This window comes from Bradyrhizobium sp. AUGA SZCCT0158 (assembly GCF_018130065.1).
In the GTDB taxonomy this organism is placed as follows: domain Bacteria; phylum Pseudomonadota; class Alphaproteobacteria; order Rhizobiales; family Xanthobacteraceae; genus Bradyrhizobium.
The window spans coordinates 1-56,327 of the sequence record NZ_JAFCME010000006.1; the positions used below are offsets into that span (position 1 = coordinate 1).

At 62.9% G+C, this 56,327-nt stretch carries 56 protein-coding genes (1 of these 56 running past the window's edge); 34 read left to right on the forward strand and 22 right to left on the reverse strand.

Translation table 11 applies throughout. The annotated features are described in order from the left end of the window. Window positions 1-126 precede the first annotated feature (126 nt). Window positions 127-1,386, forward strand: coding sequence for an FAD-dependent oxidoreductase (locus JQ574_RS10260; RefSeq protein ID WP_212208781.1), 1,260 nt, complete (start codon window positions 127-129; stop codon window positions 1,384-1,386). A gap of 193 nt (window positions 1,387-1,579) precedes the next feature. After that, the gene (locus tag JQ574_RS10265) at window positions 1,580-2,365 is read left to right on the forward strand and encodes an outer membrane protein (protein ID WP_212383476.1); all 786 of its coding nucleotides are present in this window, start codon (window positions 1,580-1,582) and stop codon (window positions 2,363-2,365) included. Between the two features lie 92 nt (window positions 2,366-2,457). Here the strand turns inward: JQ574_RS10265 and JQ574_RS10270 are convergent, their stop codons facing one another. From JQ574_RS10270 to parE, 4 genes are all read right to left on the reverse strand, one after another. Next, on the reverse strand, window positions 2,458-3,228 hold the full coding sequence (locus tag JQ574_RS10270) for an SDR family NAD(P)-dependent oxidoreductase (protein ID WP_211994988.1): 771 nt from the start codon (window positions 3,226-3,228) through the stop codon (window positions 2,458-2,460). A 37-nt stretch (window positions 3,229-3,265) separates the two neighbouring features. Further along, window positions 3,266-3,451 (reverse strand): hypothetical protein, encoded by a 186-nt coding sequence (locus JQ574_RS10275; protein WP_211994991.1) that lies wholly within the window; start codon window positions 3,449-3,451, stop codon window positions 3,266-3,268. 283 nt (window positions 3,452-3,734) lie between these two features. After that, entirely contained in the window at window positions 3,735-4,586 is an 852-nt protein-coding gene (locus JQ574_RS10280) for an outer membrane protein (RefSeq protein ID WP_212208778.1), read from the reverse strand. 254 nt (window positions 4,587-4,840) lie between these two features. Next, window positions 4,841-6,898, reverse strand: coding sequence for a DNA topoisomerase IV subunit B (gene parE, locus JQ574_RS10285; RefSeq protein WP_212208776.1), 2,058 nt, complete (start codon window positions 6,896-6,898; stop codon window positions 4,841-4,843). 225 nt (window positions 6,899-7,123) lie between these two features. On the opposite strand from parE, the gene JQ574_RS10290 reads away from it, so the two are divergent. From JQ574_RS10290 to JQ574_RS10320, 7 genes are all read left to right on the forward strand, one after another. After that, on the forward strand, window positions 7,124-7,573 hold the full coding sequence (locus JQ574_RS10290; RefSeq protein WP_212208774.1) for a PEGA domain-containing protein: 450 nt from the start codon (window positions 7,124-7,126) through the stop codon (window positions 7,571-7,573). Window positions 7,574-7,824: 251 nt separating this feature from the next. Beyond that, a complete protein-coding gene (locus tag JQ574_RS10295) occupies window positions 7,825-8,355 on the forward strand; it encodes a DedA family protein (protein WP_192740860.1) in 531 nt (176 codons plus the stop codon). Between the two features lie 215 nt (window positions 8,356-8,570). Further along, window positions 8,571-9,560, forward strand: coding sequence for an MBL fold metallo-hydrolase (locus JQ574_RS10300; RefSeq protein WP_212208773.1), 990 nt, complete (start codon window positions 8,571-8,573; stop codon window positions 9,558-9,560). A gap of 260 nt (window positions 9,561-9,820) precedes the next feature. Beyond that, complete coding sequence (locus JQ574_RS10305) at window positions 9,821-10,516, forward strand: FMN-binding negative transcriptional regulator (protein WP_212208771.1); 696 nt, start codon at window positions 9,821-9,823, stop codon at window positions 10,514-10,516. Next, on the forward strand, window positions 10,513-11,490 hold the full coding sequence (gene argC / locus JQ574_RS10310) for an N-acetyl-gamma-glutamyl-phosphate reductase (protein WP_212208770.1): 978 nt from the start codon (window positions 10,513-10,515) through the stop codon (window positions 11,488-11,490). The genes JQ574_RS10305 and argC overlap by 4 nt, the downstream gene beginning before the upstream one ends. A gap of 194 nt (window positions 11,491-11,684) precedes the next feature. Then, entirely contained in the window at window positions 11,685-12,278 is a 594-nt protein-coding gene (locus tag JQ574_RS10315) for a class I SAM-dependent methyltransferase (RefSeq protein WP_312014776.1), read from the forward strand. A gap of 4 nt (window positions 12,279-12,282) precedes the next feature. Further along, entirely contained in the window at window positions 12,283-13,488 is a 1,206-nt protein-coding gene (locus JQ574_RS10320) for an MFS transporter (RefSeq protein ID WP_212208767.1), read from the forward strand. Between the two features lie 23 nt (window positions 13,489-13,511). Here the strand turns inward: JQ574_RS10320 and JQ574_RS10325 are convergent, their stop codons facing one another. Together JQ574_RS10325 and JQ574_RS10330 are read right to left on the reverse strand one after the other, a co-directional pair. Further along, window positions 13,512-13,910: an MAPEG family protein gene (locus tag JQ574_RS10325; protein WP_212208766.1), complete on the reverse strand. Its 399-nt coding sequence runs from the start codon at window positions 13,908-13,910 to the stop codon at window positions 13,512-13,514. A 71-nt stretch (window positions 13,911-13,981) separates the two neighbouring features. Then, window positions 13,982-15,787 carry an alpha/beta hydrolase gene (locus JQ574_RS10330; protein WP_212208764.1) on the reverse strand — a complete coding sequence of 602 codons (1,806 nt, stop codon included), beginning with the start codon at window positions 15,785-15,787 and terminating at the stop codon, window positions 13,982-13,984. 332 nt (window positions 15,788-16,119) lie between these two features. On the opposite strand from JQ574_RS10330, the gene JQ574_RS10335 reads away from it, so the two are divergent. The 6 genes from JQ574_RS10335 (at window position 16,120) to JQ574_RS10360 (ending at window position 21,670) form a co-directional block, all read left to right on the forward strand. Next, complete coding sequence (locus JQ574_RS10335; RefSeq protein WP_249119242.1) at window positions 16,120-16,377, forward strand: hypothetical protein; 258 nt, start codon at window positions 16,120-16,122, stop codon at window positions 16,375-16,377. Between the two features lie 279 nt (window positions 16,378-16,656). Next, window positions 16,657-17,877: an LL-diaminopimelate aminotransferase gene (locus tag JQ574_RS10340; protein WP_212208762.1), complete on the forward strand. Its 1,221-nt coding sequence runs from the start codon at window positions 16,657-16,659 to the stop codon at window positions 17,875-17,877. Between the two features lie 79 nt (window positions 17,878-17,956). Then, on the forward strand, window positions 17,957-19,276 hold the full coding sequence (locus JQ574_RS10345) for a homoserine dehydrogenase (RefSeq protein ID WP_212208761.1): 1,320 nt from the start codon (window positions 17,957-17,959) through the stop codon (window positions 19,274-19,276). Window positions 19,277-19,384: 108 nt separating this feature from the next. Beyond that, window positions 19,385-20,383: a class II fructose-bisphosphatase gene (glpX, locus tag JQ574_RS10350; protein WP_192740849.1), complete on the forward strand. Its 999-nt coding sequence runs from the start codon at window positions 19,385-19,387 to the stop codon at window positions 20,381-20,383. Window positions 20,384-20,394: 11 nt separating this feature from the next. Next, window positions 20,395-20,844 (forward strand): GNAT family N-acetyltransferase, encoded by a 450-nt coding sequence (locus JQ574_RS10355; RefSeq protein WP_212208760.1) that lies wholly within the window; start codon window positions 20,395-20,397, stop codon window positions 20,842-20,844. A gap of 106 nt (window positions 20,845-20,950) precedes the next feature. Next, window positions 20,951-21,670, forward strand: a complete 720-nt coding sequence (locus tag JQ574_RS10360) for a haloacid dehalogenase type II (protein WP_212208757.1) — start codon at window positions 20,951-20,953, stop codon at window positions 21,668-21,670. 61 nt (window positions 21,671-21,731) lie between these two features. Here JQ574_RS10360 and JQ574_RS10365 read toward each other — a convergent pair whose 3' ends face one another. The 4 genes from JQ574_RS10365 to JQ574_RS35480 form a co-directional block, all read right to left on the reverse strand. Further along, a complete protein-coding gene (locus tag JQ574_RS10365) occupies window positions 21,732-22,025 on the reverse strand; it encodes a type II toxin-antitoxin system RelE/ParE family toxin (protein WP_212208756.1) in 294 nt (97 codons plus the stop codon). Further along, complete coding sequence (locus JQ574_RS10370; protein ID WP_212208754.1) at window positions 22,022-22,249, reverse strand: hypothetical protein; 228 nt, start codon at window positions 22,247-22,249, stop codon at window positions 22,022-22,024. Before JQ574_RS10370 ends, JQ574_RS10365 begins: the two co-directional genes overlap by 4 nt. Window positions 22,250-22,325: 76 nt before the next feature. Next, window positions 22,326-23,411 carry a methyl-accepting chemotaxis protein gene (locus tag JQ574_RS10375; RefSeq protein ID WP_212208753.1) on the reverse strand — a complete coding sequence of 362 codons (1,086 nt, stop codon included), beginning with the start codon at window positions 23,409-23,411 and terminating at the stop codon, window positions 22,326-22,328. Between the two features lie 243 nt (window positions 23,412-23,654). After that, window positions 23,655-23,789, reverse strand: coding sequence for a hypothetical protein (locus tag JQ574_RS35480; protein WP_283813709.1), 135 nt, complete (start codon window positions 23,787-23,789; stop codon window positions 23,655-23,657). Window positions 23,790-24,070: 281 nt separating this feature from the next. Here JQ574_RS35480 and JQ574_RS10380 point away from each other — a divergent pair, with 281 nt between their 5' ends. The 3 genes from JQ574_RS10380 (at window position 24,071) to JQ574_RS10390 (ending at window position 26,927) form a co-directional block, all read left to right on the forward strand. Further along, window positions 24,071-24,496, forward strand: coding sequence for a hypothetical protein (locus JQ574_RS10380; protein WP_212208751.1), 426 nt, complete (start codon window positions 24,071-24,073; stop codon window positions 24,494-24,496). 202 nt (window positions 24,497-24,698) lie between these two features. Further along, entirely contained in the window at window positions 24,699-25,739 is a 1,041-nt protein-coding gene (locus JQ574_RS10385; protein WP_212208749.1) for an HD-GYP domain-containing protein, read from the forward strand. 81 nt (window positions 25,740-25,820) lie between these two features. Next, window positions 25,821-26,927, forward strand: coding sequence for a DUF2336 domain-containing protein (locus tag JQ574_RS10390; protein ID WP_212383478.1), 1,107 nt, complete (start codon window positions 25,821-25,823; stop codon window positions 26,925-26,927). A 129-nt stretch (window positions 26,928-27,056) separates the two neighbouring features. On the opposite strand, the gene JQ574_RS10395 is transcribed toward JQ574_RS10390, so the two are convergent. Both JQ574_RS10395 and JQ574_RS10400 read right to left on the reverse strand, forming a co-directional pair. Next, on the reverse strand, window positions 27,057-27,269 hold the full coding sequence (locus JQ574_RS10395; protein ID WP_212208747.1) for a dodecin: 213 nt from the start codon (window positions 27,267-27,269) through the stop codon (window positions 27,057-27,059). 891 nt (window positions 27,270-28,160) lie between these two features. After that, on the reverse strand, window positions 28,161-28,766 hold the full coding sequence (locus tag JQ574_RS10400; protein WP_212383480.1) for a DNA-3-methyladenine glycosylase: 606 nt from the start codon (window positions 28,764-28,766) through the stop codon (window positions 28,161-28,163). A gap of 166 nt (window positions 28,767-28,932) precedes the next feature. On the opposite strand from JQ574_RS10400, the gene lipA reads away from it, so the two are divergent. Genes lipA through JQ574_RS10420 form a run of 4 tightly spaced genes read left to right on the forward strand, consistent with a single transcriptional unit; the run spans window position 28,933 to window position 32,996 of the window. After that, window positions 28,933-29,892 (forward strand): lipoyl synthase, encoded by a 960-nt coding sequence (gene lipA / locus JQ574_RS10405; protein ID WP_212208743.1) that lies wholly within the window; start codon window positions 28,933-28,935, stop codon window positions 29,890-29,892. Window positions 29,893-29,900: 8 nt separating this feature from the next. After that, window positions 29,901-30,359 (forward strand): type II toxin-antitoxin system RatA family toxin, encoded by a 459-nt coding sequence (locus JQ574_RS10410; RefSeq protein WP_212208742.1) that lies wholly within the window; start codon window positions 29,901-29,903, stop codon window positions 30,357-30,359. Window position 30,360: 1 nt separating this feature from the next. Continuing rightward, window positions 30,361-31,281 carry an NAD(P)-dependent oxidoreductase gene (locus JQ574_RS10415; RefSeq protein ID WP_212208740.1) on the forward strand — a complete coding sequence of 307 codons (921 nt, stop codon included), beginning with the start codon at window positions 30,361-30,363 and terminating at the stop codon, window positions 31,279-31,281. Window positions 31,282-31,316: 35 nt separating this feature from the next. Then, window positions 31,317-32,996, forward strand: a complete 1,680-nt coding sequence (locus tag JQ574_RS10420) for a thiamine pyrophosphate-binding protein (protein WP_212208739.1) — start codon at window positions 31,317-31,319, stop codon at window positions 32,994-32,996. Window positions 32,997-33,008: 12 nt separating this feature from the next. On the opposite strand, the gene JQ574_RS10425 is transcribed toward JQ574_RS10420, so the two are convergent. After that, a complete protein-coding gene (locus tag JQ574_RS10425) occupies window positions 33,009-33,611 on the reverse strand; it encodes a CinA family protein (protein WP_212031415.1) in 603 nt (200 codons plus the stop codon). 1 nt (window position 33,612) lies between these two features. Beyond that, window positions 33,613-34,809 (reverse strand): bifunctional 2-C-methyl-D-erythritol 4-phosphate cytidylyltransferase/2-C-methyl-D-erythritol 2,4-cyclodiphosphate synthase, encoded by a 1,197-nt coding sequence (locus JQ574_RS10430; protein ID WP_212208737.1) that lies wholly within the window; start codon window positions 34,807-34,809, stop codon window positions 33,613-33,615. A gap of 287 nt (window positions 34,810-35,096) precedes the next feature. Between JQ574_RS10430 and dusB the strand changes: the two genes are divergently transcribed. The 7 genes from dusB to hflX all read left to right on the forward strand — a co-directional run bounded on the left by dusB (window position 35,097) and on the right by hflX (window position 44,557). Further along, entirely contained in the window at window positions 35,097-36,098 is a 1,002-nt protein-coding gene (gene dusB / locus JQ574_RS10435; RefSeq protein WP_212208801.1) for a tRNA dihydrouridine synthase DusB, read from the forward strand. Next, the gene (locus JQ574_RS10440; RefSeq protein WP_192735942.1) at window positions 36,095-37,270 is read left to right on the forward strand and encodes a nitrogen regulation protein NR(II); all 1,176 of its coding nucleotides are present in this window, start codon (window positions 36,095-36,097) and stop codon (window positions 37,268-37,270) included. The genes dusB and JQ574_RS10440 overlap by 4 nt, the downstream gene beginning before the upstream one ends. Window positions 37,271-37,279: 9 nt before the next feature. Continuing rightward, window positions 37,280-38,722 (forward strand): nitrogen regulation protein NR(I), encoded by a 1,443-nt coding sequence (gene ntrC / locus JQ574_RS10445; RefSeq protein WP_212275242.1) that lies wholly within the window; start codon window positions 37,280-37,282, stop codon window positions 38,720-38,722. Between the two features lie 146 nt (window positions 38,723-38,868). Continuing rightward, window positions 38,869-41,217: a PAS domain-containing sensor histidine kinase gene (locus JQ574_RS10450; RefSeq protein ID WP_212208735.1), complete on the forward strand. Its 2,349-nt coding sequence runs from the start codon at window positions 38,869-38,871 to the stop codon at window positions 41,215-41,217. Between the two features lie 17 nt (window positions 41,218-41,234). Next, entirely contained in the window at window positions 41,235-42,605 is a 1,371-nt protein-coding gene (locus JQ574_RS10455; RefSeq protein ID WP_212031419.1) for a sigma-54 dependent transcriptional regulator, read from the forward strand. A gap of 315 nt (window positions 42,606-42,920) precedes the next feature. Beyond that, entirely contained in the window at window positions 42,921-43,169 is a 249-nt protein-coding gene (gene hfq, locus JQ574_RS10460) for an RNA chaperone Hfq (protein ID WP_006020546.1), read from the forward strand. A gap of 11 nt (window positions 43,170-43,180) precedes the next feature. Next, complete coding sequence (gene hflX, locus JQ574_RS10465; RefSeq protein ID WP_212383482.1) at window positions 43,181-44,557, forward strand: GTPase HflX; 1,377 nt, start codon at window positions 43,181-43,183, stop codon at window positions 44,555-44,557. Between the two features lie 22 nt (window positions 44,558-44,579). On the opposite strand, the gene JQ574_RS10470 is transcribed toward hflX, so the two are convergent. Beyond that, entirely contained in the window at window positions 44,580-44,987 is a 408-nt protein-coding gene (locus JQ574_RS10470) for a nuclear transport factor 2 family protein (RefSeq protein ID WP_212208732.1), read from the reverse strand. A 115-nt stretch (window positions 44,988-45,102) separates the two neighbouring features. After that, the gene (mazG, locus tag JQ574_RS10475; RefSeq protein ID WP_212208730.1) at window positions 45,103-45,933 is read right to left on the reverse strand and encodes a nucleoside triphosphate pyrophosphohydrolase; all 831 of its coding nucleotides are present in this window, start codon (window positions 45,931-45,933) and stop codon (window positions 45,103-45,105) included. Between the two features lie 133 nt (window positions 45,934-46,066). Between mazG and queC the strand changes: the two genes are divergently transcribed. Then, a complete protein-coding gene (queC, locus tag JQ574_RS10480; protein WP_212208729.1) occupies window positions 46,067-46,777 on the forward strand; it encodes a 7-cyano-7-deazaguanine synthase QueC in 711 nt (236 codons plus the stop codon). Window positions 46,778-46,780: 3 nt separating this feature from the next. Here queC and JQ574_RS10485 read toward each other — a convergent pair whose 3' ends face one another. The 6 genes from JQ574_RS10485 to nthA form a co-directional block, all read right to left on the reverse strand. Next, window positions 46,781-48,073 carry a TRAP transporter large permease gene (locus JQ574_RS10485; RefSeq protein ID WP_212208728.1) on the reverse strand — a complete coding sequence of 431 codons (1,293 nt, stop codon included), beginning with the start codon at window positions 48,071-48,073 and terminating at the stop codon, window positions 46,781-46,783. A gap of 26 nt (window positions 48,074-48,099) precedes the next feature. Beyond that, window positions 48,100-48,642 carry a TRAP transporter small permease gene (locus JQ574_RS10490; RefSeq protein WP_212208726.1) on the reverse strand — a complete coding sequence of 181 codons (543 nt, stop codon included), beginning with the start codon at window positions 48,640-48,642 and terminating at the stop codon, window positions 48,100-48,102. 10 nt (window positions 48,643-48,652) lie between these two features. Further along, window positions 48,653-49,660, reverse strand: a complete 1,008-nt coding sequence (locus JQ574_RS10495; protein ID WP_212208724.1) for a TRAP transporter substrate-binding protein — start codon at window positions 49,658-49,660, stop codon at window positions 48,653-48,655. 231 nt (window positions 49,661-49,891) lie between these two features. Further along, window positions 49,892-50,275 (reverse strand): nitrile hydratase accessory protein, encoded by a 384-nt coding sequence (locus JQ574_RS10500; RefSeq protein WP_212208723.1) that lies wholly within the window; start codon window positions 50,273-50,275, stop codon window positions 49,892-49,894. Beyond that, window positions 50,275-50,934 carry a nitrile hydratase subunit beta gene (gene nthB, locus JQ574_RS10505; RefSeq protein WP_212208721.1) on the reverse strand — a complete coding sequence of 220 codons (660 nt, stop codon included), beginning with the start codon at window positions 50,932-50,934 and terminating at the stop codon, window positions 50,275-50,277. Before nthB ends, JQ574_RS10500 begins: the two co-directional genes overlap by 1 nt. Further along, on the reverse strand, window positions 50,934-51,581 hold the full coding sequence (gene nthA / locus JQ574_RS10510; RefSeq protein ID WP_212208719.1) for a nitrile hydratase subunit alpha: 648 nt from the start codon (window positions 51,579-51,581) through the stop codon (window positions 50,934-50,936). Before nthA ends, nthB begins: the two co-directional genes overlap by 1 nt. 62 nt (window positions 51,582-51,643) lie before the next feature. On the opposite strand from nthA, the gene JQ574_RS10515 reads away from it, so the two are divergent. The 4 genes from JQ574_RS10515 to JQ574_RS10530 all read left to right on the forward strand — a co-directional run. Beyond that, the gene (locus tag JQ574_RS10515; RefSeq protein WP_212208717.1) at window positions 51,644-52,411 is read left to right on the forward strand and encodes a hypothetical protein; all 768 of its coding nucleotides are present in this window, start codon (window positions 51,644-51,646) and stop codon (window positions 52,409-52,411) included. A gap of 116 nt (window positions 52,412-52,527) precedes the next feature. Beyond that, complete coding sequence (locus tag JQ574_RS10520; RefSeq protein WP_212208716.1) at window positions 52,528-53,334, forward strand: enoyl-CoA hydratase/isomerase family protein; 807 nt, start codon at window positions 52,528-52,530, stop codon at window positions 53,332-53,334. Window positions 53,335-53,674: 340 nt separating this feature from the next. After that, window positions 53,675-54,694, forward strand: a complete 1,020-nt coding sequence (locus JQ574_RS10525) for a TRAP transporter substrate-binding protein (RefSeq protein WP_212208715.1) — start codon at window positions 53,675-53,677, stop codon at window positions 54,692-54,694. Between the two features lie 58 nt (window positions 54,695-54,752). Then, window positions 54,753-56,327, forward strand: partial view of a TRAP transporter large permease subunit gene (locus JQ574_RS10530; protein ID WP_212383484.1) — the 5' portion only. 324 nt of this gene lie beyond the right edge of the window; 1,575 of the gene's 1,899 nt are visible here — the first part of the coding sequence; it begins with the start codon at window positions 54,753-54,755; its stop codon lies off the right edge, out of view.

Consider the following 56,327-nt stretch of genomic DNA (forward strand, 5'->3'; position numbering starts at 1 on the left):
CGATTTCGAGTCCGCTGAACTTCAGATTCGGGACACTAGAGCCCCGTTCCGATTCCATCGGAACGGAAAAGGCTCTAATCCAGCCGGCGTCGTCCGATTGAGCTACATTCCGCTCGGAGGTCGATCATGGACGCAAGCAGTTTTTCGCGGCAGCCCGCGGGGCGCACGATGAAGGTCCGCTGCTGCATCGTTGGCGGCGGGCCCGCCGGCATGATGCTCGGATATCTGCTTGGCCGCGCCGGGATCGATGTCGTGGTGCTGGAAAAGCACGCCGACTTCTTTCGCGATTTTCGCGGCGACACCGTGCATCCCTCGACCCTGCAGGTGATGGACGAACTTGGATTGATCGACGGATTTCTCAAGCTGCCGCATCAGCGGCTGCAGAAGATGGAGGGGTTGTTCGGCGGCGCAACGGTCCGGCTCGCCGACCTCAGCCGGCTCAAGGTGAAGTACCCCTTCATCGCCTTCATGCCGCAATGGGATTTTCTGAATTTCCTGCGCGAGAGCGGCAAGCGGTTTGCCTCGCTCAAAGTGATGATGAGCACCGAAGCAACCGATCTCATTGAGGACGGCGGCCGCGTCGCGGGCGTGCGCGCGGAGACGCCGGAGGGCATGCTCGATATCGAGGCCGATCTCACCATCGCCTGCGACGGCCGCCATTCACTGGTGCGCGAGCGCGCGGGCCTTGCGACCGAGGAAATCGGCGCGCCGATGGACGTGCTGTGGTTCCGCGCGGGAAAAACGGCAAATGAAACCGAAAGCGTGTTTGCGCGTGTCGAGCCCGGCAGGATGATGGTGACGTTCGATCGCGGCGACTACTGGCAATGCGCCTATATCATCGCCAAGGGTCAGTACGACGCCGTCAAGGCGAGGGGCCTGCCGGCACTTCTGGACGACGTCGCGCGGGTCGCGCCGATCCTCAAATCCGGTCTTGCTGACGTCAAAAGCTGGAATGACGTCAAGCTGCTCACGGTTGCGATCAACCGTCTGACGCGCTGGACGCGGCCCGGCTTGCTTTGCATCGGCGATGCCGCGCATGCGATGTCGCCGATGGGTGGTGTCGGCGTCAACCTCGCGGTTCAGGACGCGGTCGCGACCGCCAATCTTCTCGCGGCCAAGCTCGTGAACGGCTGCCCGCCGGAGGACGAGCTGGATGCGGTGCGCCGGCGCCGCGAATTCCCGGTGCGGATGACGCAGCGGATGCAGGTCGTGGCGCAAGACAACATCGTCAGCGCCGCGCTGAAGGGCGGCAATCAGCCGCTGAAAGCGCCACTTGTGATGCGGCTGATCACGGCGGTGCCGTGGCTGCAGGGCATCACGGCGCGCTTCATCGGGCTCGGCGTCCGGCCCGAGCATGTGCAGTCGCCGGCATCTGCGGAATACTGAACAAGCTGGCTGCGGCCACTACATCACGCGGTGAGTCTGTAGCGGCCCCGCCACAGTAAGTGACAATCCGTCTGGTTCGCGACGTTGTAGCCCTCGCAGTGCCCACGGCGACAAGCCTGGTGCCAGCAGGGACACGTCAGGATTTCGGTTGTCGATGTACGCTCCCCAATTCTGATAGAGGGGATTATTCAACGTGAAGAAACTGGTACTCGCAGCTTCGATCCTTGCCGCCAGCGTGGCGAGCGCGTTCGCCGCCGACATCGCGGCTCGCCCGTACACCAAGGCACCCGTTGCACCCCCGGTTATCACCTATGACTGGTCCGGTATCTATATCGGCGGCGCGGTCGGCGGCGGATGGGCCACCACCGATGGCGTTCTCTACAATGCTTTTCCCGGCGCTCTCTGGAGGACGGATAGCCAGAGTCGGTTGATCTACGGCGGCTTTGCCGGAATCCAGAAGCAGTGGGGCAGCCTTGTTGTCGGTATCGAAGGCGGCTGGAATGGCTTGGACAATGGCTTCAACAACACCGCTGGCACTGGCGTTTTCGGCCAAGGCTGCATTTACGGCGGTGGGGCGTCGTGCCAAAGCCGCATCGATGATATCGGCTACCTCGGCGGCCGGCTCGGCTATGCCTGGAATCGCTTTATGGTGTACGGCCAGGGCGGCTACGCTCGCGCTGACATCGATACCCGGGTCTACCTCCCCGCGGCCAACCTTGCGATCGCGGCGGCCAGCGCCGCTCATGACGGCTGGTATGCCGGCGTCGGCGGCGAATACGCGGTTCTGGACAACCTCGTTCTCGGCATCGACTACAAGCACTACGAGTTCGACAGCGAGCGGCACAATTGTAACCGGGCTGTGGTCGGCTGCACCGTGGTGGACCTCCGCAATGTCTCGGCGAAGGTCGATGCGGTGATGGGGCGGGTGAGCTTCAAGTTCAATCCGTGGTCGACCGGACCGGTCGTCGCCAAGCACTGAGAAGCCAAGTACTGAGGATCACGACCTGCTTTAAAAAGCCCCGGCATGCCCGGGGCTTTTCGTTGCGGAAGTGTTTCAGTGTGACGTCGGTGCTATCCCATGACCGAGAAACCACCGTCGATCGGGATCGCGGTGCCGGTGGTGAAGTCGGACGCGGGCGAAGACAGAAACACCGCAATGCCGGCGAAATCGTCGATCACGCCCCAGCGTGCCGCCGGCGTGCGCGCCAGCACCTTGTCGTGCAGCCCGTCGATCTGCGCGCGGGCGCCCCTGGTGAGATCGGTATCGATCCAGCCCGGCAGCACCGCGTTGACCTGGATGTTGTCCGGGGCCCAGGCCACGGCGCAGGCGCGGGTGAACTGCACGATGCCACCCTTGCTCGCCGCGTAAGCCGACGCAAAGCTGGCGCCGAAGATCGACATCATCGAACCGATATTGATGACCTTGCCGCCGCCGGCTTGCTTCATCGCAGGGTAGACCGCCTGCGAGACCAGGAAGGCGCTGGTGAGGTTGGTCTGGATCACGCTGTTCCATTCGGCGAGATCGAGCACGTGCGGCGGTTTGCGGATGCTGATGCCGGCATTGTTGACGAGGATGTCGATCCGGCCGAGTTCGCCGGCGACGCGCGCGGCCATCGCATCGACCGCCGCCTTGTCGGTGACATCTGCGACCACCGAAATGGCCTTGGCGCCGCTGCGCGCGAGCTCGGCGGCTGCGGCAACCGATTTGGCTTCATTGCGCCCGACGACCGCAATCGCTGCACCGGCGTCCGCCAGACCGCGGGCCATGCCGAGCCCGATGCCGCCATTGCCGCCGGTGACGATGGCGACCTTGCCGCTGAGATCGAAAAGTTTTGTTTTCATTGTTGTTGTCCCATTGTTGTTGTCGACAGAGCCGCGATCAGCTCTTGCCTTGCCAGATCAGGATCAGGCCGACGGCGCCGAGCACGGCACCATAGCCCGCCCATTGCAGCTGGTTGATCATGAAGCTCGATTGCGGCCAGGTGATCGCGCCGGTGCCCTGGCCGATCCAGAGCAGGCCGACGGCGAGCGCCAGAAAGCCAACGATCAAGAGCAATCTGGCCATGAATACTCCCGCTGCCGCTTTCGAACGGCGTGACCGGCGCCCCGGGAAACCATTGCCGGACCGACCGAAGCTTTCGATCGAATACAATGCAGACGGCTTCGGCAAGGGCGGAGATGATCAGGGGATTGGTGATCGGGGGGGCAAGTGCGCCGCGCCTACCTGCGACTAGAGACGGCCACTGCAGGGGGCAGCAGTAGCATCGGTGCAGCAACGGATTGACGCTACCAGGCACAAAAAAGCCCCGGACGATGCCGGGGCTTTTGAGTTGATCAATCGGGAGAGATCAGTACCGCGTAGCTGGGGCACCCCAGTTGAAGCGGTAGACCAGCGAAGTGCTGATGGTCTGCACCCACGGCTCGTGGGTCACTGCCCCGCCGGTGAGCGCTGCTGATCCAGGAACGAACACGTTAGTGGGTGCGAACCGCGTGGGGATCGTGGCCCGGTCATAGTACGCGCTACGATATTCGGTTTTCATGAACCAGCCGGGGGCAGAGATACCGAAAATGTCGAGGTTGTTTTCGACACCGCCGCCAATAAACCAGCCATGTCGATCAAAAGAACCTGTGGTCGTTTGGGCGGCGAAAGACCCTGCGATGCCGCCAGCAGCCACAGGAAATTGCGTAGTGCCCGACCATTCAGAACCCGAGTAACCAGCATTGACGTAGGATAGCACGTTCGGTGCAACCAAGTAACCCAACCGCGCGCCAGCTGCGTAGCTGGTCCGGAGCTTCAGGGTGCCTTCGGTGCCGAAAAGAGGATCGCTCAAGGAACCTTCCAGTTCGCCAAACTGAGCGTCGCCGAAAATACCGGCCACCCACTTGCCTGCGAACTGCACGTCATAACCGCCGCCGACAGTTCCGAACCATCCGGAACCGCCATGGCGCACATCACGGGTGAGCGCGGTACCGGCTGGTCCGAAAGCTCCCAGAGGTCCGACCACGCCGGTGCTCACTGCATTGCTGTCAGCAGACCACAGGCCGCCGCCGCCACCGCCGAAGATGTAGAAACCGGTCCAGTTGTAGATCGGAGCCAGGGGGGGCGGAGCCTTGGTGTACGGACGAGCCCCGAGGTCAGCGGCCGAGGCCGATCCGGTCATCGCCGCTACCGCAGCCAGAGCGATCGCTAATTTCTTCATTGTCCAAACCCTCAATCTTAAGCGTCGTAACCGACCGCCCAAATGGTGCGCTTGCACCGATTCCCGAAACCCAGTGTCAGGACTATACGCAGTTCCACCCAAAATGCTGTTGCGGGGACAACACACCCGCCCGAAAACGATTTGAGGGAAAGCGCCTGAAAAATAGGCAAGATCAGGCGCGCACGGGGTGAAATAGGCCGAAAACGGCCCGCAATCGGACAAACGACGTGCCGTCGCCGAGGTCGCCCCGGAGGTCAGACGTCCAGCAGATCCTCGCTGGCAAACTCCGCCTTGTCGGTGATGAAGGCGAATCGGGCCTCGGCTTTGGTGCCCATCAGCCGCTCGACCGAATCGGCGGTGCCTTCGCGGTCGTCGGCCAGCAGGACCACGCGCAGCAGGGTGCGCTTGGCCGGGTCCATCGTGGTTTCCTTGAGCTGCGCCGGCATCATCTCGCCAAGCCCTTTGAAGCGGCCGACATCGACCTTGGCATTGGCGTTGAATTCGCTTTTGAGCAGCGCGTCCTTGTGGGCGTCGTCGCGGGCGTAGACCGTCTTGGCGCCGTGGGTGAGCCGATAGAGCGGCGGCACCGCGAGATAGAGGTGGCCCTCGTCGATCAGCCGCGGCGTCTGCCGGTAGAAGAAGGTGATCAGCAGCGAGGCGATATGGGCGCCGTCGACGTCGGCGTCGGTCATGATGATGATGCGGGAATACCGCAGGTCTTCCTCGCGGTAATGCGCGAGCGTGCCGCAGCCGATCGCTTGCATCAGGTCGGAGAGCTGGGCGTTGGCGGTGAGCTTGTCCTTGCCGGCGGAGGCGACGTTGAGGATTTTTCCGCGCAAGGGCAGCACGGCCTGGGTCTTGCGGTCGCGCGCCTGCTTGGCGCTGCCGCCGGCCGAGTCGCCCTCGACGATAAACAGCTCGGAGCCTTCGGTCGCGGTGTTGGTGCAGTCGGAAAGCTTGCCGGGCAGGCGCAGCTTCTTCACCGCGGTCTTGCGCGACGTCTCCTTCTCGGCGCGGCGGCGCAGCCGCTCGTCGGCACGCTCGACGACGAAATCCAGCAGCTTGTTGGCCTGCAGCGGATTGCCCGACAGCCAATGGTCGAACGGGTCCTTGATCGCCTGCTCGACGATCTTCTGGGCCTCGGCGGTGGCGAGGCGGTCCTTGGTCTGGCCCTGGAATTCCGGTTCGCGCACGAACACCGAGAGCATCACGGCCGCGCCCACCATGACGTCTTCCGAGGTGATCGGTGCGGCGCGCTTGCCCTGGCCGATGCGCTCGGCGTGATCCTTCAGGCCGCGCAGCATCGCGCTTCGCATGCCGGATTCGTGGGTGCCGCCGTCGGGCGTCGGCACGGTGTTGCAATAGGAGGAGAGGAAGCCGTCGGCGTCCGCCGTCCAGGCCACCGCCCATTCGCAGGCGCCGTGGGCGCCGTTGCGCCCCGATTTGCCGGAGAAGATATCCGGGTGCACCAGCGTGTCGGCATGGATCGCGGCGCCGAGATAATCCTTCAATCCTCCGGGGAAATGGAATTCGTCCTCGGCCGGCACCTCTTCGATGCCGCGCAGCAGTTCCGGATCGCAGCGCCAGCGGATCTTCACGCCGCCGAACAGGTAGGCCTTCGAGCGCGCCATCTTGAACAAGCGTTGCGGCCTGAAGGCGGCCTTGGCGCCGAAAATCTCGGTGTCGGGCTTGAAGCGGATGGTGGTGCCTCGGCGGTTGTTGATCTTGCCGAGTTCCTGCAGCTTGCCCTTGGGATGACCACGCTCGAAGGTCATCTTGTAGAGCTTTTGTTCGCGCGCGACCTCGACCTCGAGGAGCGAGGAGAGGGCGTTGACGACGGAGACGCCGACGCCGTGCAGGCCGCCCGAGGTCTCGTAGACCTTGGAGTCGAACTTGCCGCCGGAATGCAGCGTACACATGATGACTTCGAGCGCGGACTTCTTCGGAAACTTCGGATGCGGATCGACCGGAATGCCGCGGCCATTGTCGGTCACAGTCAGGAATCCGTCCGCGCTCAGCGTAACCTCGATAAACGAGGCATGCCCGGCGAGCGCCTCGTCCATGGAGTTGTCGATGACTTCGGCGAACAGGTGGTGCAGCGCCTTTTCATCGGTACCGCCGATATACATGCCGGGCCGGCGGCGGACCGGCTCAAGCCCCTCCAGCACCTCGATATCCGCTGCGGTATAGCCGGCTTCGGCGCTGCCGGATTTGGCGGCGACCTTCAGCGAGGCGCGGCCCTTCGGTTCATCGGCTCCGAACAAGTCGTTGGCGGTTTTGCTTTTAGCAGATGTTTTCAATGGTTTGGGCATGGTTCTTCATGTGATGCGCGCAACTTGGCGCCGCGAATCGGTCTGTCTGACTATGCCACGGATGGGCTTAAAAAGTGACGGCCGGGGCCAAGGCAGAGCGCTTCTGTCGGGCGCAGCAATGACTGGAACTTCCACGGTTAACAATGTCTAAACGTAGGTGAGGCGCCGGCTTGCTTTCAGCCCAAGGTTGCGTGATGGTCGCGGCGGGCCTGGGGAAAATAATCAATGATTAGGCTGGTTTTGGCGGCGGCAATCGCGCTGCCCTGTGTTGGCTGCGCGTCGGTAACGCGTGGAACGACAGAGAATATTTCCATCTCGAGCACGCCGGCAGGCGCGACCGCCGAGATATCGGGACTGGATGTTCCCACCGCCTGCGTGACGCCGTGCGTGGTTCAGGCCAAACGCAGCGCCGACATCATCGTGACAGTGAACAAAGAGGGGTATGAACCGCAAATCATTCCTCTCACCAAGGAAGTTCCCGCCACCGGCGCCGCAGGCTTCGCCGGCAACGTTCTGCTTGGCGGCGTGGTCGGCATAGGGGTGGATGCCGTTACCGGCGCGGCGCTGGATCACAAGCCAAACCCGGTCATCGTGACCCTGCAGCCGCTCTCGCCGGCACAACCCCGTCCGGCAAAGCCTCGACCGCCTAGGCGGCCGCCGCCGCCGCAGAGCTAAGCTCTGGTCGTTCCGGCCATTGATACCTGGTGCATGATCGCCGCGAACCGCGCCCTTACCGATTTTGTGGGGAAATTCCCCGTTTTGGGTAGGGAAGGCGGGCGGGGGGGGCGCGAGCGGGCGTTGAAATCACGCCCAGTGTCCGCCTTTGTGACTTGAAGTCACGCAACGGGCTGGCGTACCTGTTCCAAGGCCATGGGCCCGCGGGTTTGATTCAATGGCCGGATTTGGGGCTGGAAGGCGTTTAAGGGATGCAAGATTTTGCGCGCGCCCTGGCTGATTTCGTGCGCGATCATCAGGCCTGGGCAGCACCGATTGTGCTGCTGCTGGCGTTCGGCGAATCGCTGGCGTTCGTTTCACTGGTCGTTCCGGCCTGGGGGGCTCTGGTCGCGATCGGCGCCCTGATGGGCGTCAGCGGCATCAACTTCTGGCCGATCTGGATCGCCGGCGGCATTGGGGCGGGGCTCGGCGACTGGGTCTCCTACTGGGTCGGCTTCAAATACAAGGAGCAGGTGGCCCAGATCTGGCCGCTGTCGCGCTATCCGGAAATCCTGCCGCGCGGCGAGGCTTTCGTGAAAAAGTGGGGCGTGCCCTCGATTTTCATCGGGCGGTTCTTCGGACCGTTGCGGGCGTCGGTGCCGCTCGCCGCCGGCATTTTCGAGATGCCCTATTGGCCATTCCAGATCGCCAATTTCGTCTCCGCGCTGGTCTGGTCGGCAGCGTTGTTGCTGTTTGGCGACGTGATCGCTCACATTATCGAATGGGTGTGGCGGTTGTTGTGAACGCAGACGCTCGCGCTGCCGGAATAAGCCGGCGGGGGCAGGGGTTAGCTCTCATGATGGGGAACACCGGGCTTGCCTGCCGTCGCACCGCCTCATCGCGTTAGCATTGAAACGCTGATAGAAGCGGCGGCAACCAGGCCGAGAATCACACGGACACGTCAACAAAGCGGGAAATCCCGCGAACCGCATTCATCGTCTCACTGGGAGGACATCACATGGATTTGACACGACGTCACGCACTCGCTGGAGCTGCGGCTCTCGCTGCTTCGCCTCTGTTGCCCAGCATGCCGGCCAAGGCGGCCGCGCCGGTCGCCGAGAAGCAAGCGCCGAGTTTCTATCGTTACAAGGTCGGCGACGCCCAGGTGAACGTCATCTCCGACGGCGTCAACAACTTCGCGCTGGGCGACACATTCGTGCTCAACGTCAAGAAGGACGAAGTCAACGCCGCGCTCGAAAAGGCGTTCATGCCGAAAGACAAGATCAGCATCCAGTTCGCGCCGCTCGTGATCAATACCGGCGGCAAGCTTGTCGTCATCGACACCGGCAACGGCCCGGGCGCTTTCGCCTCGAGCAAGGGCAATGTCGGACAGTTCGCCAGCAACATGGTCGCCGCCGGGCTCGACCCCAAGGCCGTCGACATGGTGGTAATCTCGCACTTCCACGGCGACCACATCAACGGCCTCTTGACCGCGGACAACGTGCTGGCATTCCCGAATGCCGAGGTGCTGGTGCCGGCCGCCGAGTGGAAATACTTCATGGACGACGGCGAGATGGGCAAGCAGACCACGGAGCGCATGAAGGGCGTGTTCGCCAACGCGCGCCGCGTGTTCGACGCCGGGCTGAAGAAGAAGGTCACGCCTTACGAAATGGGCAAGGACGTCGCCCCCGGGCTGCAGGCGATGGCTACCCACGGTCACACGCCGGGCCACACCTCGTATGTCCTGTCGTCCGGTTCGGACAAGGTCTTCATCCAGTCCGACGTCACCAACCTGCCGGCGCTGTTCGTCACCAATCCGGGCTGGCACCTGATGTTCGATCAGGACCCGGCCATGGCAGAAGCCACCCGCCGCAAGGTCTACGACATGCTGGTTGCCGACAAGATGCGGGTCCAGGGCTTCCATTATCCGTTCCCGGCCAATGGCTTTGTCGAAAAGGACGGAACTGGATACCGGCTGGTGCCGGCGCCGTGGAATCCGGTAATCTAGCTCGTCTGCTGACCGTTGACCAAAGGCCGCCCTGGGGCGGCCTTTGTGTTTTGGCTTGACCCTGAAACCGGGCGGCCTTATGGCCCCGCCATGATCAACGCTTCGACCAGCCTCATCGCCCGCCGCCGCCGCATTCTCGCGGTACGGGCGGTTGTCTGCGTTTAAGATCATCGCCTCTGCCGCCGGATACGATCCGCGGCTCTTTCCCTTCAAGACACGCGGTTTGATCTGGCGGCTCCTACGTCAAGCAGGAGTTTGAAATGTATACGCCGCCTCCGTTCAAGCCCGACCGTGCCGCCAGCCTGGCGTTTGCGGAAGCGCGCGGCTTTGGCCTCGTCTGCGCGTGGGATGGCGCCAAGCCGATTGCCTCGCCGCTGCCGTTCTATCTCGGCTTTGCCGATGACGGGACGCCGCGCGCGCTGTTTCATGTTGCCCGTCATAATCCACTGGTAAAGCTCGCCGGCGGGACCTCGTCCTGGCTGCTGGCCGTCAACGGCGCGGATGCCTATGTATCGCCCGACTGGTACGTCTCGCCCGATCAAGTGCCGACCTGGCTCTACCAGGCCGTGCACCTGACAGGCACGGTACGGGCACTGTCCGACGACGAACTGGCCGAGCAGATCGATACGCTCAGCGCCAAGTTCGAAAACAGGCTGTTGCCGAAGAAGCCCTGGTTGTCGTCGAAGATGACGGCCGGGCGGCTGGACGCCATGAAGAAGGCGATCGTGGGTCTGGTGATGACGGTTGAGGAAATCGAGGGCAGCTTCAAATTGAACCAGCACAAATCCGACGCGGACTACTCAGCCATCAGCAATGCGCTGGCGTCACAGGGTGACGCTGATGCAGCCGGGATCGCAGGACTGATGCGCGAGGCGCGCCCGCAAGCCTTCATGACCGACATTACCGACACAGCAGCAGCGAACGAAACGACGACGCTTGAAAGGAACGCGCCATGACCCTGACCGATATCAAGCCGCACACGACCGGCGACACCAGGAAGCCCACCATCTTTGTCGATGGCGCGTCCGGAACGACGGGCCTTGGCATTCAGGAGCGGCTGCGCCTGCAGGGCGACGTCGCGCTCAAGAGCATTGCCGAGGACAAGCGCAAGGACGCCGGAGCCAAGCGGGCGCTGATGGAGGAGGTGGATCTCGTGATCCTCTGCCTGCCGGACGATGCGGCGAAGGAAACCGTGGCGTTGATCGACGGCATGGGCGCCAAGGGACCCAAGGTGCTCGACGCCTCGACGGCGTTTCGCGTCGCGCCCGACTGGACCTATGGTTTTGCGGAACTCGCGCCTGACCAGGCCGACAAGATCAAGGCGGCACGGAAGGTCTCGAACCCGGGCTGCTATCCAACAGGCGGGATCGCCCTGCTGCGCCCGCTCGTGGACGCGGGACTGCTGCCGTCGGACTATCCCGTCACCATCAATGCGGTCAGCGGTTATTCCGGCGGCGGCAAGTCGATGATCGAAAGTTTCGAAGGCGGCACCGCGCCGTCCTTTGAACTCTATGGTCTCGGCTTCGAGCACAAGCATCTGCCGGAGACGCAGCTGTACTCACGGCTCACGCGGCGGCCGATATTCGTTCCGTCGGTCGGCAACTACCGGCAGGGCATGCTGGTGTCGGTGCCGTTGCATCTCGACGCGCTTCCGGCCAAGCCCGATGGCGCGGCACTCCATGCCGCGCTGGCCAAGCGCTACGCCGGCAGCAAATATGTTTCCGTGATGCCGCTCGAATACGCGACGTCAAAAACCGGACGGCTGGAACCCGAAGCGCTCAACGAGACCAACAAGCTCGAGCTCTACGTGTTTGCAAGCCAGCAGCATCCCCATGCCGTTCTCGTCGCGCGTCTCGACAATCTCGGCAAGGGCGCCTCCGGAGCCGCCGTGCAGAACATGCGGCTGATGCTGGGGTTGGCCGACAGTTAGGCCCAAAGCGCCTTACGCTCACGCAGGCATCACGCTATCAGCGCGATGCCGGCGCTGCCGCCCGTTCGGCCGTCGGGGCTTGCGAGCGCATCCCAGAACCGCAGAATCCATAGTTGCGTCCGGCGAAGGCAGGTCTACTGTTTTTACTGCAACACGCGGCTGATGCTGGGCCTCGCCGATTGCGAGAGGGATTCGTGGACGAGGCGACGCTTCAATTCTACCGCGGCCATGCCGAGGCTTACGCGGCGCGCGAGATCACCTCGCGTCGGGCAAGGCTGGAGGCGTTCCTTACGCTGCTTCCACCTGGCACTGCCATTCTCGAACTCGGATGCGGCGCCGGCGGCGACACCGCGGAAATGCTGGCGCGGGGCTTCGACGTGTCGCCGACCGACGGATCGCCGGAAATGGCTGAGGTGGCGTCGCGCCGTCTTGGCCGCCCGGTCGGGACGCTGCTGTTTCATGACATCGACGCAGTCGGGACCTACGACGGCGTGTGGGCCAATGCCTGCCTGCTGCACGTTCCGCGCGATGACCTGGCGCAGGTGCTGTCGCTGATCTGGCGCGCGCTGAAACCCGGCGGCGCTTTCTTTGCCAGCTTCAAGACCGGTGACGCCGAAGGCCGCGACACGCTAGGCCGCTACTACAATTACCCGTCGCCTGATTGGCTGCGCGAAACCTACGCCAGCGCGGGCAACTGGAATTCGCTTGAAATCGAGACCGGCGAGGTCATCGGCTTCGACAACCAGTGGGCCCCGATGCTGTTTGTCGTGGCCCGGAAAAGCCTCTGATCTGATGATCCCCGAGTCCGGCAAGTCAATGTTCCGCGTCCTGGTCGTTCTCGCGATTACGCAGGTCATCGGATGGGGCACGATCGGACTGCTTGCGGTCGTCGGCGGGCAGGTCGCCGCCGATCTTCACATGGACATCTCGGCGGTGTTTGCCGGCAACTCGATCTTCTATGTCCTGATGGGTCTGTGCGCTCCTGTCTTGGCAAGGCCGTTCACGCAATTTGGTGCCCGCCGGGTGATGATCGCGGGAGCCATCATCGGTGCGCCGGGCTTCGTTTTGCTGTCGTTCGCGCAGGGCCCGATACAGTTTTTCGCGGCGTGGGTGATCCTCGGCGCGGCCGGCAGCGCCACGCTGGCCACCGCCGCCTACATCTTGCTCAACGAGATCGCCGGGCGGGATGCGAAGCGTGGCATCGGCGCCATGATGCTGGTGACCGGGCTTTCCAGCAGTGTTTTTTGGCCTACCACATCGTTTCTGTCAGACGTTGTGGGCTGGCGTGGAACCTGTCTGGTCTATTGCGGCATGCTGCTGCTTTTGTGCCTGCCGCTGTATTATTTCGGATTACCGCGTCGACCCGAACGGGCCGGTGAAGCTGTCGCCACGGCGTTGCCGGCGAGCGCGTCGCCGATCGTGTTGAAAAGCACCTTCTACCTGATCCTGGTGGCTCTCGCGTTCAATGCGTTCGTTTCCTTCGGATTCAGCGCCGTCTTGATCGAGCTTCTGAAAGCGGAGGGCCTGTCGCCTGCGACGGCCGTTACCTTCGGCTCGATGCTTGGCGTGATCCAGGTCAGCGCGCGGGGACTCGATTTCCTTGGTGGCGGGCGGTGGGACGGGATCACGACGGCACTGTTTGCCGGCTCGGCCATTCCCGTGGCGATGTTGTTTCTGATGATCGGCGGCGGATCGCATTGGGCGATCGCGGCCTTCATTCTGCTGTACGGCATGGGCAGCGGCGCGTTCGCGGTCGCCCGTGCGACCATACCGCTGGTGTTCTACGACCAGGCCGAATTCGCCAAGGCGACCTCGCGGCTGGCGTTGCCGTTGAATATCATTTCCGCAGCTTCGCCCCCGCTTCTCGTCGGCCTGCTGACGAATTTCGGCAGCAACGCGCTGCTTGGCGTTGCCATGGCATGTTCGTGCGGGGCTCTCCTGATCCTGCTTCGGCTCAGGAAGCTTCGCCCGGCGACCCCTGCGATTGCCGCGGGCTGATCGGGATGCGGGGGGGCCCGCGATCAAAGCACCTGGAAGATCGCCAGCGCCAGCACGGCCTGCGCGAGGAAGCCGACGGTGAAGGCGAGGGTCCGGAACACCGGCAGGCCCAGCGTGTAGACGATCAGATGCGCGACGCGGGACCAGAAATAAACCATGCAGGCCATCACGGTCCATTTGGTGGAATAGTCGGCCAGGTTGAGGATCAGCACCAGGGGGGCGAAGATGATGAGGTTCTCGACCGCGTTGTCATGCGCGAACATCAGCCGGTTGGCCCATTCCGAATGCGGCTTGTCGTTGCGCGAGGGATTGGCCATGGCGCCGGAAAGGCCGCGGATCTGACAGCGGTTGATGATGTAGGGGACCCACAGCAGGCCGGTCAAAATCACCGTCAGCGCAAGCCAGAACAATTCACGCGTCATGGTTTCCCCCTCATTCGATTTTCGAATCCCGATACGGGATATCAGCTTATAGCCAACCCCGCGGGCTTGCGCTACGCGCGGACCCGAACGTAGCTGCCGGGCGCATCCTCGATCGGCGGCATCGCCTCGGAGCCGACCGCGCGCGCGGGCACCACCTCGGCGTCGAGGCCCTCCAGCCATTGACGCCAGTCCGGCCACCACGATCCCTTGTGCTCGGTGGCGTTTTTGAGCCACTCGGCCAGCGTGACGTCCTTGATGTTGTCGTTGGTCCAGTACTGATATTTTCCAGACACCGGCGGATTGACCACGCCGGCGATGTGGCCGGATCCGGACAGCACGTATTTGACCGGCCCGCCGAAGAACTGCGAGCCGTACAGCACCGAATCCGCGGGCGCGATGTGATCTTCGCGCGTCGCCAGATTATAAACCGGCACCTTCACCTTCGAGAGGTCGAGCAGCGTGTTATCAAGCACCATGCTGCCGGTGGACAGCCGGTTCTCCAGGTAGCAATTGCGCAAGTAGAAGGAATGGTTGGCTGCCGGCATTCGCGTCGCGTCCGAATTCCAGTGCAGCAGGTCGAAGGAGGAGGGCGGTTGTCCCTTCAGGTAATTGCTGACGACGTAGGACCAGATCAGGTCGTTCGAGCGCAGCATGTTGAAGGCCATCGCCATCTTGCTGCCTTCGAGCACGCCGGCTTCCTGCATGTCGCGCTCGAGCGCCGAGATCTGGCCTTCGTCGACGAACACAAGTAGATCGCCGGCATGGGTGAAGTCGACCTGGGCCGCAAAGAACGTCGCCGAGGTGACGCGCACGCGGCGCTTTTCGGCGAGCCACGCCAGCGTCGAGGCGAGCAGGGTGCCCCCGACACAATAGCCCGCGGTATGAACCTTCATCTCGCCCGTGACCTTTTCGATGACGTCCATCGCGGTCAGCGGTCCCTGCCTCATGTAGTCGTCAAACGTCTTCTTGCCTAGTTCCTTGTCCGGATTGACCCAGGAGATCACGAACACGGTGATGCCCTGATCGACGCACCATTTGATGTAGGATTTTTCCGGCTTGAGATCGAGGATGTAGAATTTGTTGATCCAGGGCGGCACGATCAGCAGCGGCGTGCGCAGCACGGTCTCCGTGGTGGGCGTGTACTGGATCAGCTGCATCAGTTCGTTCTGGAAGATCACCTTGCCCGGCGTCGTCGCCATGTTGACGCCGACCACGAGGTTGGTGGGATCGGACTGGCGGATGCGCAGCGTGCCGCGGCCGGCTTCGATGTCCTCGGCCAGCATCTTCATGCCGCGCACCAGATTGTCGCCGTTCGACGCCAGCGTCTCGCGCAGCACTTCCGGATTGGTGAAGACGAAATTCGACGGCGAGATCGCATTGCTGATCTGCTGAACGTAGAATTCGGCCTTCTTGCGCGTGTGCGGATCGATGCCTTCGGCGTTCTTCACCAGTTCCTGCGCCCATTGCGTGGTGAGCAGGTAAAGCTGCATCACGAAGTCGAAGAACTTGTTGGTCTTCCACTCCGGATCCTTGAATCGCTTGTCGCGCGGCGACGGCTCGATCGCGGGCGGGGCCTCTTCGCCGGCCATGCGGCGCACCGTCGAGCCCCAGAGATCGAGATAGGCTTTGGCCATCTTGACCTGCAGATCGGACGCCCGCTCCTTGTCCGAAAGCCAGTATTCGGCGACCGTGCTGAAGGTTTTGATCACCTCGGCGATCTCATTCGGCGGTTTGTCCTTCAGCTCACCGTTTTCGCGCGGCTTCAGGTAGGCCGCGAGCGCCTGGCCACTGCTCTCCATGGCCCTGGCGATGTTCATGGCGAAGGCTTCAGCGTTGAAGGATTTCGCAGCGTGGATTTCGGTGTTAACGTCGGTCATGTCAGGGACACTATAACTTCATTTCGAGTTCGTCACCGCGCCTGACGGCGGCGGTAGTATTGGGTTAATCCTGTTGCACTGCGATAAAATTTCTCCGTTCGGACACATTGAAGCCGCACCGCTTGAGTTACCTGTTCTGGCTTTAATCGTTTCGGGCGACAATGGTTTGAAGGGTTGCGGAGAATTTGACGCAACTCGACGACCCGGCGCGCTGCAAGGCGCATACCAACAGCTCTTGCCAACGCGCACTTTGCAAACGATGTAAGGCGACGGGACAGATATTGGGGACTTCCGGACGGATGCCGGTGGATCGGATGATAAGGCTGTGGTCGATGGCCGCGCTGTTCGCAACCGCGCTCGCGGTCAGCGGCTGCTCGACTTCGATCGCGGATTTGCCAGGTGTCGGCGTGCCGGGCGACGCGCCCGCGCGTCCGAAGGAAGCCGGGGGCTACCTGCCGGTCCACGACCTGCCGCCGGAGCGCGACGAGGCGGTCATCAAGCCGGCGGAGCAGGCCAAGATCGAGGCCGAACTGCGTGCCGCGCGGGATCGCCAGGCGGCCGCGGCCGCAGCAAACCCTGCCGCCAAATAAGCTGTCTGTTTTTTAAGCGTTTCGTGACGCGATCCGGCTACCGCCCCCAAATGAGTCCCGGCAGGCTTTCGCTTGAAAACGCTATAGTCTCTGGTGCTGCGGGACGCCCGTGCTAAAAGAGCCTTAATTCAACCGCATCACGGTCCGGCACTCAGGATACTGCGCCTGAATTCGCTCTAAATCATTGATTGAGCGCGAGTTTTGGACGGAGCCGAACTCGGCTTCGAAAACCGCAGATTCTACCGATTCTGTCCCGCTGGTCGTCGGAGCAAGGGTCCCATGGAAGATTTCTACCGCATCCGCCGTCTGCCGCCTTACGTGTTCGAACAGGTCAACCGGGCCAAGGCGGCCGCGCGGAACGCGGGTGCCGACATCATCGACCTCGGCATGGGCAACCCGGATTTGCCGACGCCGGCCCATGTGATCGAGAAGCTGAAGGATACGCTGGGCAAGCCGCGGACCGACCGTTATTCGGCCTCGCGCGGTATTACCGGGCTCCGCAAGGCGCAGGCCGGCTATTACGCGCGCCGGTTCGGCGTCAAGCTCAACCCGGAAAGCCAGGTCGTCGCGACCCTGGGCTCCAAGGAAGGCTTTGCCAATGTGGCGCAGGCGATCACCGCGCCCGGCGATGTCGTGCTGTGCCCCAATCCGAGCTATCCCATTCACGCCTTCGGCTTCCTGATGGCGGGCGGCGTGATCCGCTCGGTACCGTCGGAGCCGACGCCGCAATTCTTCGAAGCGGTGGAGCGCGCGATCATCCATTCGATCCCGAAGCCGATCGCGCTGATCGTCTGCTATCCCTCCAATCCGACCGCCTATGTCGCCGACCTCGATTTCTACAAGGATCTGGTGGCGTTCGCGAAGAAGCACGAGATCTTCATCCTGTCGGATCTGGCCTATGCCGAAGTCTATTTCGACGACAAGAACCCGCCGCCCTCAGTGCTGCAGGTTCCCGGCGCGATCGACGTCACCGTCGAATTCACCTCGATGTCGAAGACGTTTTCGATGGCGGGCTGGCGCATGGGCTTTGCCGTCGGCAATGAGCGGATCATCGCCGCGCTGGCGCGGGTGAAATCCTATCTCGATTACGGCGCGTTCACGCCGGTCCAGGTCGCGGCCACCGCCGCCTTGAATGGCCCGGATGATTGCATTCGCGAAATGCGCGACACCTACCGCAAGCGCCGCGACGCGCTGGTGGAAAGTTTTGGCCGCGCGGGATGGGATATTCCGCCGCCGGCCGCCTCGATGTTCGCCTGGGCGCCGCTGCCGAAAGCCTTTGAGGGCGTCGGCAGCATGCAGTTCGCCACCCTGATGGTGGAGAAATCGGGCGTGGTGGTGTCGCCCGGGGTTGCCTTCGGCGAGCACGGCGAGGGCTATGTCCGCATCGCCATGGTGGAAAACGAGCAGCGTATTCGCCAGGCCGCGCGCGGCGTGCGGCGCTTCCTTGAAAGCGGCATTGAAACGTTGCACAACGTGGTTCCTCTCGCCAACCGGCGGTAGGCATGATCCCGAAAAGCGGACTTCCGGTTTTCGGAACCAGATCGTGCTTGGTTAGCTCTCTTCGGCAGGTTTTTTGGTCATGGTCGCACCCCTGAAAGTGGGCATCGCGGGGCTCGGCACTGTTGGCGCCGAAGTCGTCCGCCTCATCGAAGCACAGGCGCGCACCCTATCGGCGCGCAGTGGACGCGGCGTGAAGGTCGTCGCCGTCACCGCGCGCTCCAAGGTGAAGAAGCGCAAGCTCGATCTGCGCGGCATCGAATGGGTCAAAAGCCCGCTGGCGCTGGCCAATCACCCCGGCATCGATTGCTTCGTCGAACTGATGGGCGGTTCCGGCGATCCGGCGCTGTCGGCGATCGAAGCCGCGCTCAAATCAGGCAAGTCGGTGGTGACCGCCAACAAGGCGCTGATCGCCAAGCACGGCGTGCGGCTGGCGAAAGCCGCCGAGAAGCATGGCGGCGCGCTGAACTACGAGGCGGCGGTGGGGGCTGCGATCCCCGTCATCAAGACCCTGCGCGAGGGGCTGGCCGGCACGTCAGTCAATCGCGTCTATGGCATCCTCAACGGCACCTGCAATTACATCCTGACCCGGATGGAGCAGGAGGGCCTGTCGTTTGCCGAATGCCTGAAGGACGCGCAGCGGCTCGGCTATGCCGAGGCCAATCCGTCGTTCGACGTCGATGGCCACGACACCGCCCAAAAGCTTGCGATCCTGGCCAGCCTCGCGTTCGGCACGAAGGTTGCACAGAGCGCGGTGTACGTCGAAGGAATCTCCTCGATCGCGCCGGAAGATCTGCGCGCCGCTGAGGAACTCGGCTATCGGGTCAAATTGCTTGGGGTCGCGGTGCGGACGGCGAAGGGTATCGAACAGCGCGTGCATCCGACCATGGTGCCGAAATCCTCCTCGATTGCGCAAGTCATGGGCGTCACCAACGCCGTCACCATCGACGGCGAGGGCATTCCGCCGATCACACTGGTCGGCCCGGGCGCCGGAGGTGCGGCTACCGCGTCCGCCGTCGTTGCCGACATCGCCGATGTCGCGCGCGGGATTCGCGCCAATCCGTTCGGACGCCCGGTTGAGCGCCTGCGCGCGACCACAAAAGCGCCGATGGAACGCCATGAGGGCGGCTATTATATCCGCCTGATGGCGCGCGACCTCGCTGGAACCGCTGCCACCATCGCGACCCGTCTGGCGGAACAGAAGATATCGCTGGAATCGATCGTACAGCGTCATCCCGACGGCGTTGACGCCAACGGATCGACCAAGAAAACGTCACCGGTTCCGGTTATTCTGATTACCTATGCAACCTCGGAAGATGCGGTCTATCGTGCGCTGGAAGCGGTGCAGCGCGACAAGGTGATCAGCGGCCGGCCGCAGGTGATACGGATCGAGAAGAACTAGCGCGCAATCCCCCGGGTCGCGCACACGCGCGATCCCCAGATTGTGCGCCACAAGAAACTGATATGCGGACCGAATGGTGCGCTGTGAAGACTCAAAGGAGTGCTTGGTATGTCGACCCATATTTCCGTTCCGCCGCAGCTGTTGCTCGAGCGCATTCTTACGCTTGAAATCGTGCGGGTAACGGAACGCGCTGCGGTTTCGGCCGCGCGTTTGCGTGGCCACGGCCAGGAAAAGGCGGCCGACCAGGCTGCGGTCGACGCGATGCGGCGCGAACTCAACAAGCTGCCGATCGAAGGCACCATCGTGATCGGCGAGGGCGAGCGCGACGAGGCGCCGATGCTGTTTATCGGCGAGAAGGTGGGCCTCAACGCCGGCCCGCAGGTCGACATCGCCGTGGATCCGCTCGAAGGCACCACGCTGTGCGCCAAGAACATGCCGGGCGCGATCGCGACCATGGCGATGGCCGATGGCGGCACGCTGCTGCACGCGCCCGACGTCTACATGCAAAAGCTCGCGGTCGGTCCCGGTTACGCCAAGGGCGTGGTCGAACTTGACGCTTCGCCCGCCGACAATGTGCGCCGGCTCGCCAAAGCAAAGGGCGTCGATCCCGCGGCCATCACCGTGCTGGTGCTCGATCGTCCGCGCCACGCCGACATCATTGCCGGCGTTCGCAGCACGGGCGCCGCGGTGCGGTTGATCACCGACGGCGACGTCGCCGGCGTAATCCATTGCGCCGACCCTGACAATACCGGCGTCGACATGTATATCGGCACGGGCGGTGCGCCCGAGGGCGTGCTGGCAGCAGCGGCGTTGCGCTGCATCGGCGGCCAGATGCAGTGCCGCCTGATCCTCGACTCCGAGGAAAAGCGCGAGCGCGCCCACAAGATGGGCGTCACCGATCCCAAGATGATTTACGGCATCGAGGACATGGCGCGGGGCGACTGCCTGTTCGCGGCGACCGGCGTTACCACCGGTTCCCTGCTCTCCGGCGTCAAGTTCCGCAAGGACGTCATCGAAACCGAAACCGTCGTGATGCGTTCGGTCACTGGTACTGTCCGCTACATCAAGGCCGAGCACCGGCAGCTGGACAAGTTCCACCTCGACTGAGGAACATGCATATGGCTGGAGAAATCATCATCCGGCCGATCGGCGAAGACGAACGCGCGGCGTGGAATCCGCTGTGGGACAGCTATCTCGCCTTCTACAAGACGGCGCTGACGCAGGACGTCAGCGATCTTGCCTGGTCGCGGTTTCACGATCCGGACGAGACGATGTTTGCGCTCGGCGGCTATGTCGATGGCCGGCTCGCCGGGTTCGCGCACTACCTGTTCCATCGCTCGACCTGGGCGCCGAAGCGATACTGTTACCTCGAAGATCTGTACGTCGCGGATGACGCGCGCCGCCATGGGCTCGGGCGTGCGCTGATCGAGGCGGTGTATCAAAAGGCCGAGGCGGCGGGGGCAAGCCGGGTCTATTGGCTGACGCAATCCAGCAACGCGCAGGCGCGTGCGCTCTACGACAAGGTTGCCGACAATCTCGGATTCATCCAATACCGAAAGGTGATTTAGTCGTCGTCGTTCCGGGGCGCGAAGCGAACCCGGAACCTCGAGATTCCGGGTCGCATGTTCGATGCGCCCCGGAATGACAACAACAACAAAAAAACAGGGAGCAAGCATGTCCGATATTTCCGCCGTCAAGGCCCTGGTGTTCGATGTGTTCGGCACCGTCGTCGACTGGCGCAGCAGCCTGATCGCGGATTTTACAAAGTGGTCCGAGAAGCGCGGCATCGAGGCGGACTGGACCGCGCTCGTTGACGGCTGGCGCGCGGTCTATTCGGCCTCGATGGATGAAGTGAGAAAGCATCCCGAACGCGGCTACATGATCCTCGACACGCTGCACCGGCAATCGCTGGAAAAGCTGGTCGCGCAGCTCGGCATATCAGGCCTCGACGACGCCGATTTGCATTACCTCACCATGGGCTGGCACCGCCTGCATCCCTGGCCGGACAGCGTCGCCGGCCTGACGCGGCTGAAGACAAAATACATCATCTCGCCGCTGTCCAACGGCAACGTCGCGCTCTTGACCAACATGGCGAAATTCGCCGGCCTGCCGTGGGACCTGATCATGTCGGCCGAACTGTTCGAGCACTACAAGCCCGATCCCGAAACCTATCTCGGCGCGGCAAAACTGCTGTGTCTGCCGCCGGAGCAGGTGATGATGGTCGCCGCGCATAACCAGGATTTGAAAGCCGCGCAGAAGTACGGTTTGAAAACCGCCTTCGTCGCGCGCCCGACCGAATACGGCCCCCTGCAGAAATACGATTTCGAAGCCACGGGCGACTGGGACATTGTTGCGAAGGATTTTGGCCGCATTGCAGACAGGATGGGCTGTTAGCCAGTAGCCCGTAAGAGTGGAGCGGGCTCACAATGCTGCGCTCATCCGGCTACGCTAGCCGTCACTTCGTTCCCGATCCCGTGAGCGGCCGACGAGATGTGTGGCGCATCCTCTGGATGATAACTTCGTGGCCGGTGACGCGATAGAAAATCAGATAGGGATATGGGCTGACGGTGAGGCGCCTCACACCAGGAATGTCGGTCGCTTGCCCCGCGTGAGGGTGCTGCTCCAGCAAGAGGAACAGAGCCTGAATTCGCCCTCGCATGTGGTTTGCGGATTGGGGCGAGTCCGCCTCGATATAGTCAAGCGCCTGTTCGATCTGCGCCGCCGCGCGGCTTGTAACGCGCAGCTTCACACGGGGCGCTTCGCCAGCAGGGAGCGAATCTGTTCGTCCGTAGCGAACTCGCCCCGGGCGATCTCCGCATCTGCGTCGGCAATGTCGGCGTGTTCCTCGGGCGTCAACTGGATGATCGGTTGCTCTTCGCCGGCCACCTGTAGAAGCAGGCGCGCGAGCTCGTCCTGGACCTCAGCGGGGAGGGTTTGGATGCTTTCGACGGCACGTTCAAGCAGCTTGGTCATGGCTCAAAGATAATCCTTTCGCCCGCTCGGCGAAAGGATTTCGAGCAAAATTTGTTCTGGTGGCTGCGCACCGGAGCTACGTCGCCGCGCTCAATATCACCCCATACCAGCCAAGCCCCCGATACGTCTCGTACCCCGGCGTCGCGTGAAACGCGACCAGCGTGCCTGATCGGTCCTGGTAGAAACCGCTGCGCCGTCCATCCAGTGAAAGCTGCACGCGCTCGCTGAGGATGCCCTGGCCGTCGGAGGCTGCGATGACGCGGAATTGCGAATCGACCAGCAGCACGCGGGCCTTGTCGGCGGCGCCGACGCGCACGCCCTGGACAATGGCGCGGGCCCGCGCTTCCCAATCGAAATGGATCGCCAGAATGCCGGTCGCGGCGGCGTTCGCCCTGCCACCGGTGCGCACGCTGGCGCAATAGGTGGCGACCTGGGCATGGCCGAGCAGGGGCTGGGATTCGACGTCGCCTGCGACATAGTCGTCGCCCGTTCGCAAAGCCCGCGCGTCGCGAAACCATTTGGTCGACGCCACGTTCTGGCCGACGACGCCGTAGCGATCCGCCCGCCCGTTGGCCAGCACGTTGCCGTCGAGATCGCAGAGCCACAGATCCAGATACACGGTGTAGGCGCCAAGAATCACCGCGAGGCGCTCCGAGACATGGGCTACGGCCGAAGCATCGGGGGAGGCGGCGCAGTCGACGACGGCTGAATCGGTGGCCCACCAGCGCACATCGCAGGTGCGCTCATAGAGGTTGCGGTCGATCAACTCGATGGCGTTGAGCGACAGATCCACCATGCGCTCGCCGCGCGACCGGTCGCTCATTCGCGCGATCGAGTTCATCAGATCGCCGGTGCGGTTGGTGAGCTGGCTCTCGAGCTCCCGCGCAATGGTCTCGACCTGCTGTCCGACATTGCGGACTTCCTGCGCGACCACGGCAAAGCCGGCGCCTTGCGCGCCGGCGCGCGAGCTTTCGATCAACGCGTTCAGCGCCAGCATCTTCATCTGGTTGGTGATCTTCTGGATCGATCTGGTCTTGTCGCAGGCGACCTGGTTGACCTCGGCAGTGAGCCGCGAGATCAGCGCGGAGATGTCGGATTCATCCGTGTCGGTCGCTGAATAGGCCGCGGTTTTGGCGGTCGATCTTGCAAGCGCGACGGACATTTCGAATTTCCTCTGCCTTCGCCCCCTCGATCGATCTCCTGCAGAGCGAATCGGGATTTAGGTGGGCGCACGTTCCCTCCGTTGTCGCGAGTCTTGCCTAATAGGTGGTTTAATTTTGAGGTCCGCTTGGGTAGTTGTACGGAGGTGAATTGCACGTTGTTTGTGCAGGTCATTTTTTAGGCAGTGGCCGGGCTCCGCGGGATGCGAAGCCCGACGGGTGTGGTCGGGGTCGCCGGCGCTGGCTCAATAGATCTTCTTCGGGACCGGGGGCGGGGAAAAGGGATTGAACGGCAGGGTGCCGTTGCCCAGCTTGCCGCCGGTCACCGCGTCCAGTTTTTTTGCGGTCAGTTCGATCGGCTTTTCGTTCGCGCGTTCCATGTTGCTTCTCCTGTTGCTGTCCCGGTGCAACATTGCATCGGTCTGATCAGGACAATGACGGCTCGGCGACGGCGGCGCTGTTCCCTGGGTGACAATCGAAGCGGCAACAGCCGGCGGGCGGATTGGAGCCGACCTGTCCGACGTCGCTCGCAGAAGGCGCAATCCGTGCTGCGTGCTACTCCGACCAAAGCCCAATAGTGTGGCAGCATCTTCCGGCGGATATTGCGGTAAGCTTTCGCCGGAAAAACCCGCGCCCGCTGGGCAAGAAAGGGTGGTCGATCATGCCAGATCCCGTCGCCTTGTTCGCCACCGTCGTTCTGCTGTTTCCGATGGGTTATTTCCTTTTGGCGGCGCCGGCCTTTCTGCTGGTGTCGCTCGACATCCCGCCGGTCACCCAGCTGTTGCGCGGCATGTTCAGTTCCTATTTCCTGATGGTGGCCATTGCCGGCGCCATCGGGACGGTCGCCGTTGGCTTGACGGGCCGGCTGTTTGTCGCCCTTGCTATTGCATCGATCGCGGCTTTCGCGGTCTGGACGCGTCGCTGGTTTCTGCAGCGGTGGGATGCGCAGCTCCGAGCCAGGGACGCCGGCGACGCCGAGGCGGTACGCCGGTTGCGGCGGCTGCACTGGGGCGGCATGCTGTGCAACGCGGCAGAACTCGCCGTTATCCTGATCAGCATTCCCTACGTCGTCGTCACGCCGGCTTGATCAGGGCCGCAGGGCGGTTCCGCCGTTCCATCACCCAACAAGGTTACGTAGAAGTCCGGAGCGAAGCCGGCTTCGTAGCAATCTCCCGTTAGGGAGGTTTGCGTACAATTGCGCGTTATTGATTGCATTGCTCGGAATGATTGTACGCCGTTACCTTCGCTGAACCGGAAAGACCGCAGAGGCGGCTTTCACAGGTGGCACCATGCTTGTTCATTTCGTGACGGATGAGCCTGCGAAAATTCCAGCCATCCGCGCGATGCTGGAACCGCAGTATGATGTTCAGTCCCAACTGCTGGGGGCCGCCAGCGCGAAGATCAGCTCAAGCGGCGTATTGATGATTGACGCCGATCTGCGCAAGCCAGTTCCTGTGGAACAGATTAAGCGCGTGCTGCAGGACCTGCGTAGCGCTTCGGAAAAGCTGTTTGTCGTTCAGAGCCATCTGCACCACATGGTGGCGCAGGCGTATGCACTTGGCGCGACCGCCGTGGTTTCGCGTCCAAAGGAAATCATTTCGAAACTGGAGCAAATCGACGTCGCCCAGAAAGCGGCGCAGGCCGGCATCGCCGTTGCATCCACCGAGATCACCAGTGGTGCGGCGGCCTTCGCATCCATGTTCTCGGCGATACGCGAGGGCAAACCGATAACGCTTTCGAGTGCCGAGGACGCCACATCGGAGATCATCAACGGTATCGAGCAAAACGGACTTGGCGTCTGGCTCGACGACGTGCGCCGCTATCACCAAGGCACGTTCCAGCACTGCCTGCTGGTAACGGGCGTGGCGGTCGGCTTCGCTCTGAGCATCAAGTTCTCCAACGCAGACGTAAAGCGGCTCGGATTGGCCGCCACGCTGCACGATGTCGGCAAGGCACGCATTCCCCTGGCTATTCTCGACAAGCCCGGACGTCTTGATCCGGACGAAGAAGAGATCATGAAGCGCCATCCGATTATCGGTTACGAACTATTGAAGGCTCTGCCGGGAATTAGCCCGGAGACTCTGGATGGCGTGAGGCACCATCACGAGTTTCTGGACGGCTCCGGTTATCCCGATGCGCTGACGGCGCCGGAGATTTCCGACCTCGTACGATTGCTGACGATATCCGACATCTTCGCCGCGCTCATCGAGGCGCGGCCATACAGACCGCCAATGTCCCGGCAGGATGCCTACAATATCCTGTGCGCCATGGATGGAAAGCTGGAACGGTCGCTCGTGAAGGCGTTTCAGAGCGTGGCGCTAAAGGCATGACCCACAACTGCAGAATGAGGTTTGCGCCGTTTTCTGCAAGGCAATTTCAGCCCGGACTTTTCACATGGAGCTAGACTAGCCATGGTTGCCGCAGCATCGCCGGATTCAACCGCGGAACTGACCGGTGCCGCCAAGGATGAGTCGGCCCAGCGGGATGCCCGAATTCTGAAGCAGGTGGCGGCCCTGTTCTTGTCCAATGTCGATCGCCTCCGTGAATCCCAGATAGCTGCGTTCGATGGCGTCTTGGTGCCCCTGATCGGGCGGATCGAGCCAGCAACGCTGGTCCATCTGAGCGAAGCCCTGTCCACGACAGATCTGGCGCCATGCGAGACCATCCGCAAGCTCGCGTTTCACGATGACCCCTTGGTGGCCGCGCCCGTTCTGCGAAACTCCAATCGTCTGTCGGAAGCGGACATTGTTGAAATCGTCCAGACCCGCAGTCAGCAGCATTTGTTGGCAATCTCCGGCAGAAATACTCTCAGCGAAACGCTGACCGATGCGCTGATGAGGCTTGGCGACGTCAGCGTCTCCAACGCACTGGCCCGAAATGCGGGAGCACGGTTCTCCGAATGCGGTTACGCGACACTTGTCGGAAGGGCGGAACGTGACGAAAGCCTCGCCGAAAAACTCGGCCTCCGCCTGGACATTCCTGCGAACTTGCTGCGCGAGCTGCTGACAAGGGCGACCGACATCGTGCGGGCGCGATTTTTGACGGCACCGCGACCGGCTGCGCAGGCGCGAGCGACGAACGCCAAACCGATCAGCGCTGCTCCGCGTAAGAAGATTGACTACACCCAGGCGCAGAGCGAGGTCCTGGCGCTCAATCGCGCCGGCAAGCTCAACGATTCAACAGTGAACCGGTTTGCGGTTCGGAGCGAATACATCCACGTGGTGGCGGCACTGTCATTGTTGTCTGAGGTGAAGATCGAGGCGATAGAGCCGTTGCTCGAACCCGAGCGGTTGTATGGACTGATCGTGGCGTGCAGGGCCAGCAGGTTAAGCTGGTCGACAATGACCATGATCATTCGCAATCGGCCCGGTTGTCCGCCTCCGACGCAACGCGAGTTTGATCAAGCTCACGAGGTATTTGACACCTTGTTGCTGTCTGTGGCGCAATGGACGGCGCGGTTCGGAGCCGATCGAATGGCGGCGAAGAAGATTGATTGTGCAACTGCTGTGTCACGGTAGCAAACGTAGCGGCAGCTCGTAGGATGGGTAGAGCGTAGCGAAACCCATCATAGTCCATCAACGACGGCGGTTGATGGGTATCGCGGAGCCTGTCATCGGGCGCGCATTCTCCACCCATCCTACAAGGGCCTATTGCGTCTCCAGCGTAAAGCCGATCTTGAGGGCCACCTGATAGTGAGCAATCTTGCCGTCCTTGATGTGCCCGCGGGTTTCGACAACTTCAAACCAATCCATGTTCCTGACTGTCTTGCTGGCCAGTTCGATTGCCGTACTGATTGCATCCTCAATGCTGGTTTGCGAAGAACCGACGATTTCGAGAATTTTGTAAACGTGATTTTTCATTTTGGTGCTCCTGGCCAGTTGCGCCGCTGATGCATCCTTTCGCATCGAGTGAAGACGACGATGCGACCAGGACAATAACCGGATGTGACCAAGGTGGTTCCTGAGCAGGTTCGGTCATTTGCGAGGAGCGGCTTGTCCGCCGAGTTTCAAAGGGCGAAGGCGGAAGCAATCATCCTTGCGTTAGCGACGCCATGGAATGTTTCGCGGAGCCTGTCATCGGGCGCACATGCGCGCGACCCTTTGGCTCGCAATGACGATGTGGTTCGAGAAGACGCGACAAATTGACCCGACGGGCAAATCACTTCCGATTTACGGAAATCGTGTCAAGCCCCGAAATAAAAAATATTTCGCTTTCGCCGTCGGGCAAATCATCTCTACGAGTTTGCGTTATCCCGTCCCACTCAGAGGGCATCGGCCGTCGTCACGACGAGGGGCGGGTTGCGGTGGACGTGACAGTTGCGATGGACGGTCGCGGCTGAAGCGTACGGCGAAAGCGAGTGGTCCTGACGCCCGTAACGGCGTTAAGCCTTAAGGGAGCTAACGCTTCCGAGGGGCGACGGTGGCAATAGAGGCCGTCTCACCGGGGAGAGCGCGTCATAAGCCGTAAAGCCATTGCGCAGGGAAGGCTGGGTGTTCTCCGCTGCCCTGTATGCTCGTGTGCAGCCTACTTAGCACAATTCGCACACGGGACCGCGGGTGCAGCGCGCACCCGGTCTTCCCTGCGCCCTCTATTCTCGAGGGCAAGGAAGTCACTTGCAAACCTCGGGCGCAATGCGTCGCGAGAATGCGAAACTGTTTCCACGTCATTGCGAGCGCAGCGAAGCAATCCATCGTGCGGCAAAGAAAGAATGGATTGCTTCGTCGCAAGTGCTCCTCGCAATGACGAAACGATCAAAACGCCTTGCTCAAAAACCGCGAGCCCTTCAATCCATACCGCCACGGAAAATCCACTGCCTTGGTGATGCCGATGCGAATGCCGGTGAGGATCTCCACGTCGCCAAGGCGCGCATGCAGCGCGATCGGCGGCGCATCGAGCGGGAGTTCGCTGTGCTTGATCGTGATCCCCAGCGCCTCGCACAGTTTGCCGGGACCCGAGCACAGCGCGCGCTCGTCATGCAGGCCGCGGCGGCGGCGCATCGCCGGAATGCCGTGGGTCGGTTGCAGCGCGCGGATCAGCACCGCGCTGGCCGAGCCTTCTTTTTCGCAGACGAAATTGACGCACCAATGAATGCCGTAGGAGCGATAGACGTAGGAAAAACCGGGCGGGCCGAACATCACGAGGTTCCGCGGCGTCGGACCCCGGTACGAATGCGCGGCCGGATCGGTGTGATGATAGGCCTCGACCTCGACAATGATGCCGCCGACGCCGTCGATGAGCAGCGTGGCGCCGATCAGGTCGGGCGCCACCTCATGCACGCTGCGGGCAAAAAACGCGCGTTTCAGCGCCTTGCCGAGGCGAGGGACCTTTGCTTCGGCCGGATTGGAGATTTGAACCATTTTGAGGTGAGAATCAGCGGGAACAGGAGGGAAAGGTCGCAATATCTTGCATGTCTCTGCTAGGTTCGGCGAGCCGGTTGCGGGCCTTCCGCAACTGAGGTTGCGGCGCAGTGCGACACGGATTAGCTAAGGTTTCCAAGAGTTTTCGGACATATTCAGGCTTCAAATGGTCGTTCTCGTCGATACCGTCTCATCCAACCAGGTTCGCCCGCGCCACCCCGAAAAGGTGAACCGGCCGGATGCGCTGTCGCCGCCGAAGCCGGCCTGGATCAGGGTGCGCGCGCCGAATACCCGCGGCTACGCCGATACCCGCAAGATCGTGAAAGAGAATGGCCTCGTCACGGTGTGCGAGGAGGCCGGCTGCCCGAATATCGGCGAGTGCTGGGACAAGAAGCACGCCACCTTCATGATCATGGGGGACACCTGCACGCGGGCCTGCGCGTTCTGCAACGTCAAGACCGGAATGCCCGGCGCGCTCGATGCCGCCGAGCCGGAACATGTCGCGGAAGCCACCTTCAAGCTCGGGCTCGCCCATATCGTCGTGACCTCAGTGGATCGTGACGATCTCGCCGATGGCGGCGCGGAGCATTTTGCCCAAACCATCCGCGCGATCCGCGCCCGCTGCCCGTCCACGACCATCGAGATCCTGACGCCGGATTTCCTGCGCAAGGAAGGCGCGCTGGAGATCGTCGCGGCTGCAAAACCCGACGTGTTCAACCACAATCTGGAAACCGTGCCGTCGCGCTATCTCACGGTGCGGCCGGGCGCGCGTTACTTCCATTCGATCCGGCTGTTGCAGCGGGTCAAGGAAATCGATCCGACCATCTTCACCAAGTCCGGCATCATGGTGGGCCTCGGCGAGGAGCGCCACGAGGTGCTCCAGGTGATGGACGATCTGCGCTCGGCGGATGTGGACTTCCTCACCATCGGGCAATATCTGCAGCCGACCCGCAAGCACCACGCCGTGATGCGCTACGTGACCCCGGACGAGTTCGCAGGCTACGAGAAGGTTGCCTACACCAAGGGGTTTCTGATGGTGTCGGCGAGCCCACTGACCCGCTCCTCGCATCATGCCGGCGATGATTTCGCCAGGCTGCAGGCGGCGCGTGCGGCGCGATCCCGCTGAGATAGCCGATGCCTAGGTTTTCAAGCAAGCGGCGGGCACATCACACCGCCCAGCAGATGTTCGATCTGGTCGCCGACGTCGAGCGCTATCCGGAATTCGTGCCGTTGTGCCATTCGCTGAAAATCCGTCAGCGCACGCCGCAGCCTGACGGCACCGAGATCGTGGTCGCCGACATGACGGTGTCGTTCAAGCTGGTGCGGGAATCCTTCACCAGCCGGGTGACGCTGGACCGTCCCAATCTGAAGATCATGGTGGAGTATCTGAAGGGCCCGTTCAGCAATCTGGAAAACCGCTGGACCTTCGAACCCAAATCCGAAACCGATTGCGATGTCGGCTTCTTCTTAGCTTACGAATTCAAGAGCCGGATGCTGGCGATGCTGATGGGCACGATGTTCGACGCCGCGTTCCAGCGCTTTGCAGCGGCGTTCGAAAAGCGGGCGAATGTGGTTTATGGAAAGCGGGCGTGACATGACGGCATTGGAACGCGTCGGCTTCATCGGCCTGGGCGGAATGGGGCGCGGGCTGGTCAAGAACCTCCTCGCCAAGGGTGTCGCCGTCACGGCGTACGATTTGAACCCTGAGGCGGTTGCCATTGCCAAATCCCAGGGCGCGACGGCGGCGGGCGGTCTTCGCGACATCGGCGAATGCCGCATCATCATGATTTGCGTCAATGCCGCCGAGGACGTCGAGGCGCTGCTGACGGGACCGGACGGACTGCTCGCCCGACCGGCGCCGAATTTCGTGGTCGTCGATCACACCACCGGCAGCCCGCAAATGGTCGATAAACTCGATCGACTGGTGCGTGCAGCCGGCGGGCGTTATGCCGAGGCGCCGATGACGCGGACCCCGAAGCACGCGGACGCCGGCAAGGTCAATGTGCTCTATGGCGGTGACGGCGACTTGCTCGCAGAACTCAGGCCCTATTTCGAGCGCTATGCGGAGAACATCTTCCACATCGGCCCGCTCGGCCACGCCATCCGCCTCAAGCTGATCCACAACTACATCGCCTTTGCCAACGTCGCGGCGTGGTGCGAGGGGTTTGCGCTGGCGGCGAAGGACGGCCTCGATCTCAAGCAGCTGATCACCATCATCTCGGCCGCCGGCGGCAAGAGCGGCATGCTCGACCTCTACGGCCAGGCGACGCTCGACGGCGACTTTACCCCGCTGATGTCGCTGGCGAACGCCCGCAAGGACGTGCGCTATTACGCGCGCTGGCTGGAAGACGCCGGATTGCCCGGTTTCATGGCCGATGCCGTGCACCAGACCTACCGGCAGGCCGCCTTGCTCGGTCATGACGGCGAATCCTGCACGGCCGTGATCAAGGCTTACGAGGCCGTCACCGGCGTCGAGGCGCGCGTGCGGCCGAAAGATCGAAATCAAGGCGGTTGAATTCTACACGACTTGCAGAACAAAAGGACCAAGTGATGGACATCAAGGCACCCACGCGCACCGGCGGGCATATTCTGATCGATCAACTGGCCCTGCACGGTGCCGACACCGTGTTCGGCGTGCCCGGGGAAAGTTTTCTGGCTGCGCTCGACGGCATGTACCAGAACCAGCGGGTCCGCTTCGTCAATTCCCGGCATGAGGGCGGCGCGGCCATGATGGCTGACGCCTATGGCAAGCTCACCGGAAAGCCCGGCATTGCCTTTGCGACGCGCGGCCCCGGCGCCACCAACGCCTCCGCGGGCGTTCATGTCGCGTTTCAGGATTCGACGCCGATGATCCTGCTGCTCGGCCAGGTCGGGCGGGACATGATGGAACGCGAGGCGTTCCAGGAAATCGATTACCGGCAGATGTTCGGGCCGATGACCAAATGGGTCGCGCAGATCGACGACGCGCGGCGGATTCCGGAATTCATCTCGCGGGCGTTTTATACCGCGACTTCCGGCCGGCCCGGTCCGGTGGTGCTGGCGCTGCCCGAGGACATGCTGACCGACGAGGCTGACGTTCCCGATGCGCAGCCTTACAAGCCGCAAACCGTCGCCCCGGGCGCGGAAAGCCTGCAACAGTTCGAGGAGTTGCTGGCCGCGGCCCGCAAGCCGTTGCTGATCGTCGGCGGCGGCGGATGGAGCGATAAAGCGCGCCGCGATCTCGAAACCTTCGCGACCGCGCATGAGGTGCCTGTCAGCGCTTCATTCCGGTGCCAGGATTATTTCGACAATCTGCACGCTGCGTACGCCGGCCATGTCGGCATCGGCATCTCCCCGAAATTCGCCGAACGGATTCGGGACAGCGATCTGATCATTGCGCTCGGCGCCCGGCTCGGGGAAATCACGACATCGGGGTATAGCCTGTTCGACATTCCGCAGCCGAAGCAGCCGCTGGTTCACATCTATCCGGATCCCGAGGAGATCGGCCGCGTCTATGCGCCGAAACTGGGCATCATTTCGGGGAGCGCAGCGTTCGCGGCCGCGATCAGCCGACTGAAGCCGAAGCATCAGCCGCGCGGCGACGAACTCAAGGCGGCGCATGCGGACTATCTCGCCTTTAATGAGCCGACCCGTTCGCCCGGCGATGTTCAGCTGTCGCGGATCGTGCGCGATCTCAGCGAACGGCTGCCGGAGGATGCGATCATCTGCAACGGCGCCGGCAATTACGCGGTCTGGGTTCATCGCTTCTGGCGCTATCGTCAATTCCGTACCGAACTGGCGCCGACATCGGGCTCAATGGGATACGGCTTGCCGGCGGCGGTTGCGGCCAAGCATCTGCACCCGAACCGGCCGGTGATCGCATTCGCCGGCGACGGCTGCTTTCAGATGACCGGGAACGAGTTCATGACCGCGGTCGAAAACCGGCTGCCTCTCATCGTGATCGTCTGCAACAACGGCATGTACGGCACCATCCGCATGCATCAGGAGCGGCACTATCCCGGCCGGGTGTCCGGCACCAATCTGGCGAACCCTGATTTCGCCGCGCTCGCGCGTGCCTTTGGCGGCTTCGGCGCCCGGGTCGACCGTACCGAGGATTTTGCAAAGGCCTTCGACGAGGCGGTCGCTTCGCGCTTGCCGGCGATCATCGAACTCACGATCAGCCCGGAGGCGCTGACGCCGGCGGCCTCGCTCAGCGAAACCCGCGCCAAGGCTTTGGCCGCGGCGAAGTGAAGTGGCGGATCGCTAGGATCTCGGCGGCCGTCGTCGCTTGACGGCGCTGCCGCGGGTCGATCGCGCGACACGCGGGCGGAGCCGGCTCACGGCCTCGCGGCGCGGTTTGACGGATGCCTGCGGTCCGCGCGCCAGCTCCATCAGCATGCGCAGCGCCTCGACCACCGAGCGCTGGCGCACGCTGGTGCGGCCGATGGCGCCAAAGCGATGTTCGCGATGCAGGATGCGGCCGTCGCGCGAGGCGACCGCGAAATGCACGAGCCCAACCGGCTTGCCGGGTGTGGCACCACCGGGACCGGCAATGCCGGTGATGGAGACGGCCAGATCGACGCCGGCCTTCTCCAGCGCGCCGACCGCCATCGCGGTAGCGGTTTCCTTGCTGACCGCACCGAAGGTCGCCAGCGTCGTTACCTTGACGCCGAGCATCGCGCGCTTGGCATCATTGGAGTATGTGACAAAGCCGCGGTCGATGACGTCGGAGGAGCCGGGAATGTCCGTGAGCGCGCCCGCGACCAGGCCGCCGGTGCAGGATTCCGCGGTTGCAATCGTCAGCTTGCGCATCCGGCATAGATCGAGCAGCGAGCGGGAGAGGGCGCGGGCGTCGCTGCCGCTCATGCTATTGGCTCCGGCCTTGATCGTCCCAAGGAAGGCGGATGGTGGCGCTCGCGGTCGCGGCGATGCCTTCCTCGCGGCCGGTAAAGCCAAGCCGTTCGCTGGTGGTCGCCTTGACGGCGACGCGGGAGATGTCGAGCCCGGTGATCTCGGCGATGCGCGCGCGCATGACATCGCGCAGCGGTCCGATCTTGGGCCGCTCGCAGATCAAGGTGACCTCCAGATTGGCAATCCGCCCGCCACGCGCGGTGACGCGATCGACCGCGTATTTGAGGAACTTGTCGGAAGCAGCGCCCTTCCACTGCGGATCGCTGGGCGGGAAGTGCGAACCGATATCGCCGTCCGCCAGCGCGCCGAGGATGGCATCGACCATGGCGTGCAGGCCGACGTCGCCGTCCGAATGGGCGAGAAAGCCGCGCGTGTGCGGCACGCGGACGCCGCAGATCATCAGATGATCGCCGTCGCCGAAGGCGTGCACGTCGTAGCCGGTGCCGGTCCTGATGTCGCCGAGCATGGCGCCGAGGCGGGCTTCCTCGCGGACGAAATCTTCAGGGGTCGTGAGCTTCATGTTCGCAGGATCGCCTTCAAAGGTCGCCACCGTCAATCCCGCCCATTCGGCGAGCGCGGCATCATCGGTGAAATCGCTGCGTCCCTCGCGCGCCGCGCGGCGATGCGCTTCGAGGATCACGTCGAAACGAAACGCCTGCGGCGTCTGCGCGATGCGCAGCCGCGCGCGGTCCGGCGTGGCCTCGACATTGCCGGCCTCACCAACCTGTTTGATCGTATCGGTGACGGCAATCGCAGGAACCGCAGCGCCAGTGCGGCCGGCGGCGTCGATCGCGCGCGAAATCACCGCTGGTGTCACGAATGGGCGCGCTGCGTCGTGGATCAGAACGATGTCGGGCTTCTCGCTGGCCAGCGCCTCGAGGCCGGCGTGCACCGACGCCTGGCGCGTCGCGCCGCCATTGGTTGGTGGTTGATGGCGCAACCCCGCGACGGCCTCGTTGAAGACCGCAGCATCATCGGGATTCACAACCGGCTGCACGGCGAAGACGTCGGGGTGGCGGCAGAACGCTTCCATTGCTCGGAAGATCACGGTCTGCCCGCCGATCGTACGGTATTGTTTGGGCCCTCCCGCGCCGGCGCGAAGTCCGCGCCCCGCTGCGACGAGGATGGCTGCTGTACGCTCAGGTTTCGGCATTTGACTCTAGTTACGGACGGATCGGGTTGAGGAGAGGGGATCGGGCCCCTGCGGCGCACAGCCCTTACCATGCCGAATGCGTAAAAACAGAGCGTTTCCCAATAGCTGTGGGAAAAGCAGTTTTTGTTGCAGTGCACTTGCACAAATGATAGAACTGTCTAAAGTGTAGGCATGAAGCTTGACTGCACAAGATTTGTGCTCACAATATGCGCCGACAGTAGCAATGCCGCTGCTGCCCTACCAATGAGAACACCGTGACCGGCTTGGACGACCCACGCCCTAAGACGTTGAAGATAGGCGACATTTCGGTCGCCAACCGGGTTCTTCTGGCGCCGATGTCCGGCATTACCGATGTCCCCTTTCGACGCCTTGCCGCCGCCCTTGGGGCGGGACTCGTCGTCTCCGAGATGACCGCCAGCGACGATCTCGTGCATGGCCGGCCGATGTCGGTGTTGCGTTGCGAGGCGACCGGGATCGGCCCGCATGTGGTTCAGCTTGCAGGCTGTCAAACCCACTGGATGTCGGAAGGGGCGAGGATTGCCGAGGCTGGTGGCGCCGACATCATCGATATCAACATGGGTTGCCCGGCGCGGCACGTGACCGGCGGCCAGTCCGGCTCGGCGCTGATGCGCGATCTCGACCATGCGCTCAAACTGATCGAAGCGACGATCGCGGCCGTCAAGATTCCGGTGACGCTGAAGATGCGGCTCGGCTGGGACCACGGCTCGCTCAACGCCCCCGAACTCGCGCGCCGCGCGGAAGCCGCCGGCGTGCAGATGATTACGGTGCACGGCCGCACGCGCTGTCAATTCTACAAGGGCGAGGCGGACTGGAGCGCGGTGCGCGCGGTCAAGGATGCGATCTCGGTGCCGCTCGTCGTCAACGGTGACATCACGTCGTTCGAAAAGGCGGTCAGCGCGCTCGGAATGTCTGACGCCGATGCCGTGATGATCGGGCGCGGTGCGCAGGGGCAGCCCTGGTTGCCCGGCCAGATCGGACGCCAGCTGGAAACCGGAAAGCCCGAAGCCGCCCCCTCGTTGGCCGAACAACTCGCCCACATCCGCGCGCTCTATGACGAAGTCTGCCGCCTTTACGGCTTGCGCATCGGCCTCAAGCACGCGCGCAAGCATCTCGGCTGGGCGCTCGAGATCGCTGCCGAATGCAGCCGCGCGCCGGCGGAGAAACTCAAGAGCTGGCGGCAAAAGATACTGACTTCGGAGGATCCGCACCGGGTACATCGATCGCTCCAGGACGCCTACGACGATTTTGCATGGAGTGCTGCAGCATGAATTCGGCCGCAGAACAACGCCGGCGCTTGCCCTCCGAAAGCGATGCGATCCTCAATGCGCTGCCGAATCCGGTGCTGCTGATCGCGCCCGACGGGCGCATCATCGACGCCAACATCGCCGCCGAATCGTTCTTCGAGATTTCGACCCAGTTCCTGCAACGGCAGTCGCTGAAGGAGCTGGTGCCATTCGGCAGTCCGCTGCTGGCGCTGATCGATCAGGTGCGATCGAGCGGCTCGCCAGTCAACGAGTACAAGGTCGATCTCGGCACGCCCAGGATCGGCGGCGACCGCCAGGTCGATCTTCACGTCGCACCGTTGACGGAGCGACCGGGCCACATCGTCGTGATGCTGCAGGAGCGCACCATCGCCGACAAGATGGACCGGCAATTGACGCATCGGAGCGCGGCGCGTTCGGTGATCGCGCTGGCCGCGATGCTGGCGCATGAAATCAAGAACCCGCTGTCCGGCATTCGCGGCGCGGCGCAATTGCTCGAGCAGGCGGCCTCATCCGAGGACCGCATGCTGACGCGGCTGATCTGCGACGAGGCCGACCGCATCGTCACGCTGGTCGACCGCATGGAAGTGTTCGGCGACGACCGGCCGGTGGCGCGCGGTCCCGTCAACATTCATTCCGTGCTCGACCACGTCAAACGACTGGCGCAATCGGGCTTTGCCCGCAACGTCCGCTTTGTCGAGGAATACGATCCGTCGCTGCCGCCGGTGCTGGCCAATCAGGACCAGCTCATTCAGGTCTTCCTCAATCTGGTGAAGAACGCCGCCGAGGCGGTCGCCGATCTCGGCAGCGATGCCGAAATCCAGCTTACCACCGCGTTCCGCCCGGGTGTCCGCCTGTCGGTGCCGGGCAAGAAGTCGCGGGTATCGCTGCCGCTTGAATTCTGCGTCAAGGACAACGGCTCCGGCGTGCCGGAAGACCTGTTGCCGAACCTGTTCGATCCGTTCGTGACCACCAAGCAAACCGGCAGCGGGCTCGGTCTCGCGCTCGTCGCGAAAATCGTCGGCGATCACGGCGGTATCATCGAATGCGAATCCCAGCCGCGGAAGACCACGTTTCGCGTGCTGCTGCCGATGTTCAGCGCCACCAAACAATTCGACCAAAGCAATCGCGATGACGTTTCGGGTACGCCATCGCCTGCCTCACAGGCCGCAAGATGAGGAATATCAATGCCCGCAGGTAGTATACTTGTCGCTGATGACGACACCGCCATCCGCACAGTTTTAAACCAGGCTCTCTCGCGCGCCGGATATGAGGTGCGCCTGACCGGAAACGCGGCGACGCTGTGGCGATGGGTGAGCCAGGGCGAGGGCGACCTCGTCATCACCGACGTCGTGATGCCCGACGAGAACGCGTTCGACCTGCTGCCGCGGATCAAGAAGATGCGGCCGAACCTTCCCGTCATCGTCATGAGCGCACAGAACACCTTCATGACGGCGATCCGGGCCTCGGAGCGCGGCGCCTATGAATATCTGCCGAAGCCCTTCGACCTGAAGGAGCTGATCACGATCGTCGGCCGGGCGCTGGCGGAGCCGAAGGAGCGGGTGTCGAGCGCCGCCGACGAGGGCGAATTCGATTCGATCCCGCTGGTCGGCCGTTCGCCGGCGATGCAGGAAATCTACCGCGTGCTGGCGCGTCTGATGCAGACCGACCTTACCGTGATGATCTCCGGCGAGTCCGGCACCGGCAAGGAGCTGGTCGCCCGCGCGCTGCATGATTACGGCAAGCGGCGCAACGGCCCCTTCGTGGCGGTCAACATGGCGGCGATCCCGCGCGATCTGATCGAGTCTGAACTGTTCGGCCATGAACGCGGCGCGTTCACCGGCGCCAATACGCGGGCTTCCGGCCGGTTCGAACAGGCCGAGGGCGGTACGCTGTTTCTCGACGAAATCGGTGACATGCCGATGGAAGCGCAGACCAGGTTGCTGCGGGTACTGCAGCAGGGCGAATACACCACGGTGGGCGGGCGCACCCCGATCAAGACCGACGTGCGGATCGTGGCGGCGAGCAACAAGGATCTGCGCATCCTGATCCAGCAAGGCCTGTTCCGGGAAGACCTGTTCTTTCGTCTCAACGTGGTGCCGCTGCGGCTGCCGCCGCTGCGCGAGCGCATCGAGGATCTGCCCGACCTCATCCGGCATTTCTTCTCGCTCGCCGAGAAAGACGGGCTGCCGCCCAAGAAGCTGGACACGCTGGCGCTGGAGCGGCTCAAGCAGCACCGCTGGCCCGGCAACGTGCGCGAACTCGAAAATCTCGCACGCCGGCTCGCTGCGCTCTATCCGCAGGACGTCATCACGGGTTCGGTGATCGACGGCGAGTTGGCGCCGCCGGCCGTGGCCTCGGGGGGCAATGCGCCGCTCGGCGTCGAGAATCTCGGCGGTGCGGTCGAGGCCTATCTGTCGTCGCACTTCTCGGGCTTCCCGAACGGCGTGCCGCCGCCGGGCCTCTACCATCGCATCCTCAAGGAGATCGAGGTGCCGCTTCTCACGGCGGCGCTCGCGGCGACACGGGGCAACCAAATCCGCGCCGCCGATTTGCTCGGCCTCAACCGCAACACGCTGCGGAAGAAGATCCGGGATCTGGATATTCAGGTTTACCGCAGCGGGGGCTAGCCGGTTAGACCTCGTCGAAATGCTGGTACAGAACGCTTTCGCGGCGGGCTGCGCCGCGGAATTGTCGCAATTTGGCAACATTGTGATATGAATGCATCAGTCCGCGGCAGGCGGACACAAAGCCTTTCAGATCACCGATTGCCGGAATGACCACCGCAGACACCTCGGCGCCTACATTTGACCCGTCGCTTGCCCAGTCCACAGGAGGAATCCTGCGGAAGTGGGTGGCGCCGTTTGCGGTCGGGATCGCGCTGCTGTCGGCGTTCCTGACCTTTGTGGTGCTGAGCGGCCTGACACCGATCGAACCTTCGCGCAACGTCGTCTACTCCTTCCTGCTGATCAATGCCGCATGCATCCTGTTGCTGGTTGCCATCATCATCCGCGAAGTCTGGCTGGTGGTGCAGGCGCGGCGCCGCGGCAAGGCGGCGGCCAGGCTGCACGTCCAGATCGTGGGTCTGTTCTCGGTGATTGCCGTGCTGCCGGCAGTGCTGGTGGCGATCGTGGCCAACGTCACCATCGATCGCGGCCTCGACCGGCTATTCTCGGGCCCGACGCGGGAGGTAATCCAGAATTCGCTGATCATCGCGCGGGCCTACACCTACGAGCACGCGCAGCTCATCAATGGCGACATCCTGGGCATGGCCAATGATATCGCCAACGCGTGGCCGTTGTTCGTCCAGGACCGGCGTACGTTTCTGGAATTGCTGACGGCGAGTGCCTCCAAGCGCAACTTGCCGGGCACCATGCTGCTCGACAAGGAAGGCAACGTCGTGGTGTCCGCGCAAACCGGCATCAGGCAAGCCTTTGCGACGCCGCCAAAGGAATTGCTCGACAATGTCGGCGAGGACAAACCCGAGATTTCGGTTTTCCCGGAAGAGAATTACGTCGCCGCGGTGGTCCGCCTGCGGGCCTTCGACGATACCTTCCTCTACGTCGCGCGCCTGCTCGATCCACGGGTGGTTGGGCAGTTGCGGCAGACCCAGGCCAGCGTCGCCGAATATGCCCAGATCGAAGCACGCCGGCTCGGCATTCAGGTCGCCTTCGCGCTGATGTTCGCGGTGATCGCGCTTACGATTCTGATGGCGTCAGTGCTGATCGGGTTGAACTTTGCCAACTGGCTGGTGGCGCCGATCCGTAATTTGATGAGCGCCGCCAACATCGTCTCCACCGGCGATCTGCACGTCCAGGTACCCGTCCATAAATCGGAAGGCGATCTGGCCCAATTGGGCGAGACCTTCAACAAGATGACCCAGGAACTGCGCACCCAGCGCGATGAACTGGTCAGCGCCAGCGACCTGATCGACAGCCGCCGCCGTTTCATCGAAGCGGTGCTGTCCTCGGCCAGCGCCGGCATCATCGGCGTCGATGCCTCCGGCAGCGTCGGCATCTTGAACCGTTCGGCGGAAAAACTCATCGGTCATGTGGAATCGGAAACGCTCGATCATCCGCTGTCGGACGTGCTGCCCGAACTCGACGACATGATGAAAACCGCCCGCGAGGGTACGCAGAAGCTGGTGCAGGGCCAGATCACCATCACCCGCGACGGCCATGAGAGCAATCTGTCGGTCCGCGTCAGCGCCGAACAGACCGGGCAATCGCGCGACAGCTACATCATCACGCTCGACGACATCACGGATTTGGTTTCTGCGCAGCGCACCTCGGCCTGGGGCGACGTGGCGCGCCGCATCGCCCACGAAATCAAGAATCCGCTGACGCCGATCCAGCTTTCGGCCGAACGTATCCGCCGCAAGTTCGGCAAGGTCATTATCGAGGACAAGGGCATCTTCGAGCAATGCACCGACACCATCGTGCGCCAGGTCGACGACATCAGGCGGATGGTCGACGAGTTCTCCCGCTTTGCGCGGATGCCGAAGCCGGTGATGGAAGGCGAGGACGTTGCCGATACCGTACGGCAGGCGGTATTCCTGATGAAAGTCGGGCATCCCGACCTCGATATCGAGACCGAAATCAAGCAAGACCCGATTCGGGCGCAGTTCGACCGCCGGCTGATTTCGCAGGCTTTGACCAACATCATCAAGAACGCGACCGAAGCGATCGAGCAGGTTCCGCCGGACGAGCTTGGCAAGGGGCGTATCGATGTCGTCGCCGCGCAAGAGAACGACGATATCGTGATCGACGTGATAGACAACGGTATCGGCCTGCCTAAGACGGCTCGCGCGCGCCTGCTAGAGCCTTACGTGACGACGCGGCAGAAGGGCACCGGGCTTGGGCTCGCGATCGTCGGTCGGGTGCTGGAAGACCATGGCGGCCGCATCGAGCTCAAGGATGCCTCTGACTTCCGGCCGGGGCAGCGCGGGGCATGGATGCGGTTGCGCTTTGCCGTCTCCGGTCAGGCGCCGAAGGCTGAAGCGAAAGAACCGGCTGCGGCCGTAAAAGAGCAGGGCGACGAAACAAAAGCGCCGGCTTCCGAAACCAATGAGGCGGCAAACGCGACTAATGATGAACCAAAAATCAAAGCCGCAACAGGCAACTGACAAGACAGGTGTAACCCATGGCCAGTGACATTCTGATTGTCGACGACGAAGCAGATATCCGGGACCTTGTTGCGGGCATTCTGGACGATGAGGGCTTCAGCACGCGGACCGCGCGCGACAGCGATTCGGCGCTCGCCGAGATCGCCAACCGTCGCCCCCATCTGGTGTTTCTCGACATCTGGCTGCAGGGCTCCAAGCTCGACGGCCTGCAATTGCTCGAGCAAATCAAGAAGGATCACGCCGACGTGCCCGTGGTGATGATCTCCGGCCACGGCAACATCGAAACGGCCGTCGCCGCGATCAAGCGCGGCGCCTATGACTTCATCGAAAAGCCCTTCAAATCGGACCGCCTGATCCTGGTGGCGACACGGGCGCTGGAAACCTCGCGCCTCAAGCGCGAGGTAAAAGAACTCAAGCAACTGGCTCCGGCTGCTAGCGTTCTGACCGGGCGCTCGGCCTGCATGAACCAGCTGCGCCAGACCATCGACCGGGCAGCCAAGGCCAACAGCCGCATTCTGATCGTCGGCCCTCCCGGTTCAGGCAAGGAGCTGGCGGCGCGGACGCTGCATCACGCATCGAGCCGCGCCGAAGGGCCGTTCGTCGTCATCAACGCAGCGGCGATCACGCCGGAGCGGATGGAAGTCGAAATGTTCGGGGTCGAGCAGACCAATGGCGAACAGGCGCGCAAGGCCGGCGCACTCGAAGAGGCCCATGGCGGCACGCTGTTCATCGACGAAATCGCCGACATGCCGCGCGAAACCCAGAACAAGATCCTGCGCGTGCTGGTCGATCAGACCTTCCAGCGTTCGGGCGGCACCGCCAAGGTCCATGTCGACGTCCGCATCATCTCCTCGACCGCGCGCAATCTGGAAGAGGAGATCGCCGAAGGGCGCTTCCGCGAGGACCTTTATCACCGGCTATCGGTGGTGCCGATCCGGGTGCCCCCGCTGTCGGAACGCCGCGAAGATATTCCCGAACTGATCGACTACTTCATGGATCAGATTTCGATCGCGACCGGCCTGCCGAAACGCCAGATCGGCCAGGATGCCATGGCGGTGCTGCAGTCGCATGTCTGGCCCGGCAACGTCCGCCAACTCCGCAATAACGTCGAGCGGGTGATGATCCTGGCCGGCGGCGGTCCGGAAGCGATCGTCACCGCCGACATGTTGCCGCAGGACGTCGGCTCGATGGTGCCGGCCATGCCGACCAGCAACAATGGCGAACACATCATGGGCTTGCCACTGCGCGAAGCGCGCGAAGTGTTCGAGCGCGACTATCTGATTGCCCAGATCAGCCGGTTCTCGGGCAATATCTCTCGCACGGCGGAATTCGTCGGCATGGAGCGGTCGGCCCTGCATCGCAAGCTCAAGGCGCTCGGAGTTGGTTGAGCACGTGTTGCGCGAAAGCTATTTGCATCGCTTATTCGCGTGCTAGCCGGGCGGCGGCCGCAAGCGATTCTACGCCACCGATCCATGCAGTTGCTTGAGAATATTCATCTCTTTCCGGAGCTCTACGGAGAATGGTCACTAGGTTCCGCGTGGGTGACGCGCGAACTGGCTTGCCTAAAAACCGCGCGTACCCTCTAATCGAACTGCCGAGCCGACCGGAGGGGGATCTCAGGGGAAGCCGGCAGCCGGGGCAGGCTCCGTCAGAGAGCAACAACCGGTTAACAAAAAGAAGCACAAGACGGCGGGACAAAAACAATGGCGGCAGACCGCGCACAAAACCTACAAGACACCTTCCTAAATCACGTTCGCAAAACCAAAACGCCACTAACGATCTTTCTGGTCAACGGAGTAAAGCTGCAGGGGATTGTCACCTGGTTCGACAATTTCTGCCTGCTGCTTCGGCGCGACGGTCACTCGCAGCTTGTATACAAGCACGCGATCTCGACCATCATGCCGGGCGCTCCGATCCAGTTGTTCGAAGGCGGTGAGGATGCTCCGGCTTGAGAGTGACCTGATTGGAACCCCTCAATCGTGAAGGGGGCGCCGACCGTCCGCGGTCGGCGGGGGGCAAACAGACCGGGCGGGTGATCGTCATCGGTCCTTATTTGCGTATGCGCCGCGGCGATGTCGATGCGCAAGCGAACGAGGCTGTGCGCGATTCCGAGGCGCGGCTGGAGGAGGCCGCAGGTCTGGCGCGCGCCATCGACCTGTCGGTCGGCGATTCCCTGATCGCTCCGATCAGCCAGATCAGGCCTGCCACCTATCTCGGAAAGGGCAAGGTCGAGGAGATCCTCGGCCTCATCAAAGGCCATGACATTGAACTCGTGGTGATGGACTGCGCGTTGTCGCCGATCCAGCAGCGTAATCTCGAGAAGGCCTGGGACACCAAGGTGCTCGACCGTACCGGGCTGATCCTGGAAATCTTCGGCCGTCGCGCCAAGACCAAGGAAGGCTCGCTGCAGGTCGAGCTTGCGCATCTGAATTATCAGCGCAGCCGGCTGGTGCGATCATGGACCCATCTGGAGCGCCAGCGCGGCGGCTTCGGCTTCATGGGCGGCCCAGGAGAGACCCAGATCGAGGCCGACCGACGCCTGATCGGCGACCGCATCACGCGCCTTGAGAACGAAATCAAGAAGGTGCAGGCGACGCGACGGCTGCATCGTGCCGGCCGCCAGCGGGTGCCGTATCGCGTGGTCGCGCTGGTCGGCTACACCAACGCCGGCAAGTCGACGCTGTTCAACCGCCTGACCCGCGCCGACGTCCAGGCCGCCGATATGCTGTTTGCTACACTGGATCCTACATTGCGCGCGCTGAGCCTGCCGCATGGCGGCAAGGCGATGCTGTCGGACACGGTCGGATTCATTTCCAACCTGCCGACGCAACTGGTGGCCGCGTTTCGCGCCACGCTGGAAGAGGTGCTGGAAGCGGACATCATCCTGCACGTCCGCGACATCTCGCACGAGGACGCGGAGGCACAGGAGCGCGACGTCGATGCCGTGCTGCGCCAGCTCGGGATCGACCCGGACGCAGGCGCGCGCATCCTCGAAGTCTGGAACAAGATCGATCGCTTCGATCCCGAGGAGCGTGACAACCTGCGCAACATGGCCGCGCGCCGGCCAGAAGAGCGGCCGTGCTTCCTGGTATCCGCCGAGACCGGCGAGGGGATCGAGACGCTGCTGACCGCGATCGAGGATCGGCTCGCCGCCTTCCGGATGACGCTCGATCTTTCGATCGACGCCTCCGATGGCGCCGGCATCAGCTGGCTGCATCGTAACGCCGAGGTGCTCACCAAGGAGCTTCACGGCGAGCGGTTCGACATGACGGTGCGGGTCGACGAAACCAAGCGCGATATCGTGGTCAGCCGCTTTGCGGCCGTGCCGCATGTGGCTTGAAGCTCATCGTGTTCCTGGCGCACTATGGCTCGGCGGGAAACGAATGGTGTTCGTGCGCGATTTTCCATGCACCGTCAACTTTCCGCAAGCCGACAGTCAGGCGCAGCTGGGGTGTGCTGTCCTTCTCCAGCGAGGCTCTTGTTCCGCACCGGAGTAATGCCGTGGCGAATGCGACGGTGTCGCCAGCTTTTACATCGAGCTGAGCGATCTCGAACATGCCGCTTCCTTCTTCGAGCCAGTTGAAGAACGCAGTCCACGAATTTCGATAGGCGTCAATGCCGCGCAATTCGACAGGCGGCGGCACGTCGAACATCACCATATCGCCGGTGTGGTGAGCGAGGACGGCCTCTATTTCGCGGGAGCGTACCCCAAGAGCCCATTCTTCAATCAAACGGCGTATTTTGATTTCCTCTGATTTGTTCGCAGTCATGCTGCCCCTCCGGGATCGTCATTATCGATACCCCAAGGACGAGTAAGACGGTGTCGAACCGACACCACCTGAAGGACTGCCCGTTCACGACTTCGTGCATGCCCACCGTATGGGTTCAGCGGGCGGCCGACCGCTCCTTGCGTTTCGCCTCATCCCACAGCGCGTCCATCTCTTCCAGTGTCGCCACTTCTAATGAACGTCCGTTCGCCGCCAACGCGCGTTCGATGTAGGCAAAGCGGCGCTCGAATTTCGCGTTGGTGCCGCGCAGCGCTGCTTCGGGATCGGCGCCGACATGCCGCGCCAGATTGACCAGGGCGAACAGGAGATCGCCGGTCTCGCTTGCGAGCTCTTCCGCATCGCCCTTGTCGAGCGCGGCCTCGATCTCGTCAGCCTCCTCGCGGATCTTGTGCAGCACGGCTCGGGGATCGTTCCAGTCGAAGCCGACGGTCGAGGCCTTGCGCTGCAATTCCATCGCGCGCGTCAGCGCGGGCTGACCGGCCTTGACGCTCGACAGCAACGATTTGGGTCCAGCCGACTCCGGCGGCCGGCGCACGGCGCGTTCGGCCTTTTCCTCGGCCTTGATGCGCTCCCAGGCGCTCTTGACGCCGGCCGGCTGGATGTTGCCGTCCTTGTCGGCGAAGACGTGTGGGTGCCGCCTTATCATCTTTCTTGTGACCGCCTCGACGACGTCGCCGAAAGCAAAGGCGTTCTGTTCTTCGGCCATGCGTGCGTGATAGACGACCTGCAGCAGGAGATCGCCGAGTTCCTCACGGAGATCGTCGAGATCGCCGCGGGTGATGGCGTCGACGACCTCATAGGCTTCCTCGATGGTGTAGGGCGCGATCGTCGCAAAATTCTGTTCGAGATCCCACGGACAACCGGTGACCGGCGTGCGCAGCGCCGCCATGATTTCGAGCAGCCGGGAAATATCGCGGGAAGGGGTCATGGGTGTACCGACGCCAGGAGAGGAAAGACACGGCTTTATGCCGCAAGCGGCTGACCGATCCCAGCGGAACGCGCCGAAACCGGGTTGATTTCCACCGATTGGCCTGCGCGCCCGGGGATGGTAATGGGGCTCCATGAGCGATCCGTCCCAATCCGAAACCGCGCTGGTGCTGTTTTCCGGCGGACAGGATTCCACCACCTGCCTGGCCTGGGCCCTGCAGCGCTTCGCGCGGGTCGAAATGCTGGGATTCAGCTACGGCCAGCGTCACGCAATTGAGCTTGGGTGCCGGGATCGTCTGCTATCGGGCATCAAATCATTGCGGCCGGACTGGGCTTCGAGGCTCGGCGAGAGCCATACGCTCGAGATTCCGACGCTGGCGGAGATTTCCGACACCGCGCTGACGCGCGATGTCGCGATCGCGATGGGCGAGGACGGACTGCCCAATACATTCGTTCCCGGCCGCAATCTCGTGTTCCTGACCTTCGCAGCGGCGCTGGCGTACCGGCGCGGCATCCGCCACATCATCGGCGGCATGTGCGAGACGGATTATTCCGGCTACCCGGACTGCCGTGACGAGACCATCAAGGCGCTGCAGTCCGCGCTCAATCTCGGCATGGCCAGACAATTCGAACTGCACACGCCGCTGATGTGGCTGGACAAGGCCTCGACCTGGAAGCTTGCACATGACCTCGGCGGGGCAGGGCTGGTCGACCTGATCCGCGAACATTCCCACACCTGTTATCTCGGCGAGCGGGGCGACCAGCACGATTGGGGCTATGGCTGCGGCAAATGCCCGGCCTGCGCGTTGCGCGCCAAGGGCTGGCGCGAATATGCCGGCACGTAAGCGCTAGTGAAATCCGAACGAGTGCGGCAACCACAGCGAGATCGCCGGGATGTAGGTCACGAGCATCAGCACCGCGAACATCACGTAGTAGAACGGCCAGATCTCGCGCATGATGTCGTCCACTGACACCTTGCCGATCGCGCAACCGACGAACAACGTCGTGCCCACCGGAGGCGTCAACAGGCCGATGCCGAGATTGAGCAGCATGACGATGCCGAAATGCACGGGATCGATGCCGAAGCTCTTGACCACCGGCAGCAGGATCGGCGTGCAGATCAGCAACAGCGGCGCGAGATCGAGCGCGGTGCCCAGCACCAGCAGCATGATGTTGAGCCACATCAGCAGCACGTATTTGTTGGCTGAAATCGCGACGAAGAATTCCGTCATCTTGGCGGGCATCTGCATCACGGCGGCAATGTAGCCGAAGCAGGATGCGGTGGCGACCAGTGTCAGCACCATGGCCACGGTCTGCAGCGTCCGGTAGGCCAGCTGCGGCAGTTCCGACCATTTGTAGTCGCGGTAGATGAACATGGTGACGAAGAACGCCCAGACGCAGGCCACGGCGCCGGCCTCGATCGGCGTAAAGACGCCCGTGAGGATGCCGCCGAGCACGATCACCAGCGTCACGATGCCCCAGAGGGCTTCGACCAGCATTTTGGCGGCCTGCCGGATCGGCACCGGCTCGCCCTTCGGATGCTTGTCGCGATAGGCGTAGAACAAGCACAACAGCATCAGCGAAAAGCCCAACAGCAAGCCGGGCAGGATTCCCGCCAGGAACAGGCTCGTGATCGAGACGACCCCGCCGGTCGCCAGCGAATAGATCACGGCGTTGTGGCTCGGCGGAACGACGATGGCCTGCAGCGAGGCGCTGATGGTGACGTTGGTTGCGAAGACGCGGGGGTAACCCTTCTTGGCCATCTGCGGGATCATGACTGAGCCGATCGCGGACGTATCGGCGACGGAAGATCCGGAGATGCCGCTCATGATCGTGGTGGCAAGAATGTTGACTTGCGACAGCCCGCCGCGCATGCGCGTGAAGCCGACGATGACGGCGGCAAAGTCCACCAACCGCCGTGCCATGCCACCCTCGGCCATGATCGCCCCGGCGAGGACAAAAAACGGAATGGTCAGCATCGATACCTTGCCGACGCCGCTGGCCAGTTGCTGCATGACCGCGGCGACCGGGAGGTCGATCCACAGCGCGCCGACCAGTGCGGACAGCGCCATAGCATAGGCGATCGGCATGCCGATGGCGAAGAACACACACATGCTGAGAAGGAGAACCGCGATATCCATCGGACGTCCGTGCTGGAAGAGAAACGCTATTCGATAGGGACGTGGGGATCGCCGCCGCTTGACGGCGGAGGCCCGATGGTCAGCCGTTCGATCACGAACAGCAGCATCATCGCGCCGCTGATCGGGATCGGCAGGTAAGTGATGCCGACGGAAAGCCAGGGAAACTCATCGACTGAATTCCCCCAGGTCGCCAGCGCGAGCTTCATGCCCCACACCACCATGAAAACCGCCACGGCACCCATCAGCAGCTCACTGATCACGGCGGCCGCCCCGCGCAGGCGAGGGGGCAGGAGATCGGTGCCCACGGTCATGTTCATGTGGATGCGCTGGCGATAGCAATTCGCGGCGCCGATGAAGGTGATGCCGACCGTCAGCAAGACGGCCAGCGGCTCGGGCCAGGACGAGGCGCTGTTCAGGACATAGCGGGTGTAAACCGCCCAGGGAATGATCGCGGAGACCAGGACCAGCGCCACGCACGCAATCGCGGCGGCGGTCCAGTAGACCGCATTCATGGCGCTGCGGAACAGCCCGGCTCCGGGATCGCCGGCCACGCCGGACTGCGTAGTCATTCGCCAAGCCCTACTTCACGGCGTCGATGCGCTTGACCATCTCGGCGTATTTGGCGCCGTACTTGTCCCACACCGGCTTGACCGCATCGCGCCAGGGCTTCTTGTCGACGTCCATGATCATCTCGGTGCCGGCGGCCTTCATTTTGTCGATCGCGACTTTCTCCGCCTCGTGCCACAGCACCCGCTGTTCGGCCTGGCATTCCTTCGACAGCTTCTTGATCAGCGCCTGATCCGCAGGCGTCAGCTTCTGCCACGAGATCTTCGAGAAGACGAGCAGTTCGGGGATGATCAGGTGCTCGGTCATGGTGAAGTATTTTGCCACCTGATTGTGGTTCTGGGCGATGAAGGAGGGCGGGTTGTTCTCCGCGCCGTCGATCACGCCGGTCTGCATCGAACTGAAGACCTGGTCGAAGCCCAGGGCGACACCGTTGCCGCCAAGCGCGTTCATCGTATCGACGAACAGCGGGTTGCCCATCATGCGGACCTTGAGGCCCTTCAAATCCGCCATCGTCTTGATCGGCCGTTTGCTGTTGTAGATGTTGCGCGAGCCCGCATTCATCCAGCACAGTGCGATCAGATTGGTCTTCTCGTTCGCCGAAATCTTCGCCAGCAGCTCGTCGCCGATCTCACCATCGATCACCGCTTCCATGTGCTTGGAATCGCGGAACACGAACGGCATGTTGAAGACATTGACGTCGTCCACGACCGGGCCGACGGCGCCGACGGAAATCCGCGCCATCTGCAGCGCGCCGAGCTGGGCCTGCTCGATCATCTCCTTTTCGCCGCCAAGCTGCATCGACGGGAACATCTGAATGGTAAGGCGGCCGTCGGTGGCTTTTTCCAGCTTCTTGCCCATGCGCACCACGGCTTCGACCGTCGGGTAGCCGAGCGGATGAACGTCCGATGCTCTGATGACCATCTTGGTCTGGGCAAACGCGCGTCCCGCACTGCCGATGCCGCCCGTGGCAGCCAAAGCAAACGTCGCGGCGCCAGCTCCGAGAAAATCTCTTCGCTTCATGATCGTCCTCCCTCGATGTTTTATTTGTCGTTGCCGGCATCGTTGGCCGACAGCCTTATTTTCCTGATTAGACTATGCAGCCCGGATTGGCGAAGTAAACAGGGACCGATGCCGCGACAGATTAATTATTGGATCGAATGATCCATTGATTGGATGGTTCAGGCACCGTCGGCCGATCGCGGGCGATCGACGCGTTGGAAATGACGGGCCTCAAAGGGCGCAGACGCGAGGCTAACCGAAATCACCCGGCGTCAGCTCGATCGGCGCACCATGCGGGGTGCGGTCGGCAGCGTGATCCCACGCGTCGCGATAGCGGTGCAGGACATCCGACGTCGTGACGCCCTTGGCGGCGACCAGCGTCTCCAGCGTCGCCAGCCAGTGCTGGTAATAGGTCTCGCCCGTATCGGGATCGCCGGCGGCCTGGGCGCGCTTGATCTCTGAGCCCAGCGTCTCCGCCCATTCCTTCCAGGTGAACACCCCGGCCTCGTGCAGTGCGAGCGCCATGGCGAAGGCGCGGGCCTCCCAGGGCTCCCGGAACACCGGGCCATCCTCGTCGCGGGGCACGCCGGGGACGGCAACGGCCGCCCGCATCGCCTGTTGCGGGGTCAAATTCATCACGCGCGCTCCAGATAGGATTCCCAGGCGTCGACTGAAATGCTGAGCGTCGGGTCGGTGTCCTTGCCCCACAATTCCGGTCCGTCGAACCGCACGGTGTAGAGCCATTGCGGGTTCTCGCCGACGCCGAGCGAATTGAGATCGGCAAACACATGGCACCCGTGATTGAGCTCGATCGTGCCGAGATGCCCGCGGACATATTGCGGCAGCCGCGTATGCGTCTGCGGATGGATCTCTTTCATCCGCACCGTTTCGCCGACCGCGAACAGCGCAGGCGACGTTGCCGGGCGTTCGGTCGAGGCGCCACGCCGGATCGTCGGCACGACGTCCTGCGGGGGCAGGGTCTTGACGTCGGGCTTGGGCGGCGAGAGCACCTTGCCGGCCTCGATTTCCTCTGATGTCACCAGTCCGCGTTCGATCATCAACGTTTCCAGACCGGCCAGCCAGATCTGGAAATAGCTCTTGCTGAGGTAATCCTCGGGCGGACGGTTCTCGCGCGCAAAGCGCGACATGTCGATGTTCCAGCCGCCGGGACGCGACATCGCGACCGTCAGCGCGAACGCGCGGCGCTCCCATTCGCCATGAAACACCGGCTCGTTCGGCTCGGGCACGACGGGGCCAAAGCCCTTGGCGCCGCCCATGTCATGCGCGCCGTCCATCAGGCGGTCTCGCCGGGCTGTTTCGGCAGTCCGGTGCCGATCATGCTGTCGCGGGTGACGAGTTCGGCGAGCTGCTCGGCGCTCCAGCCTTCGGTGCCTTTGGGCCGCATCGGCAACACGAGGTAGCGGATTTCAGCGGTGGAATCCCAGACGCGGATCTTTGTCGTTTCGGGCAGGGCGACACCAAAATCCTGCAACACGCCGCGCGGATCGGAGACCGCGCGGGAACGATAGGGCGCGGATTTGTACCACACCGGCGGCAGCCCGAGCACCGGATGCGGATAGCAGGAGCAGAGCGTGCAGACGACCATGTTGTGCTGTTCGGGTGTGTTCTCGACCACCACCATGTGCTCGCCTTGTCGCCCGCTATAGTCGAGCTCGGCGATCGCCGCCGTCGCATCCTTCATCAGCCGCGCGTGATAGGCCGGATCGCTCCAGGCTTTTGCGACGACGCGGATGCCGTTGCGCGGACCGATCTTCTTTTCATACAGGTCGATCAGAAGATCGAGCGACGCCGGATCGACATAGCCCTTTTCGGTCAGGATCGATTCCAGCGCGCGCACGCGCAGCTCGGTCTCCGACAATTCCGAATGGTCGTGATCGTGGTGGTGATGATGGTCGTGGTGATCGTGGTCATGGCCTGTCATGCGGCCAAGATAGTCGCAGAATCCGGGCTATGTCGAGGCGAAGACTCAGCTAGCATCTGGCCATGGGGATTGGGGCGGGGCGCATCGCAACATTGGCGGCAGCGGCCATTTCGGCTTGGCTTTGGCTTCCGGCTGGCGATGCGCGCGCCGCCAACGGCGCCTATGCGGTCGACGCCGCCGACATTGCCGAGTCCGGATCCTGCAAGGTCGAGAGCTGGCTGCAGGCGGCGACCAACACGGATTTCACAGCCGTGGCCAATCCATCCTGCGCGGTCAATATTTTCAGGCCGGTGGAATTAAGCATGCAGACCGTCCGGTCGCGCAGCGACGGCGACTGGAGCACCAGCCTCACGCCCAAGGCCAAGTGGAACTTCATTCCGACCGGCGTGGGAAGGTTCGGCCTGTCGTTTTATGCAGGCGGATCATTCGATGCGTTGACCGGAGATAACCTTACCGCGTTCGCGGTCGTGCCAGTGACGTACAGGCTGTCCGAGACGATGCGGATCAATCTCAACGGCGGCTGGATGTGGGACCGCGTGGCCGACCGGCATTACCTGGTCTATGGCGCCGGCTTTGACTGGAAACTCTCGGACACGTTGCAGTGGACCATCGAAGCGTTCGGCCAGGCCGGCCAGTCGGACGAGCCCAGCGCGATCCGGCCGCGGTTTCAGACCGGCATTCGCTACCGGCCGAACGACATATTCTCGGTCGACCTGATCTTTGGCCACAATATATCGGGCGAAAACGCCAACTGGATCACGCTTGGCACCACGATCCGCTTTCCGGTGCCGGGAGGCAAACCCGACCATCAGCGTACCGGCCATTTGTGAGCTCAGACGCTGCCGGTTGCACCGCCGGGCAGGAGGGGCCGGCATGCAAACAGCGCGCGGGCCGACCGCGCATTTGTGCGCTAAGGTTCTCAAAAATAACGGCAGGGAGACGCCGCTTGACCGGGTTTGTCACCATTGAAAAAGGCCTTGGGCCTGACGGCCGCATCGCGGTCGTACGTTTCGACCGCGGCGATGGCATCAACGCGATGTCGCCGGAGGCGATGCGCCAGCTTACCGATGCCGCCCGCAGTTTTGAGGATGACGGCGCGACCTCGGTCGTGGTGCTGACAGGCGCCGCCAAGGCGTTCACGGCCGGCTTCGATCTCAAGGACCCCGAGGGTCGGGCGCGGAAAACCATGGACCTCGGCACCCTGCGCCGCCATCTGAAGCTCGGTCCGCGCCTGACGCGGGCCTGGCAGGACATGGAACAGATCACGATCGGCGCCATCGAAGGCTTCTGCGTCGGCGGCGGCGTCGCGCTGGCGGTGGCGCTGGATTTCCGCGTCATGGCCCGCGACGCCCACATGCGCGTGCCCGAGATCGGGCTCGGCATGAACATGAGCTGGCAGAGCGTGCCGCGCATGCTGCACCTGATGGGACCGGCCCGGACCAAGCAGGCCGTGGTCCTGGCCGACCACCGCATCACCGCAGCCGAGGCCTATGAATGGCGGCTGGTCGAGGAGGTCGCCGAACCCGGCCAGGCGTTCGACGCCGCCATGGCGCTCGCGGCCAAGGTCGCCGCCCAGCCGCCGCTGTCGGTCGCCATGACCAAGCTGACCGTCAACCGGCTCACCCACGCGCTCGACGATCTCACCAGCCACATGGACGTCGACCAGTTCGCGCTGGCGAGCCTGAGCGAAGATCACAAGGAAGGTGTCGCGGCGTTCCTGGAGCGGCGGAAGCCGACGTTCAAAGGACGATAGGAATGGGCTTCGAGCGGCATAGCCGTGCCGCCTCGTGCCTGATGCGCAATATCCTAGATTCGCATAAGGTATATTATGGAATATTTATATCTACAATTAGATCAGATATTTAGCGCGAATTCCTTCTAAGCCAGATCAGATTGGCCCGGCTTTTCGATCTAGAGCGCAGCCTCAGACAGCCGGCAAAAGCCAACGCATGACTGCTCGCGGCTGCGTCCCGAAAACCGATATTGCCGCGGCCGGCGGACGCTGCAATAAGCCGCCCCGGCGAGATCGCTCGCAGCATCCGGTCCGCATGGGATCGGGTCTCAAGAACAACAACCCTCAAGGGAGAAACCAGATGAGTTTTTCACGACGCACGCTTCTCAAGGCATCCGCTGCGTCAGCGGTTTTGGGTGGCATCGGCGCCCCGTTCGTGGCGCGCGCCCAGACCGCCGAATTCACCTACAAATACGCCAACAATCTCCCGGACGGCCATCCGTTGAACGCCCGCGCCAAGGAGATGGCGGCGGCGATCAAGGCCGAAACCAATGGCCGGTTCGACCTGCAGATTTTCCCCAACAACCAGCTCGGTTCCGACACAGACATGCTGAGCCAGATCAGGTCCGGCGGCGTCGAGTTTTTCACGCTGTCAGGCCTGATCCTGGCGACGCTGGTGCCGGCGGCGTCCATCAGCGGCATCGGCTTCGCATTCCCGGATTACGACACGGTCTGGAAGGCCATGGATGGCGGGCTGGGCGCCTATGTCCGCGGCGAGATCACCAAGGCCAACCTCGTGGTCATGGACAAGATCTGGGACAACGGGTTCCGCCAGACCACGTCGTCGAGCAAGCCGATCAACGGGCCTGAGGACCTCAAGGGCTTCAAGATCCGGGTGCCGGTTTCGCCGCTCTGGACCTCGATGTTTAGGGCGTTCGATGCGGCGCCCGCCTCGATCAATTTCAGCGAGGTCTATTCCGCGCTGCAGACCAAGATCGTCGAGGGCCAGGAAAACCCGCTGGCGATCATCTCGACCGCCAAGCTCTACGAGGTGCAAAAGTTCTGTTCGCTGACCAACCACATGTGGGACGGCTTCTGGTTCTTGGCCAACCGCCGCGCGTGGGAAAAACTCCCGGAGGATGTCCGGACCATCGTCGCCAAAAACATCAACGCCGCGGGCGTCAAGGAACGCGAAGACGTCGCCAAGCTCAATGCCGGACTGCAGCAGGAATTGGCCGGCAAAGGCCTTGCGTTCAACCAGCCCAATGTCACGCCGTTCCGCGACAAACTTCGCTCGGCCGGCTTCTATGCGGAATGGAAGGGCAAATACGGTGAACAGGCCTGGGAGCTGCTGGAAAAGTCCGTCGGCAAGCTGTCGTAGCCGGATAGGGGTCACCCCTATCCTGTCTTTGGTTCATGCTGTGGTGCAGGGCGCTGCGATGGCTCATGCCGAACTGACCGAGACCGTGACCGGCGAGGTGGCTGAGCCCCCTCGCCGCCGCTCCCTGCTCGCGTCCATAGAAAACTTCCTTGGGATGCTGGTTGAGATCCCGGCGGCGCTTTTGGTGGTCGCCGAGATCGTGATCCTGTTCGCCGGCGTGGTGGCGCGTTACGGCATGCACCGGCCGTTGATCTGGTCGGACGAACTGGCCTCGATGCTGTTCCTGTGGCTGGCGATGCTGGGGGCCGCCGTGGCGTTCAGGCGTGCCGAGCACATGCGGATGACGGCCGTGGTCGCGAGCGCCAAGCCTGCGCTGCGCGCCTATCTCGATCTGGTCGCAACCTGTGCCGCGCTGGCGTTCCTTCTAATGATCGCCTGGCCGGCCTTTGAGTACGCCTATGAGGAAAGCTACATCACCACGCCGGCGCTGCAGGTCACCAATATCTGGCGGGCGGCGGCGCTGCCGGTCGGCATCGCGCTGATGGCGCTGTTTGCGTTCCTGCGCCTGATACGTGCGGGCAACGCCCGTACCGTTTTCGCGGCCATCCTGTCGGTTGCCTTGGTCATTGCGGCCTTCTGGTTGCTGAAGGGCTCGCTGAAGCCGCTCGGCAACCTCAACCTGGTCATCTTCTTCGTTGGCGTGGCCGGCTTCTGCGTGTTCGCGGGCGTTCCCATTGCGTTCGGATTCGGGCTGGCGACGTACGGCTATCTGGCGCTGACCACCAATACGCCCCTGATGGTGCTGGTCGGCCGCATGGACGAGGGCATGAGCCATCTCATCCTGCTGTCGGTGCCGCTGTTCGTGTTTCTGGGGTTGCTGATCGAGATGACCGGCATGGCGCGCGCCATGGTGGCGTTCCTGGCCAGCCTGCTGGGCCATGTCCGGGGCGGGCTGCATTACGTGCTGGTCGGCGCGATGTACCTGGTCTCAGGTATCTCCGGCTCCAAGGCCGCCGACATGGCCGCCGTGGCGCCTGTGCTGTTTCCGGAGATGAAGGCGCGCGGCGCCAAGCCGGGCGATCTGGTCGCCCTGCTCTCGGCCACCGGTGCCCAGACCGAAACCATTCCGCCAAGCCTCGTGCTGATCACGATCGGCTCGGTCACCGGCGTATCGATTGCGGCGCTGTTCACCGGCGGTCTGCTGCCGGGCGTGGTGTTGGCGATCACGCTGTCGGCGCTGGTGTGGTGGCGTTACCGCGACGAGGATTTGACACATGTTGCGAGAGCCACCAGCGGCGAGATCGTCCGTGCGTTCATCATCGCCCTGCCCGCCGTGGCGCTGCCCTTCGTGATCCGCTACGCCGTGGTCGAGGGCATCGCGACCGCAACCGAGGTGTCCACGATCGGGATCGTCTACGCCTTCGTGGTCGGCTACCTGATCTACGGGCAGTTGATCTACCGCAATTTCGACTGGCGGCGGATCATGCCGATGCTGGTCGAGACGGCGTGCCTGTCGGGCGCCATCCTGCTGATCATCGGCTGCGCCACCGGGATGGCGTGGGGCCTGACCCAGTCCGGCTTCTCGCGGACGCTGGCGGCGGCCATGACCGGCCTGCCCGGCGGTTCGGCGACC

Coding starts and splice junctions, on each gene's coding strand:
- JQ574_RS10260 (WP_212208781.1), top strand. CDS start 127: ATGGACGCAAGCAGTTTTTCGCGGCAGCCCGCGGGGCGCACGATGAAG.
- JQ574_RS10270 (WP_211994988.1), bottom strand. CDS start 3,228: ATGAAAACAAAACTTTTCGATCTCAGCGGCAAGGTCGCCATCGTCACC.
- JQ574_RS10275 (WP_211994991.1), bottom strand. CDS start 3,451: ATGGCCAGATTGCTCTTGATCGTTGGCTTTCTGGCGCTCGCCGTCGGC.
- JQ574_RS10280 (WP_212208778.1), bottom strand. CDS start 4,586: ATGAAGAAATTAGCGATCGCTCTGGCTGCGGTAGCGGCGATGACCGGA.
- parE (WP_212208776.1), bottom strand. CDS start 6,898: ATGCCCAAACCATTGAAAACATCTGCTAAAAGCAAAACCGCCAACGAC.
- JQ574_RS10290 (WP_212208774.1), top strand. CDS start 7,124: ATGATTAGGCTGGTTTTGGCGGCGGCAATCGCGCTGCCCTGTGTTGGC.
- JQ574_RS10295 (WP_192740860.1), top strand. CDS start 7,825: ATGCAAGATTTTGCGCGCGCCCTGGCTGATTTCGTGCGCGATCATCAG.
- JQ574_RS10300 (WP_212208773.1), top strand. CDS start 8,571: ATGGATTTGACACGACGTCACGCACTCGCTGGAGCTGCGGCTCTCGCT.
- JQ574_RS10305 (WP_212208771.1), top strand. CDS start 9,821: ATGTATACGCCGCCTCCGTTCAAGCCCGACCGTGCCGCCAGCCTGGCG.
- argC (WP_212208770.1), top strand. CDS start 10,513: ATGACCCTGACCGATATCAAGCCGCACACGACCGGCGACACCAGGAAG.
- JQ574_RS10320 (WP_212208767.1), top strand. CDS start 12,283: ATGATCCCCGAGTCCGGCAAGTCAATGTTCCGCGTCCTGGTCGTTCTC.
- JQ574_RS10325 (WP_212208766.1), bottom strand. CDS start 13,910: ATGACGCGTGAATTGTTCTGGCTTGCGCTGACGGTGATTTTGACCGGC.
- JQ574_RS10330 (WP_212208764.1), bottom strand. CDS start 15,787: ATGACCGACGTTAACACCGAAATCCACGCTGCGAAATCCTTCAACGCT.
- JQ574_RS10335 (WP_249119242.1), top strand. CDS start 16,120: ATGGCCGCGCTGTTCGCAACCGCGCTCGCGGTCAGCGGCTGCTCGACT.
- JQ574_RS10340 (WP_212208762.1), top strand. CDS start 16,657: ATGGAAGATTTCTACCGCATCCGCCGTCTGCCGCCTTACGTGTTCGAA.
- JQ574_RS10345 (WP_212208761.1), top strand. CDS start 17,957: ATGGTCGCACCCCTGAAAGTGGGCATCGCGGGGCTCGGCACTGTTGGC.
- glpX (WP_192740849.1), top strand. CDS start 19,385: ATGTCGACCCATATTTCCGTTCCGCCGCAGCTGTTGCTCGAGCGCATT.
- JQ574_RS10355 (WP_212208760.1), top strand. CDS start 20,395: ATGGCTGGAGAAATCATCATCCGGCCGATCGGCGAAGACGAACGCGCG.
- JQ574_RS10360 (WP_212208757.1), top strand. CDS start 20,951: ATGTCCGATATTTCCGCCGTCAAGGCCCTGGTGTTCGATGTGTTCGGC.
- JQ574_RS10370 (WP_212208754.1), bottom strand. CDS start 22,249: ATGACCAAGCTGCTTGAACGTGCCGTCGAAAGCATCCAAACCCTCCCC.
- JQ574_RS10375 (WP_212208753.1), bottom strand. CDS start 23,411: ATGTCCGTCGCGCTTGCAAGATCGACCGCCAAAACCGCGGCCTATTCA.
- JQ574_RS35480 (WP_283813709.1), bottom strand. CDS start 23,789: ATGGAACGCGCGAACGAAAAGCCGATCGAACTGACCGCAAAAAAACTG.
- JQ574_RS10380 (WP_212208751.1), top strand. CDS start 24,071: ATGCCAGATCCCGTCGCCTTGTTCGCCACCGTCGTTCTGCTGTTTCCG.
- JQ574_RS10385 (WP_212208749.1), top strand. CDS start 24,699: ATGCTTGTTCATTTCGTGACGGATGAGCCTGCGAAAATTCCAGCCATC.
- JQ574_RS10390 (WP_212383478.1), top strand. CDS start 25,821: ATGGTTGCCGCAGCATCGCCGGATTCAACCGCGGAACTGACCGGTGCC.
- JQ574_RS10395 (WP_212208747.1), bottom strand. CDS start 27,269: ATGAAAAATCACGTTTACAAAATTCTCGAAATCGTCGGTTCTTCGCAA.
- JQ574_RS10400 (WP_212383480.1), bottom strand. CDS start 28,766: ATGGTTCAAATCTCCAATCCGGCCGAAGCAAAGGTCCCTCGCCTCGGC.
- lipA (WP_212208743.1), top strand. CDS start 28,933: ATGGTCGTTCTCGTCGATACCGTCTCATCCAACCAGGTTCGCCCGCGC.
- JQ574_RS10410 (WP_212208742.1), top strand. CDS start 29,901: ATGCCTAGGTTTTCAAGCAAGCGGCGGGCACATCACACCGCCCAGCAG.
- JQ574_RS10415 (WP_212208740.1), top strand. CDS start 30,361: ATGACGGCATTGGAACGCGTCGGCTTCATCGGCCTGGGCGGAATGGGG.
- JQ574_RS10420 (WP_212208739.1), top strand. CDS start 31,317: ATGGACATCAAGGCACCCACGCGCACCGGCGGGCATATTCTGATCGAT.
- JQ574_RS10425 (WP_212031415.1), bottom strand. CDS start 33,611: ATGAGCGGCAGCGACGCCCGCGCCCTCTCCCGCTCGCTGCTCGATCTA.
- JQ574_RS10430 (WP_212208737.1), bottom strand. CDS start 34,809: ATGCCGAAACCTGAGCGTACAGCAGCCATCCTCGTCGCAGCGGGGCGC.
- JQ574_RS10440 (WP_192735942.1), top strand. CDS start 36,095: ATGAATTCGGCCGCAGAACAACGCCGGCGCTTGCCCTCCGAAAGCGAT.
- ntrC (WP_212275242.1), top strand. CDS start 37,280: ATGCCCGCAGGTAGTATACTTGTCGCTGATGACGACACCGCCATCCGC.
- JQ574_RS10450 (WP_212208735.1), top strand. CDS start 38,869: ATGACCACCGCAGACACCTCGGCGCCTACATTTGACCCGTCGCTTGCC.
- JQ574_RS10455 (WP_212031419.1), top strand. CDS start 41,235: ATGGCCAGTGACATTCTGATTGTCGACGACGAAGCAGATATCCGGGAC.
- hfq (WP_006020546.1), top strand. CDS start 42,921: ATGGCGGCAGACCGCGCACAAAACCTACAAGACACCTTCCTAAATCAC.
- JQ574_RS10470 (WP_212208732.1), bottom strand. CDS start 44,987: ATGACTGCGAACAAATCAGAGGAAATCAAAATACGCCGTTTGATTGAA.
- mazG (WP_212208730.1), bottom strand. CDS start 45,933: ATGACCCCTTCCCGCGATATTTCCCGGCTGCTCGAAATCATGGCGGCG.
- queC (WP_212208729.1), top strand. CDS start 46,067: ATGAGCGATCCGTCCCAATCCGAAACCGCGCTGGTGCTGTTTTCCGGC.
- JQ574_RS10485 (WP_212208728.1), bottom strand. CDS start 48,073: ATGGATATCGCGGTTCTCCTTCTCAGCATGTGTGTGTTCTTCGCCATC.
- JQ574_RS10490 (WP_212208726.1), bottom strand. CDS start 48,642: ATGACTACGCAGTCCGGCGTGGCCGGCGATCCCGGAGCCGGGCTGTTC.
- JQ574_RS10495 (WP_212208724.1), bottom strand. CDS start 49,660: ATGAAGCGAAGAGATTTTCTCGGAGCTGGCGCCGCGACGTTTGCTTTG.
- JQ574_RS10500 (WP_212208723.1), bottom strand. CDS start 50,275: ATGAATTTGACCCCGCAACAGGCGATGCGGGCGGCCGTTGCCGTCCCC.
- nthB (WP_212208721.1), bottom strand. CDS start 50,934: ATGGACGGCGCGCATGACATGGGCGGCGCCAAGGGCTTTGGCCCCGTC.
- nthA (WP_212208719.1), bottom strand. CDS start 51,581: ATGACAGGCCATGACCACGATCACCACGACCATCATCACCACCACGAT.
- JQ574_RS10515 (WP_212208717.1), top strand. CDS start 51,644: ATGGGGATTGGGGCGGGGCGCATCGCAACATTGGCGGCAGCGGCCATT.
- JQ574_RS10525 (WP_212208715.1), top strand. CDS start 53,675: ATGAGTTTTTCACGACGCACGCTTCTCAAGGCATCCGCTGCGTCAGCG.